General features: G+C 32.8%; 59 protein-coding genes and 1 tRNA gene (1 of these 60 running past the window's edge). 28 read left to right on the top strand and 32 right to left on the bottom strand.

All coding sequences use genetic code 11. The features are described 5' to 3' along the window. The 4 genes from C8D80_RS11635 to recF form a co-directional block, all read right to left on the bottom strand. Positions 1 to 878: the 5' portion of a glycosyltransferase gene (locus C8D80_RS11635; protein WP_133610602.1), read on the bottom strand. It extends 232 nt beyond the left edge of the window; the window shows 878 of its 1,110 coding nt (coding positions 1-878); the start codon lies at positions 876 to 878; its stop codon lies beyond the left edge, outside the window. 12 nt (positions 879 to 890) lie between these two features. Continuing rightward, the gene (locus C8D80_RS11630) at positions 891 to 1,094 is read right to left on the bottom strand and encodes a membrane or secreted protein (RefSeq protein WP_133610600.1); all 204 of its coding nucleotides are present in this window, start codon (positions 1,092 to 1,094) and stop codon (positions 891 to 893) included. A gap of 313 nt (positions 1,095 to 1,407) precedes the next feature. Beyond that, complete coding sequence (gene murB / locus C8D80_RS11625) at positions 1,408 to 2,451, bottom strand: UDP-N-acetylmuramate dehydrogenase (protein WP_262709741.1); 1,044 nt, start codon at positions 2,449 to 2,451, stop codon at positions 1,408 to 1,410. Position 2,452: 1 nt separating this feature from the next. Beyond that, the gene (gene recF / locus C8D80_RS11620; RefSeq protein WP_133610596.1) at positions 2,453 to 3,532 is read right to left on the bottom strand and encodes a DNA replication/repair protein RecF; all 1,080 of its coding nucleotides are present in this window, start codon (positions 3,530 to 3,532) and stop codon (positions 2,453 to 2,455) included. Positions 3,533 to 3,667: 135 nt separating this feature from the next. On the opposite strand from recF, the gene C8D80_RS11615 reads away from it, so the two are divergent. The 9 genes from C8D80_RS11615 (at position 3,668) to C8D80_RS11575 (ending at position 11,678) form a co-directional block, all read left to right on the top strand. Next, a complete protein-coding gene (locus C8D80_RS11615) occupies positions 3,668 to 4,453 on the top strand; it encodes a tetratricopeptide repeat protein (protein ID WP_133610594.1) in 786 nt (261 codons plus the stop codon). A gap of 2 nt (positions 4,454 to 4,455) precedes the next feature. Further along, a complete protein-coding gene (ribH, locus tag C8D80_RS11610; protein ID WP_133610592.1) occupies positions 4,456 to 4,941 on the top strand; it encodes a 6,7-dimethyl-8-ribityllumazine synthase in 486 nt (161 codons plus the stop codon). 115 nt (positions 4,942 to 5,056) lie between these two features. Further along, a complete protein-coding gene (locus C8D80_RS11605; protein ID WP_133610590.1) occupies positions 5,057 to 5,350 on the top strand; it encodes a hypothetical protein in 294 nt (97 codons plus the stop codon). Positions 5,351 to 5,352: 2 nt separating this feature from the next. After that, the gene (locus C8D80_RS11600) at positions 5,353 to 6,021 is read left to right on the top strand and encodes a Crp/Fnr family transcriptional regulator (RefSeq protein WP_133610588.1); all 669 of its coding nucleotides are present in this window, start codon (positions 5,353 to 5,355) and stop codon (positions 6,019 to 6,021) included. 116 nt (positions 6,022 to 6,137) lie between these two features. Then, complete coding sequence (locus tag C8D80_RS11595; protein ID WP_133610586.1) at positions 6,138 to 7,016, top strand: hypothetical protein; 879 nt, start codon at positions 6,138 to 6,140, stop codon at positions 7,014 to 7,016. Positions 7,017 to 7,135: 119 nt separating this feature from the next. Next, positions 7,136 to 8,992 (top strand): DNA mismatch repair endonuclease MutL, encoded by a 1,857-nt coding sequence (mutL, locus tag C8D80_RS11590; RefSeq protein WP_133610584.1) that lies wholly within the window; start codon positions 7,136 to 7,138, stop codon positions 8,990 to 8,992. After that, the gene (locus tag C8D80_RS11585) at positions 8,992 to 9,738 is read left to right on the top strand and encodes a rhomboid family intramembrane serine protease (protein ID WP_133610697.1); all 747 of its coding nucleotides are present in this window, start codon (positions 8,992 to 8,994) and stop codon (positions 9,736 to 9,738) included. The genes mutL and C8D80_RS11585 overlap by 1 nt, the downstream gene beginning before the upstream one ends. A gap of 35 nt (positions 9,739 to 9,773) precedes the next feature. After that, a complete protein-coding gene (locus tag C8D80_RS11580; RefSeq protein WP_133610582.1) occupies positions 9,774 to 10,631 on the top strand; it encodes a rhomboid family intramembrane serine protease in 858 nt (285 codons plus the stop codon). A gap of 3 nt (positions 10,632 to 10,634) precedes the next feature. Then, positions 10,635 to 11,678: an endonuclease/exonuclease/phosphatase family protein gene (locus C8D80_RS11575; protein ID WP_133610580.1), complete on the top strand. Its 1,044-nt coding sequence runs from the start codon at positions 10,635 to 10,637 to the stop codon at positions 11,676 to 11,678. Between the two features lie 2 nt (positions 11,679 to 11,680). Here the strand turns inward: C8D80_RS11575 and C8D80_RS11570 are convergent, their stop codons facing one another. The 8 genes from C8D80_RS11570 to C8D80_RS11530 form a co-directional block, all read right to left on the bottom strand. Continuing rightward, positions 11,681 to 12,292: a WbqC family protein gene (locus C8D80_RS11570; protein WP_133610578.1), complete on the bottom strand. Its 612-nt coding sequence runs from the start codon at positions 12,290 to 12,292 to the stop codon at positions 11,681 to 11,683. 33 nt (positions 12,293 to 12,325) lie between these two features. Beyond that, positions 12,326 to 12,694, bottom strand: a complete 369-nt coding sequence (locus C8D80_RS11565; RefSeq protein ID WP_133610576.1) for a four helix bundle protein — start codon at positions 12,692 to 12,694, stop codon at positions 12,326 to 12,328. A 29-nt stretch (positions 12,695 to 12,723) separates the two neighbouring features. After that, the gene (gene lepB, locus C8D80_RS11560; protein ID WP_133610575.1) at positions 12,724 to 14,445 is read right to left on the bottom strand and encodes a signal peptidase I; all 1,722 of its coding nucleotides are present in this window, start codon (positions 14,443 to 14,445) and stop codon (positions 12,724 to 12,726) included. Positions 14,446 to 14,524: 79 nt separating this feature from the next. Further along, a complete protein-coding gene (dapB, locus tag C8D80_RS11555; RefSeq protein WP_133610572.1) occupies positions 14,525 to 15,235 on the bottom strand; it encodes a 4-hydroxy-tetrahydrodipicolinate reductase in 711 nt (236 codons plus the stop codon). A gap of 44 nt (positions 15,236 to 15,279) precedes the next feature. Then, a complete protein-coding gene (locus C8D80_RS11550; protein WP_133610570.1) occupies positions 15,280 to 15,840 on the bottom strand; it encodes a DUF5683 domain-containing protein in 561 nt (186 codons plus the stop codon). Continuing rightward, entirely contained in the window at positions 15,840 to 16,739 is a 900-nt protein-coding gene (locus C8D80_RS11545) for a ParB/RepB/Spo0J family partition protein (protein WP_133610568.1), read from the bottom strand. Before C8D80_RS11545 ends, C8D80_RS11550 begins: the two co-directional genes overlap by 1 nt. A gap of 8 nt (positions 16,740 to 16,747) precedes the next feature. Beyond that, on the bottom strand, positions 16,748 to 17,512 hold the full coding sequence (locus tag C8D80_RS11540; RefSeq protein ID WP_133610566.1) for a ParA family protein: 765 nt from the start codon (positions 17,510 to 17,512) through the stop codon (positions 16,748 to 16,750). Between the two features lie 546 nt (positions 17,513 to 18,058). Beyond that, complete coding sequence (locus C8D80_RS11530) at positions 18,059 to 19,186, bottom strand: methionine aminotransferase (protein ID WP_133610561.1); 1,128 nt, start codon at positions 19,184 to 19,186, stop codon at positions 18,059 to 18,061. 74 nt (positions 19,187 to 19,260) lie between these two features. Here C8D80_RS11530 and C8D80_RS11525 point away from each other — a divergent pair, with 74 nt between their 5' ends. From C8D80_RS11525 to C8D80_RS11510, 4 genes are all read left to right on the top strand, one after another. Beyond that, positions 19,261 to 19,833 (top strand): hypothetical protein, encoded by a 573-nt coding sequence (locus tag C8D80_RS11525; protein ID WP_242004836.1) that lies wholly within the window; start codon positions 19,261 to 19,263, stop codon positions 19,831 to 19,833. A 330-nt stretch (positions 19,834 to 20,163) separates the two neighbouring features. Continuing rightward, the gene (locus tag C8D80_RS11520; protein ID WP_133610559.1) at positions 20,164 to 21,555 is read left to right on the top strand and encodes an RtcB family protein; all 1,392 of its coding nucleotides are present in this window, start codon (positions 20,164 to 20,166) and stop codon (positions 21,553 to 21,555) included. A gap of 1 nt (position 21,556) precedes the next feature. Further along, positions 21,557 to 22,249 carry a peptide chain release factor H gene (prfH, locus tag C8D80_RS11515; protein ID WP_133610557.1) on the top strand — a complete coding sequence of 231 codons (693 nt, stop codon included), beginning with the start codon at positions 21,557 to 21,559 and terminating at the stop codon, positions 22,247 to 22,249. After that, a complete protein-coding gene (locus C8D80_RS11510; RefSeq protein WP_133610555.1) occupies positions 22,233 to 22,763 on the top strand; it encodes a tetratricopeptide repeat protein in 531 nt (176 codons plus the stop codon). The genes prfH and C8D80_RS11510 overlap by 17 nt, the downstream gene beginning before the upstream one ends. A 54-nt stretch (positions 22,764 to 22,817) precedes the next feature. Here C8D80_RS11510 and scpA read toward each other — a convergent pair whose 3' ends face one another. The 5 genes from scpA to C8D80_RS11485 form a co-directional block, all read right to left on the bottom strand. Then, on the bottom strand, positions 22,818 to 24,947 hold the full coding sequence (gene scpA / locus C8D80_RS11505) for a methylmalonyl-CoA mutase (protein ID WP_162845076.1): 2,130 nt from the start codon (positions 24,945 to 24,947) through the stop codon (positions 22,818 to 22,820). Beyond that, a complete protein-coding gene (locus C8D80_RS11500) occupies positions 24,947 to 26,311 on the bottom strand; it encodes a methylmalonyl-CoA mutase subunit beta (protein WP_133610551.1) in 1,365 nt (454 codons plus the stop codon). Before C8D80_RS11500 ends, scpA begins: the two co-directional genes overlap by 1 nt. An 11-nt stretch (positions 26,312 to 26,322) precedes the next feature. Next, on the bottom strand, positions 26,323 to 26,676 hold the full coding sequence (locus C8D80_RS11495; protein ID WP_133610549.1) for an FtsB family cell division protein: 354 nt from the start codon (positions 26,674 to 26,676) through the stop codon (positions 26,323 to 26,325). Continuing rightward, positions 26,676 to 27,284 carry a uridine kinase gene (gene udk, locus C8D80_RS11490; protein ID WP_133610547.1) on the bottom strand — a complete coding sequence of 203 codons (609 nt, stop codon included), beginning with the start codon at positions 27,282 to 27,284 and terminating at the stop codon, positions 26,676 to 26,678. Before udk ends, C8D80_RS11495 begins: the two co-directional genes overlap by 1 nt. A gap of 194 nt (positions 27,285 to 27,478) precedes the next feature. Continuing rightward, positions 27,479 to 27,553, bottom strand: a tRNA-Pro gene (locus tag C8D80_RS11485). Between the two features lie 153 nt (positions 27,554 to 27,706). Here C8D80_RS11485 and trxB point away from each other — a divergent pair. Beyond that, positions 27,707 to 28,654, top strand: coding sequence for a thioredoxin-disulfide reductase (gene trxB / locus C8D80_RS11480; RefSeq protein ID WP_133610545.1), 948 nt, complete (start codon positions 27,707 to 27,709; stop codon positions 28,652 to 28,654). 81 nt (positions 28,655 to 28,735) lie between these two features. Here the strand turns inward: trxB and C8D80_RS11475 are convergent, their stop codons facing one another. The 3 genes from C8D80_RS11475 to C8D80_RS11465 form a co-directional block, all read right to left on the bottom strand. Next, positions 28,736 to 29,200 carry a hypothetical protein gene (locus tag C8D80_RS11475; protein ID WP_133610543.1) on the bottom strand — a complete coding sequence of 155 codons (465 nt, stop codon included), beginning with the start codon at positions 29,198 to 29,200 and terminating at the stop codon, positions 28,736 to 28,738. 145 nt (positions 29,201 to 29,345) lie between these two features. After that, entirely contained in the window at positions 29,346 to 30,794 is a 1,449-nt protein-coding gene (locus tag C8D80_RS11470) for a glyceraldehyde-3-phosphate dehydrogenase (protein WP_133610541.1), read from the bottom strand. 123 nt (positions 30,795 to 30,917) lie between these two features. After that, positions 30,918 to 32,300: a Do family serine endopeptidase gene (locus tag C8D80_RS11465; protein WP_133610539.1), complete on the bottom strand. Its 1,383-nt coding sequence runs from the start codon at positions 32,298 to 32,300 to the stop codon at positions 30,918 to 30,920. Positions 32,301 to 32,424: 124 nt separating this feature from the next. Between C8D80_RS11465 and dapF the strand changes: the two genes are divergently transcribed. The 5 genes from dapF to C8D80_RS11440 all read left to right on the top strand — a co-directional run bounded on the left by dapF (position 32,425) and on the right by C8D80_RS11440 (position 36,590). Next, on the top strand, positions 32,425 to 33,213 hold the full coding sequence (gene dapF, locus C8D80_RS11460; protein ID WP_133610537.1) for a diaminopimelate epimerase: 789 nt from the start codon (positions 32,425 to 32,427) through the stop codon (positions 33,211 to 33,213). 53 nt (positions 33,214 to 33,266) lie between these two features. Beyond that, positions 33,267 to 33,797, top strand: a complete 531-nt coding sequence (locus C8D80_RS11455) for a GNAT family N-acetyltransferase (RefSeq protein WP_133610535.1) — start codon at positions 33,267 to 33,269, stop codon at positions 33,795 to 33,797. 11 nt (positions 33,798 to 33,808) lie between these two features. After that, positions 33,809 to 34,849, top strand: coding sequence for an endolytic transglycosylase MltG (mltG, locus tag C8D80_RS11450; RefSeq protein ID WP_133610533.1), 1,041 nt, complete (start codon positions 33,809 to 33,811; stop codon positions 34,847 to 34,849). Positions 34,850 to 34,973: 124 nt separating this feature from the next. Next, positions 34,974 to 35,846 carry a DUF2279 domain-containing protein gene (locus tag C8D80_RS11445; RefSeq protein WP_242004837.1) on the top strand — a complete coding sequence of 291 codons (873 nt, stop codon included), beginning with the start codon at positions 34,974 to 34,976 and terminating at the stop codon, positions 35,844 to 35,846. Positions 35,847 to 35,942: 96 nt separating this feature from the next. Further along, positions 35,943 to 36,590, top strand: a complete 648-nt coding sequence (locus C8D80_RS11440; RefSeq protein WP_133610529.1) for a peptidoglycan-binding protein LysM — start codon at positions 35,943 to 35,945, stop codon at positions 36,588 to 36,590. Positions 36,591 to 36,592: 2 nt separating this feature from the next. On the opposite strand, the gene C8D80_RS11435 is transcribed toward C8D80_RS11440, so the two are convergent. The 3 genes from C8D80_RS11435 to dnaA are packed head-to-tail and all read right to left on the bottom strand — an operon-like array spanning position 36,593 to position 39,218. Then, complete coding sequence (locus C8D80_RS11435; protein WP_133610527.1) at positions 36,593 to 37,327, bottom strand: SAM-dependent methyltransferase; 735 nt, start codon at positions 37,325 to 37,327, stop codon at positions 36,593 to 36,595. Positions 37,328 to 37,334: 7 nt separating this feature from the next. Further along, on the bottom strand, positions 37,335 to 37,787 hold the full coding sequence (locus C8D80_RS11430; RefSeq protein ID WP_133610525.1) for a low molecular weight protein-tyrosine-phosphatase: 453 nt from the start codon (positions 37,785 to 37,787) through the stop codon (positions 37,335 to 37,337). Between the two features lie 3 nt (positions 37,788 to 37,790). Beyond that, the gene (dnaA, locus tag C8D80_RS11425) at positions 37,791 to 39,218 is read right to left on the bottom strand and encodes a chromosomal replication initiator protein DnaA (RefSeq protein ID WP_133610523.1); all 1,428 of its coding nucleotides are present in this window, start codon (positions 39,216 to 39,218) and stop codon (positions 37,791 to 37,793) included. Between the two features lie 203 nt (positions 39,219 to 39,421). Here dnaA and C8D80_RS11420 point away from each other — a divergent pair, with 203 nt between their 5' ends. After that, the gene (locus tag C8D80_RS11420) at positions 39,422 to 39,832 is read left to right on the top strand and encodes an acyl-CoA thioesterase (RefSeq protein WP_133610521.1); all 411 of its coding nucleotides are present in this window, start codon (positions 39,422 to 39,424) and stop codon (positions 39,830 to 39,832) included. On the opposite strand, the gene C8D80_RS11415 is transcribed toward C8D80_RS11420, so the two are convergent. Genes C8D80_RS11415 through ribD form a run of 4 tightly spaced genes read right to left on the bottom strand, consistent with a single transcriptional unit; the run spans position 39,829 to position 42,948 of the window. Beyond that, positions 39,829 to 40,443, bottom strand: coding sequence for an IMPACT family protein (locus C8D80_RS11415; protein WP_133610519.1), 615 nt, complete (start codon positions 40,441 to 40,443; stop codon positions 39,829 to 39,831). The two genes, C8D80_RS11420 and C8D80_RS11415, sit on opposite strands and share 4 nt — an antisense overlap. Position 40,444: 1 nt before the next feature. Next, positions 40,445 to 41,305, bottom strand: coding sequence for a DMT family transporter (locus C8D80_RS11410; RefSeq protein ID WP_133610517.1), 861 nt, complete (start codon positions 41,303 to 41,305; stop codon positions 40,445 to 40,447). Positions 41,306 to 41,309: 4 nt separating this feature from the next. Next, the gene (locus C8D80_RS11405; RefSeq protein WP_133610515.1) at positions 41,310 to 41,912 is read right to left on the bottom strand and encodes an HAD family hydrolase; all 603 of its coding nucleotides are present in this window, start codon (positions 41,910 to 41,912) and stop codon (positions 41,310 to 41,312) included. Further along, complete coding sequence (gene ribD, locus C8D80_RS11400; protein ID WP_133610513.1) at positions 41,905 to 42,948, bottom strand: bifunctional diaminohydroxyphosphoribosylaminopyrimidine deaminase/5-amino-6-(5-phosphoribosylamino)uracil reductase RibD; 1,044 nt, start codon at positions 42,946 to 42,948, stop codon at positions 41,905 to 41,907. The genes C8D80_RS11405 and ribD overlap by 8 nt, the downstream gene beginning before the upstream one ends. Before the next feature lie 81 nt (positions 42,949 to 43,029). Here ribD and C8D80_RS11395 point away from each other — a divergent pair, with 81 nt between their 5' ends. The 3 genes from C8D80_RS11395 to prmC are packed head-to-tail and all read left to right on the top strand — an operon-like array spanning position 43,030 to position 45,288. After that, positions 43,030 to 43,506, top strand: a complete 477-nt coding sequence (locus C8D80_RS11395) for a GNAT family N-acetyltransferase (protein ID WP_133610511.1) — start codon at positions 43,030 to 43,032, stop codon at positions 43,504 to 43,506. Between the two features lie 16 nt (positions 43,507 to 43,522). Further along, complete coding sequence (locus C8D80_RS11390; protein ID WP_133610509.1) at positions 43,523 to 44,434, top strand: hypothetical protein; 912 nt, start codon at positions 43,523 to 43,525, stop codon at positions 44,432 to 44,434. Then, a complete protein-coding gene (gene prmC, locus C8D80_RS11385) occupies positions 44,434 to 45,288 on the top strand; it encodes a peptide chain release factor N(5)-glutamine methyltransferase (protein WP_133610507.1) in 855 nt (284 codons plus the stop codon). The genes C8D80_RS11390 and prmC overlap by 1 nt, the downstream gene beginning before the upstream one ends. 11 nt (positions 45,289 to 45,299) lie before the next feature. Here the strand turns inward: prmC and C8D80_RS11380 are convergent, their stop codons facing one another. After that, positions 45,300 to 46,541, bottom strand: a complete 1,242-nt coding sequence (locus C8D80_RS11380; protein WP_133610505.1) for an ABC transporter permease — start codon at positions 46,539 to 46,541, stop codon at positions 45,300 to 45,302. A 162-nt stretch (positions 46,542 to 46,703) separates the two neighbouring features. Here C8D80_RS11380 and hisS point away from each other — a divergent pair, with 162 nt between their 5' ends. From hisS to C8D80_RS11365, 3 genes are read left to right on the top strand one after another with little or no spacing between them, the layout of a single operon-like run. Next, complete coding sequence (hisS, locus tag C8D80_RS11375; RefSeq protein ID WP_133610503.1) at positions 46,704 to 48,074, top strand: histidine--tRNA ligase; 1,371 nt, start codon at positions 46,704 to 46,706, stop codon at positions 48,072 to 48,074. 42 nt (positions 48,075 to 48,116) lie between these two features. Next, positions 48,117 to 48,464: a hypothetical protein gene (locus C8D80_RS11370; RefSeq protein WP_133610501.1), complete on the top strand. Its 348-nt coding sequence runs from the start codon at positions 48,117 to 48,119 to the stop codon at positions 48,462 to 48,464. 17 nt (positions 48,465 to 48,481) lie between these two features. Further along, a complete protein-coding gene (locus C8D80_RS11365) occupies positions 48,482 to 48,994 on the top strand; it encodes a MepB family protein (RefSeq protein ID WP_133610498.1) in 513 nt (170 codons plus the stop codon). 1 nt (position 48,995) lies between these two features. Here C8D80_RS11365 and C8D80_RS11360 read toward each other — a convergent pair whose 3' ends face one another. The 4 genes from C8D80_RS11360 to C8D80_RS11345 form a co-directional block, all read right to left on the bottom strand. Next, complete coding sequence (locus C8D80_RS11360; protein ID WP_133610496.1) at positions 48,996 to 49,940, bottom strand: tRNA dihydrouridine synthase; 945 nt, start codon at positions 49,938 to 49,940, stop codon at positions 48,996 to 48,998. A 40-nt stretch (positions 49,941 to 49,980) separates the two neighbouring features. After that, complete coding sequence (locus C8D80_RS11355; RefSeq protein WP_199757204.1) at positions 49,981 to 50,514, bottom strand: CIA30 family protein; 534 nt, start codon at positions 50,512 to 50,514, stop codon at positions 49,981 to 49,983. A 106-nt stretch (positions 50,515 to 50,620) separates the two neighbouring features. Continuing rightward, a complete protein-coding gene (locus C8D80_RS11350) occupies positions 50,621 to 51,307 on the bottom strand; it encodes a carboxylesterase family protein (protein ID WP_133610494.1) in 687 nt (228 codons plus the stop codon). 99 nt (positions 51,308 to 51,406) lie between these two features. Continuing rightward, entirely contained in the window at positions 51,407 to 52,846 is a 1,440-nt protein-coding gene (locus tag C8D80_RS11345; RefSeq protein ID WP_133610491.1) for a hypothetical protein, read from the bottom strand. 167 nt (positions 52,847 to 53,013) lie between these two features. Here C8D80_RS11345 and C8D80_RS11340 point away from each other — a divergent pair, with 167 nt between their 5' ends. Next, positions 53,014 to 56,340 carry a T9SS type A sorting domain-containing protein gene (locus tag C8D80_RS11340; RefSeq protein ID WP_133610489.1) on the top strand — a complete coding sequence of 1,109 codons (3,327 nt, stop codon included), beginning with the start codon at positions 53,014 to 53,016 and terminating at the stop codon, positions 56,338 to 56,340. Positions 56,341 to 56,343: 3 nt separating this feature from the next. Then, the coding region (locus tag C8D80_RS11335; protein ID WP_211341871.1) for a choice-of-anchor L domain-containing protein at positions 56,344 to 57,671 on the top strand (1,328 nt) is incomplete at its 3' end.

Genomic DNA, 57,671 nt, shown 5'->3' with positions numbered 1-57,671 from the left:
CAAAACTGACTAAAGAAAAATAATCCCAATTGAAATTTATCAAATCCTTTGTAGAATTTTGCAGTAGTAGCGTGTCTTCTTTTTTGGTACACCCATGACGAAAAAGTAGTTTTTGGTTCCGAAAAAGTAAAACTTTCTGGCGTGTATAAAATAGCAGTATTCTTTTTCGTAGCCGCTTGATTGATAAATAAATCATCATCGCCCGAACGAATTTTCATGTGATCCATAAAACCACGAACATTGAAAAACTCTTCTTTTTTATAAGCTAAATTTCGACCAACACCCATATAAGGTTTGCCAATTTTTGCCCAAGAAAAATATTGTGTAGCGGTTAACATCGTTTCAAAACGAATGATTTTATTAAGGAAGGAATTCTTGACTTTTTCGTAAGCGCCATAACCTAAAATAATTGTTTTTTCTTTGGTAAATTGGGTTGAAATTTGCAACAACCAATCGTTTGAAGCTGGATAACAATCTGCATCGGTGAAAACTAAATACTCGTTTTTTGCGGCTTTGATTCCTAAGGTTAACGCGAATTTTTTATTACCCCAAAATGCTTCTACATTTTCAACCTTTACCAATTTTACATTCGAATATTGTTTTTCGTAACTTTCAAATAATTCCAAAGTTTCATCGCTCGAAGCATCGTCGATTAAGACAATTTCGTAATCTGGATAGTTTTGAGTAACCAAAGTTTGAAAATACTTTTTGATGTTTTCTTCTTCGTTTTTAGCACAAACAATAATGGAAATAGGTAAACGTTTCGGAGTTCCTTCGGTTTTTTTACCAAATGAGAATTTTCCGAAAATAAAAAGGTAATAAATAAATTGAATAAACACGATAACCGCAAAAGCGATTAAGAGTATTGTTAGTATCATAAATGGGTAAAATTATGCGTGCGATTCTTCGTTGCAGTCTTTCATTTGTTCTGGAGTTTTTCCACAATAGCTGCAGTTTTCTCCATCTTTATTCAAAAACGGACTTTGGCTAGCGCAAGTTCCAGCGAATTTTCCGTCTTTTTTTGCCCAAATTTTTATCGCGATACCTGCAAACGCAAGTCCTAAAAGTCCAATGGTTACTAATACAAGTTTCATCTTTTTCTATTTTGAACTGCAAAATTAATTAAAATCCAAATAACAAATCCCAAATTCCAAACAAATCTCAAAAAACAAATTCAAAATTTTTGGAACACAGGTTAAAGAAATGTAAGAAATCGTTAAAGTTGAAAAATTTAGCACGCGGATAGGACAGATTTGCTAATGCAAAACGCAGATTTAAGCGGATTTCTTATGTTGTCTATGAAAAGTGTAATACCTAAAATCAACACAAAGCAAATCTAATGTGTCTATGTGTTTAAAAAAGAATACAAAGATTTTAAACTCCCAACTTCCTTCTCCCAACTCCCAACTAAATAATGTTAACTTCCGCTTCTATTGCAATTCCAAATTTTTCTAAAATGGTTTGTTGGATATTTCTTGAAAGGGCTACAATTTCAGCTCCAGTTGCGGTTCCATAATTCACTAAAACCAAAGCTTGATTTTTATGAACACCCGCATCACCAAAACGTTTTCCTTTAAAACCTGCTTGTTCAATTAACCATCCTGCTGGAACTTTTACTTCAGTTTCTGAAACTACATAATGCGGCATTTCGGGATGAAGTGATTTTGCTTTTTCGTAAGCTTCTTTTGCAATAATCGGGTTTTTGAAGAAACTTCCACTGTTACCTAATTCTTTTGGGTCAGGTAGTTTACTTTGACGAATGGCAATTACAGCGTTACTAACATCTTTTAGTGTTGGGTTTTGTATGTTTTGATGCTGTAATTCGGTTTCAATAGCTCCATAAGTGGTAGAAACTTTGTGATTTTTCTTAGTCAATTTAAAACAAACCGAAGTAATAATATATTGGTTTTTTAATTCGTTTTTGAAAACACTTTCACGATACTCAAACTTGCATTGTGCGTTGGTGAAAGTCTCAATTTCTAATGTTTTCAAATTCAAAGCATCGCACGAAAACATCGTATCTTTAATTTCTACTCCATAAGCTCCAATATTTTGAATAGGAGTTGTGCCTACATTTCCTGGAATCAACGATAAATTCTCAATTCCGCCGAAATTTTGATCAATACACCAAAGTACAAATTCGTGCCAGTTCTCACCAGCTTGAGCTTTTACAATGGCAAAATCATCGTTTTCTTCAACAATTTCTCTTCCTTTTAAATTAACATGAACGACTATTTTTTCGATGTCTTGTGTTAAAAGCATATTGCTCCCGCCACCCAAAATAAAAATATCGTCGTTTTCTGTCAAAACTTCTTTCAATTCTGCAATCGAACTTACAGAAACAAATTGTTTGGCTTTGGCTTCAATTCCAAAAGTATTGTAATTTTTTAGAGAGAAATTGGTTTGAATATTCATAGTAGAATAATTTTTTTCAAATGTAGTATTATGAATTTTAAATTGGAAATATTTTATACGATTGATGCGTTTCTTTGATGATCAGTTCTGTTCGTTCTGCATGAGTATCAGAAATAAAAATTTGTCCAAAAACGGCATCATTCACCATCGTTACAATTTTTTGCACACGTGTTTCGTCTAATTTATCGAAAATATCATCAAAAAGAAGGATTGGTAATTCGCCACTTTGTTTTTTCATGAACTCGAATTGCGCCAATTTCAAAGCAATCAAAAATGATTTCTGTTGGCCTTGCGAACCGAATTTCTTAATCGGAAAACCATCAATTTCAAAAATCAAATCATCTTTATGAATTCCAGCGCTAGTATATTGAATAATTCGGTCTTTTTGAAGTGATTCTTCTAAAAGAGATATTAAATCTTTTTCAAATAGTTGACTTTCGTATTTTAAAGCAACTTTTTCATTTCCGCCCGAAATATTGGTGTGATGTTGTTCGAAAATTGGAATAAAATCAGCTAGAAATTGTTTTCTTTTTTCGAAAATCAATTGTCCAGAATTACTCAATTGCTCGTTATAAATCGATAAATTATCCGCGTCAAAAGTCTGATTCAAGGCGAAATATTTTAATAAAGCATTTCTTTGTGCTAACGTTTTTTGATATTGAATTAGCAATTGCAAATATGTATTGTCTAAAGTTGCAATTACGCTATCAATGAATTTCCTGCGTGTTTCGCTTCCTTCCACAATCAAATCAGCATCAGAAGGTGAAATAATTACCAATGGAATCAAACCTAAATGTTCGGAAAGTTTATCATAGACTTTGCCGTTTCGTTTGATGGTTTTTTTTTGTCCTTTTTTTAAACTGCAAACAATTTTTTCTTCTTTGCCGTTTTTTTCAAGTAAAGCATCTATCACGAAAAACTCTTCGCCATGTCGGATGTTTTGAACTGCTAAAGGGTTGAAATAGCTTTTGCCATAAGCCAAATGATATATTGCATCTAAAATATTAGTTTTTCCAACGCCATTTTTCCCTACAAAACAATTAATCTTAGCGTCAAAATCAAATTCGATTTGGGCTAAATTTTTATAGTTAAGAAGCGATAATTGTTTTAAAAACACAATAAATATACTTTGATTTTGGACTAAAAATAGGACTTAATGCAAAAGTAAATCGAATTTGTTAAAAATATATACTAAAATGGTTTTTAATTTTAATAAAAATTATATTTTTGCACCTCATTAAATTTAATATAAATGGCAACATATAACAAGAGAGGATACAAAGCTCCAAAACCAGAAGAAGCTAAAGTTGAAAACGAGTTTGACGAAGTAGAAGCAGTTGATGTACAAGATAGTACTACGGCTGAGGTTTTTAATACTTTAGACGAGAAAGCTTCAAGAACTGAGGAGTGGGTAGCTAAAAATCAAAAAGTACTTTTAGGTATTGTAGGTGCAATTGCGATTGGAACTTTAGGATATTTATTATTCAATAGATTTGTTGTTGAGCCAAAAGAAGAAAAAGCAGCTAACGAAATTTTCCAAGCACAACAATATTTTCAACAAGCTGTTGATGCTACAGAGAAAAATGATTCTTTATACAATTTAGCACTTAAAGGTGGTGAAGGTAAATTAGGTTTCTTAGGAGTAGCTGAGCAATACGAAGGTACTGCAGCTGGAAACTTAGCTAACTACCACGCTGGTATGGCTTACTTAAACTTAGGTGATTTTAAAAATGCTATTACTTATTTAGAGAAATTTAAATCTGATGATGCTATTTTAAAACCAATCGCTTTAGGAGCTATCGGAGATGCTTTGTCGGAAACTAATAAAGTGGATGATGCAATTGCTCATTACAAAAAAGCAGCTGAAGCTTCTGAAAATGATTTCACTACGCCAAGATTTTTATTCAAAGCGGCTCAATTATCTTTAACTGCTGGTAAAAAAGCAGAAGCAAACAAATTATTTGTTGAGATTAAAGAAAAATATGAAACTTCTAAAGAAGGAATGAATATTGACGCTTTCATTGCAATGACTGAATAAGAATGGCAACAGAAAATAAAAATTTATCTAATTACGATAAAAACACAATCCCAAACGCGAAAGATTTTCGGTTTGGGATTGTTGTTTCAGAATGGAACGAAGAAGTTACCGAAGGTTTGTATAACGGAGCTTTCTCGGCTTTAACAGATTGTGGTGCTTTACCAGAAAATATCATCCGTTGGAATGTGCCAGGAAGTTTCGAATTGATTTTCGGAGCACGTCAAATGCATGAAAAATTAGAGCTAGACGCTGTAATTGTAATTGGCTGTGTAATTAAAGGTGAAACCATGCATTTCGAGTTTGTATGCGAAGGTGTTACACAAGGAATGAAAGACTTAAATCTTTTATACGATGTACCAACCATTTTTTGCGTGCTAACCGATAACAACATGCAACAATCGTTAGATAGAAGTGGAGGTAAACACGGAAATAAAGGTGTAGAAGCGGCTATTGCAGCAATTAAAATGGTAGATTTGAATAGAAAATAAAAGGATTTCCTTTAAAATCAATATACTAATCCCGATTTTCATCGGGATTTTTTGTTAACAAAAATTTGGAGGTTAAAAGCGTAAAAATCCCTAAATTTGAAAAAAATAATGCGACATGATTAAGTTTGGAAAAGGTAGAATGCCAAAAAATAAGCAATTCAATTATACACCACGTCATTATCAAGGAAAAACAGTTGATAATCCGTTTGATTTTGATTCACCTATTCGTCGTGATAGAGATGGAGTGAGTTATAACGATTTCAGAGGTCAATGGCAAGATGCACGTGATAGTAGTCGTAACAGAAAAAATAGATCTTTCAATATGAGAGTAATCATCATTGCCTTGATTTTGGTACTGCTATTTTTCTTTATAATCGATTTTGATTTTTCCATTTTTAGAAGAAAATAACTATGAATAACAGCATTTGGTTTTTTGACAATATTGATGTTTTTCAAATTCTTTGTCCGCATAAATTTACCGAATACAAGAAAGATCACTCTTTTAACTATTTTAAAAAAGGCGATTATATCTATTTTGAAGATGATATTGCTAATAAAGTTTTTTTGGTTAATTCTGGTAAAATAAAGGTGGGTTACATAACTGAAGATGGAGATGAAATAACGACTGCAATTTTATCAAAGGGTCAAATTTTTGGTGAAAAAGCAATTTTGGGCCAAGAAAAGAGAAATGAATTTGCCCAAGCACTTGATAATGAAGTTTCAACTTGTGTTGTTTCTTTAGATATAATACACGATTTATTACGTCAAAATACTGAATTTAGTATTTCTATTTATAAATTCATAGGTTATCGATTTAAAAAGCTAGAGCGAAGATTGCAAATCATGCTTTTTAAAGACGCAAAAACACGTTTGTTAGAATTCTTAAAAGAATTAGCAGACGATTATGGCTTTAAAAATGCAGTTTCTGGCGACACAGTTATTAAGCATCCATTCACTCAAAAAGATATAGCTTCATTAATTGGTTTATCGAGACCAATATTGAATATTTTAATCAATGAACTTCAAGATGAAAAAGTATTAACTTTTGAACGAAAACAAATAATTCTTTATAAAAATTAGTTGTGTTAGTTAGCTAACATTTTTTTCATTTTTATGAATATAATTTTGAACATCATTTTATAATTAAAATGAAGAATTATTAAAGGTCTTCTAGTTAACTAAATTATTTCGAAAAGATGAAAAAAGTTGTATTTGTTTTAATAGTATTTGTGTCAAATAATATATTTTCACAAGGCTGCAGTGATGCTGGATTTTGTACTTCTGAAAATATGAAATACGGAACATCGGTTGATTCTTTAAAACACACAATAAAGTTTGGAATCAATCAAGGTAGCGCAGATTTTGATGTATCTGTATTTGGTATGTACTTAGAATACAAATATCAAATAAATGAAAAAATAAATCTTGGTACAAGAATAAATTATACCAGTCAAAGCAAAGATGCTGTTTCTTCAAGCGCAATCTCCGACGGATATATCATTGCAGATTATTTGTTTACCCCAACTCTTAGCGCAAGTGTAGGACTTAAGATTCCCTTTTCAGATGGAAATGTAAAAGAAAATGGTTTTGCTTTACCAATGGACTTACAACCGAGTTTGGGAACATATGATTTAGTGTTGGGTGTGTCAAAAAAGTATAATAATTTATTTTTTGCTCTGGGATATCAACAGCCACTGAATAAGAATAAAAACACTTTTTTTAAGCCATTAAGTACAAACGAATTTTTTACAACAAATCAATTTAAAAGAGCGCCCGATTTATTATTGCGAGTAGGATATAGCTACGAAATAAATAATAAATGGAAACTAAGCCCAAGTTTGCTCCCAATCTACCATTTAGCTAATGATACTTTTGAAGATGTTACCAATCAGGAAATTGAGATTAAAGGATCTGAAGGTTTAACATTGAACGCAAGTTTGTTGGTTCAGTATTTAATCAATAATAAAAATGCATTAGAATTTAATTTGGGTTCACCATTAATTACAAGAGATGCTAGACCTGATGGATTAACTAGATCATTTGTCTTGAATTTAGAGTACAAGTTTAGTTTTTAAGTTGTAAAGTTTGTCATTAATAAACCTATATATTTTTATATAGGTTTATTTTTTTTATAAAGAAAACCCCATATAATTTCTTTATTTTTGCATTTCACCTAAATTCATTTATAAGTTTAATGGCTGCAAGTATAATTCAACTTTTACCCGATCATGTTGCCAATCAAATTGCTGCTGGAGAAGTCGTTCAACGACCTGCTTCTGTAGTAAAAGAGTTGTTGGAAAATGCCGTTGATGCTAAAGCTACCGATATCAAATTAATAGTTAAGGAAGCTGGCAAAACCTTAGTTCAAGTAATTGATAACGGTTTAGGTATGAATACAACTGATGCGCGTTTGTGTTTCGAGCGTCATGCTACTTCTAAAATTCGCCAAGCGGAAGATTTATTTGATTTGCATACCAAAGGTTTTCGTGGAGAAGCATTGGCTTCTATTGCCGCAATTGCGCATGTGGAAATGAAAACCAAACAAGACCAAGAAGAATTAGGAACGCATATCGTAATTGAAGGCAGTAAATTAGTAACACAAGAAGTGGCTGTTTTACCAAAAGGAACGTCGTTTGCGGTTAAAAACCTTTTTTTTAATATTCCAGCACGAAGAAATTTCTTGAAATCGGAAACGGTAGAATTTCGTCATGTGATGGATGAATTTCAGCGTGTAGCGATGGCACATCCGTCGATTTCATTTACGTTGATTCATAATGGAAGTGAGTTGTATAATTTGCCAAGTTCAAATTATCGCCAACGCATCGTCAATATTTTTGGTGGAAAAACCAATGAAAAATTAGTGCCTGTTTCAGAAGAGACCGAGTTAATCAATATTACAGGATTTGTTGGAAAGCCCGAATTCGCTAAGAAGAGTAGAGGCGAACAGTTTTTCTTTGTAAACGACAGATACATCAAAAGTGCGTATTTGCATCATGCGATTATGAATGCCTATGAAGGTTTGCTAAAAGAAGGCAATCAACCGAGTTATTTCTTGTATTTGCAAGTGCCTCCACATACGATTGATATCAACATACATCCAACCAAAACCGAAATTAAGTTCGACGACGAACATTCGTTATATGCTATTTTGCGTTCGGCAGTAAAACATAGTTTAGGGCAATTTAATGTAGCGCCCGTTTTAGATTTTGAACGTGATTCCAATTTAGATACACCTTATCAATACAAGGATAAAGAAGCTGATTTTCCTACAATTCAAGTGGATTCTAGTTTTAATCCATTTGCGAATGATAAACCTGCAGCTAAATCGCTTTCTTCTTTTGGAAGTTATAAAAGAGAAACCACTACTGCAAGTTGGGAAAGTTTATATGTAGGATTAAAGCAAGAAACACAAGAATTAGAACAGTTTTCATTTGAAAGCGAAGAAGTAACTGGAAAATTATTTGATGATGAGGTTGAGGAAACAATATCTTCTTCAACTTATCAAATTCATAAAAAATACATTGTAAGTGCTATAAAATCAGGCATGTTAGTTATCGATCAAGGTAGAGCGCACCAACGTGTGTTATACGAACAATTTCTAACAAGCATTACGGTTCAAAAAGCATCGAGTCAGCAATTGTTGTTTCCTTTGGAATTGTATTTTTCTTCGGAAGAAATGGTTTTATTGAATGAATTACAATCATCGTTAGAAAATACAGGATTTGTTTTTGATGCTTTCAATAGCGATTCAGTTCAGATTTCGGGATTGCCAATTGGAATGGCTGAAAGCGAAGTTTCGATTGTTCTAGAAGAATTAATTAGTAATTTACAAAACGAAATTCCGGAAAGTAGTTTTTCACAAAGCGATAGTATTGCCAAATCAATGGCAAAAAGTATGGCCGTAAAAACAGGAACGTATTTAACAGGAAAAGAACAAGAGAATTTAGTAAATTCGTTATTTGCTTGTAAAGATCCAAATGTTTCTCCTTTTCAAAAACCCACATTTATTACCTTAACGGTAGAAGATTTAGATAAAAGATTTGCTCTATGATGAATAATATGACCGATACCGTAAAACAGTTATTAATTATTAACGTTTTATTTTTTATAGGAAGTTATTTAGTGCCGCAAGCCAATGAATTATTGTCGCTTCATTATTTTGAAAGCGATGGATTTAAATTTTGGCAACCGATAACACACATGTTCATGCATGGAAGTTTGATGCATATTTTCTTTAATATGTTTGCTTTAATTTCTTTTGGAAGTGCATTGGAACATTTTTGGGGAGCAAAAAAGTTTTTGTTTTTCTATCTTTCTTGTGGATTAGGAGCAGCCATAATTCATTCAGGTGTGAATTATTATTACTTTCATGACGCTCAAAATTTCTTAATCCAAAGTGGCGTTTCTGTTCAAGATATTCAAACTTTAATAAAAGGAGATAGTGTAAATATTAATGCTTCTGATACGGCTTTGCTTCAAAATTATGTAAATCAAATGGGAGATGCCTTTAATAATCAGGCAGTAGGAGCTTCTGGAGCTATTTATGGCTTATTAGTTGCTTTTGCTTTTATGTTTCCAAATGCTGAGTTGATGATGATGTTTATTCCTGTGCCAGTTAAAGCAAAATATTTTGTTCCTGTAATCGTATTGTTAGATTTATTTTCTGGGGTGACAGGAATTAGTCTTTTTGGAGGTAATATTGCCCATTTTGCTCACGTTGGTGGTGCTTTAATTGGTTTTATCATGATGTGGTATTGGAAGAAAAATCAGTTCAATCAAAACCGTTGGGATAGATAGTTTTTAGAAAATAGAAATAAGAACAAAGAAAAAAGATGAACATTTTAGACGATTTAAAACTACAATACAAAACAGGAGGCATGGTGCAAAAGTTAATCTTTTGGAACATAGGTTTCTTCTTGTTTTCGTTGGTGTTTTTTTATAGTTTTTCTGTTGGGAAATTTCAAATTCCAACATGGATTGCTTTGTCATCTGATTTAGGTACGTTCATTAGAACACCTTGGACATTAATCACATTCAATTTCTTTCATGCGGGATTTTTACATTTGATTTTTAATCTTATGGTGCTTCATTTTTCTGGACGTTTATTCAATACCTGTTTTACAGATAAGCAATTGTTTGGTGTGTATGTTTTAGGTGGAATTTTCTCTGGAATTACATTCGTTATGTCATACATTTTTATTGGAAAAGCAGGTTTGTTAGTTGGTGCGAGTGGTGCTATTATGGCTATTTTAATTGCTACAGCTACTTATGCACCTTTTATGTTGTTGCGAATTCCGTTAATTGGAATTGTAAAATTATGGCATGTAGCTTTTGTGATTTTATTAGTAGATTTAATTCAAATGCCGTTAGATAATACAGGCGGACATCTAGCACATCTAGGCGGAGCTTTATTCGGATTTATCTACATAAAATTATTGCAATCAGGTACAGATATTACAAAGCCTTTTTCAGCTGTATTAGATGGTTTTGCGAATCTTTTCAAACCAAAAAAGAAAACCCCATTTAAAAAAGTACATCGCAATACAACAAAAAAAGGCGTAAATTCGTTTCAAGAGAATAAAGATATGACTCAAAAACAGATTGATGATATTTTAGATAAAATCAGTAAATCGGGTTATGATAGTTTAACAAAAGAAGAAAAGGAATTCCTATTTAAAGCAGGAAAGTAATCGATGCGCGAACAAACATGGTTGAGTAAAATAATGTTCTTTCTTAATATAGTTTTAACTGTATTGACTTTCCTTGCGTATTCACTCCCTTTTTTAGCACCAAATGCTTTTCCTTTTTTAAGTGTTTTGACGCTTATTTTACCTTTGTTTTTAATTTTAAACTTCTTCTTTTTTGTTTATTGGTTGTTGCAATTTAAGCGCTATATGTTGCTTTCAGGATTAGCTTTGTTGCTTGGAATTACGTTTATCAATCGTTTTTATAAGTTTTCAGAAACGAATTTACCCAAAGAAGATACTGATTTCAAAGTAATGTCATACAACGTTAGATTGTTTAATATTTATGAATGGTTGCCTAAAGACGATGTGGCTGAGCAGATTTCAAAACTAATAAACGAGAAGTCTCCTGATATTTTATGTTTGCAAGATTTTACTACAAATGATAATGTCGATTTTAGTCGATATCCTTATTCTTATGTGAAATTGAATGGTGAAAACCTAAAATATGGGCAAGCCATTTATTCTAATTACAAAATCATAAACAAAGGTGAAATTGAATTCCCGGATTCTTTTAACAATGCTATTTTTGCGGATGTATTAAAAGGAAAAGATACGGTTAGAGTATATAGTATTCACTTGCAATCGGTTAAAATTAGTGCGGATATTAATGAGAAAATTGATGAAGCTAAATCGAAGTTTATCTTAAAAAGATTGAGTTTAGCTTTTGGAAAACAACAACAACAATCAGAGATTATAAGTGAGCATTTCGAAAATTGTTCTTACCCAAAAATCATTTGTAGTGACTTGAATAACAGCGCTTTTTCCTATGTTTACAGAACCATTAAAGGCGATATGAAAGATGCTTTTGAAGAAGCGGGAACTGGTTTTGGAAAATCGTATAATTTCAAATATTATCCTGCCCGAATTGATTTTATCTTGGTAGATGATGCAATTCAGGTAAAACAATTTAAATCAATTGATACCTTTTTTCAAAGCGATCACTTCCCACAAATAACGCGCTTGAATTTGGAGAAAAAAGAAGAAAAATAAAATTAAAGTTGTTGGTTCTTCAAATAATCTACGGCATATCTGCCATCGTTAAATAACAAATCTAGAATACTTAAATTATTGATAAAGCCATGTTTTTCATTGAAAACCTGTGTGTATTCTTCTATTTGAGTAGTATCTTTTTTTCCGTTTACTAAATGTCTGAAATCTGAATAATCAGAAGCTTCATGGAAGAATTCAGTAGTTTTTTTGGGTTGGATATTAATTCCTAATGAATCGTTTACTAATTGAAAAACTTCTAAATTTAAATCCATCAAAAACTCATGTTTCTTTTCAAATAACGGACGAAAGTCATCTTCAAAGTATTCAAAGAAAGGCGAAGTTCGGTAAGCTGCTTCCAAGGATTTAAAATGGTTTTTCTGCCATCCAAAATCGTTCTCAATTCTGACGTCTTTGTATTTCTGATGTTTTTCAACAGCATGCTTTACTGGAACATTCAGTAATTGAACTCCGTTTGGACTATAAATATACATCCTATTTCTGTTGGTTTGTTTTTGGAAATTATCTTCCATTTCAAACGTAACCGAATCCGCTTGAAGCATTGCCACATAATGGCTAATTGATGGGAAATAAGTTGGATGTATTAGGATGTTCATTTGAAATGTTAAATTGTTTAATCGTTAAATTGTTTAGTTTTTATCTTTTAAGATATAATTTCTTAAGGAATTCAATTTATTAGTAATGCTATTTATTCGATTCCTACAGTTTGAATAATTGGTTTCACTAATATATTCTAATTCATAGGATAGTATTAATTGGTTTAATACTTCCATTGTTGAACTGTAAGACATAGAAATGAAATGAGCTTTGTCTTTATCTGAAATTCTTGAAGTTCCTTCTGCAATATTTGAGCAAATTGATACAGAAGCTCTTCTTAATTGAGAAACAAGTCCAAATTTTTCACTATCCGGAAAAGACAGAGTTAAATTATAGATTGATTTTGTCAATTCTTTTGACTCTATCCAAACGTCTAATTTCTCAAATGAAAATTTATGCATTCCTTTTAAACAATTAAACGATTTAACAATTAAACATTATTCTCTTCTTTCTTTTTCTTCTTTTTTCTAAAATAATCAAAAGCAAAGTAAGCTGCTAAAGCAATTAAGAAATATTGGAAATATGATTTTGGTTGACCATCACCGCTAACCGTTGTAAATAATCTATCCCAACGGATACTCCAGTTTTTAAGACCATCGTTGATACCATCAATACTCATCCAAATAAAAATTGGTTTTCCAACGATGTGATCAGCAGGAACAAATCCCCAATAACGAGAGTCTAATGAGTTATGACGATTGTCTCCCATCATCCAATAGTAATCTTGTTTGAAAGTATATGAAGTTGCAATTTGTCCGTTGATACGAATTTCATCACCGTTTACTTTTAAATCATTTCCTTCGTATTCACCAATTACTTTTTTATAAAGCGGTAAGTTTTCTTTGTTTAAGGCCACGGTTTTTCCAGCTTCTGGAATATAAATTGGGCCCATGTTATCTTTGTTCCAACTATTTTTAGAAGAAGGTTTTCCATCTAGAATATCTGTAAATATTCCATCTTCAGCTTCCTTACTAATTTGACGTTTTACAAAACTAATTCTACTATCAGATTTTAATTTTTCAAATTTTTCAAAAGTAAGATTTCCATAGAAATAATTGGGTGAAATCATTAAACCTAACTTATTGTAAATTTCTTGATCAATTTGTCCAGTTATAGCTGTAGTTAGGGTGTCTCTTGATATTTCTTCAAAAGCATATTGACTAATTAATTCATTTTTTAATTCGGGTTTGTCCCAAATTTCATTTTTAATTTCAAATAGAGGGTAACCCTCAGAAATCTGATAAAATTCTTTTAAATTATCAATAGAAGCATCTTTTGATTTTATTAGATAAAAGTATTGCGGTTTCGCTCTTTCAGGAAGTATGGACTCTTTTCCGTTAATAAAAATAATGCCATCTCTGATTTCAAAATTATCACCAGGAATAGCCGTACAACGTTTTACGTAATTGGTTTTCTTGTCGATAGGCTTATCGTATCTTTTATCAGCCGCTTTGTACATATGAAATAAAGTATCAGCTGGCCAGTTGAAAACTACAATATCATTACGTTCAATTTTTTGTAATGCAGGAAAACGGAAATAAGGCAATGAAGGCTTAGCAGTATATGATTTTACTTTTACAATAGGTAAAGTATCATGAACCATTGGTGCAGCAATTGGAGTCATAGGAGTTCTTGCTCCGTAATGAAACTTACTCACAAATAAAAAGTCACCCACCAATAACGATTTTTCTAACGATGACGTTGGAATAGTATAAGGTTGAATAAAATACGTATGAACTAAGGTCGCAACAACAATTGCAAAAGACAACGAACCTAAAGTATCCATTGTTTTGTTTGGTGCAGTTAAATCGCGATTGGCATGATAAGTAGTTTCTTGAGTGTAATTTACATAAGCGATGTAAAATCCTAATGTAACAACACCTAAAACCATATCAACGGTTGATTTTTTACCAAAAGTTCTCAGCGTTTCAATCCAAATAATTGGGAATAAAAACAAGTTAATAACTGGAATAAAAAGCAATAAAATCCACCATTTTGGTCGGTTGATGATTTGCATTAGTACAATTCCGTTATATACTGGAACAAACGCTTCCCATGCTTTTCTACCTGCTTTTACATATAATTTCCAAGTTCCAATTCCGTGAATTACTTGAACTAATAAGATAAAGATTAACCAACCTGATATTTCCATAATTTTATTTTGCTGTAAGCGTTAAGCAATATGCTTTAAGCTCTGTTTATTTATTATTATATTTCTTGTTGCCTAAAGCCTATAGCTTAGAGCCATTAAAAAGAACATCTTTCATAGTGAAAACCCCTTTTTTATTCACTAACCATTCTGCAGCAACAACAGCTCCTAATGCAAAACCTTCTCTGCTGTGAGCGGTGTGTTTGATTTCGATTTGGTCAACTTCGCTATCATAGAAAATACTATGCGTTCCAGGAACGTTTTCGATGCGTTTTGCCTCAATATGTATTTCGTTGCTAATTGGTGTTTCTAATGTCCAATTAGAATAATCAGTGTGTTTAATAACTCCTTCTGCAAGAGTAATTGCTGTTCCGCTTGGTGCATCTAATTTTTGTGTGTGATGAATTTCTTCCATTGAAACGTTGTATTGTTTCAAATTGGCCATCATTTTGGCTAAATATTCGTTTAATTCAAAAAACACATTTACGCCTAAACTAAAATTAGAAGCATAAATAAAACTTCCGTTTTTAGCTTCACATAAGCTCACCATTTTTGGATAGTCTGCAACCCAACCTGTAGTTCCTGAAATAACAGGAATTCCATTGTTTAAACATTCCGAAATATTTTCAATGGCGCTATCTGGAACACTAAAGTCGATAGCAACATCGGCATTTAATAAACCTTCAAAAGTGTTATTTTGGTCTTTTTTTAATACGATTTCATGACCTCTTTCTAAAGCTATTCTTTCAATAACTTTTCCCATTTTTCCGTATCCTAAAAGTGCAATTTTCATAGTAGTTAGTTGTTGGATTGATTGAATAGTTACCCAATTTTTTGTTAAAAACTATAGGTTAGTGTCATTCCGTAATTGAATCTGTAATCCATTTGATTTTGATTCATGTCTGGTTTAATCGATAGATTGTCATTAACATTGAATTGCATTAAATGCGCATCGATATTAGCATCTACTATATTTAAGATATAAATTCCAGCTGTGATTAATGCAGACAAATCTCTGTTTCTTTGGTGGAATTTTTGAGCACGAATTAGTCTATCGTTGTCTAAACTTCCATAAATAGGATGATTAGGGTCAGAAGTTCCATCTAATCTTCTTTTGTATTCGTCTCTGTATTCGTGATATTTATTTTGATTGAAACTGTAATAGTAAATTCCAGCACCTAAACCAGCATAAACAATCGGAATTTTCCAATATTTTTTATTATACGCTTGACCTAAACCAGGAACAAGTGCCGAATAAAAAGCGGCTCTAGCTGGGCGATTAGGATCAATAACTGCTTTCACGGTGTCTTTTGGAACCAAAGAAATCTCTTCTTGTGCTCTCCCTTCAAAACTTAGAAAAAGACAAGTTAAAATAAATATGTATTGAAGTTTTCTCACTAAGAATTAATTAGTTTCAAGATACGATTAAAGTCTTCTTCTGAATGGAAAGGAATCGTAATTTTCCCTTTTCCGTTGCCCGCAACTTTAACATCAACTTTTGTTCCGAAATAGTTAGCGAAAGCTTTTTTCTCATCTTCTTTGATGTCAAATGAGTTGCCTTTTGAAGGTTTGGCGGTTTTTGGTTTTAAACTATCTTGATAATTTTTAACCAAAGCTTCTGTTTCTCTAACCGAAAGATTTTGAGTTACTACTTTATGATAAATATCGCTTTGAACATCTTGATTGTCAATATTAATCAATGCTCTTCCGTGTCCCATCGAAATAAAGCCATCTCTCATTCCAGTTTGAATAATTGGATCTAATTTCAATAAGCGAAGATAATTGGTAATGGTTGAACGTTTTTTACCTACGCGCTCACTCAATTCTTCTTGCGTTAAATTGATTTCTTCGATTAAACGTTGGTACGAAATAGCGACCTCAATTGGATCTAAATCATGACGTTGGATGTTTTCCACCAAAGCCATAACTAATGATTCGTTGTCATTTGCTAAACGAATGTAAGCCGGAATCGTTTTCAATCCGATTAATTTAGAAGCACGCAAACGTCGCTCTCCCGAAATTAATTGGTAGTTATTGAAATCTAATTTTCTAACAGTAATGGGTTGAATTACGCCTAATTCTTTAATCGATTTGGCTAATTCTTGTAAAGTTTCTTCGTTGAAATTGGTTCTCGGTTGAAACGGATTAATTTCAATCGATTCAATATCTAATTCAATAATATTTCCTACTACTTTATCTGCGTTTTTATCCTCAACCGATTTAATATCGTTTTCAGGATCTTTCAATAAAGCCGATAATCCTCTTCCTAAGGCTTGTTTTTTTACCGCTTTTGTCATCTTCTCTATTATTGATTTTTCTTAATAATTTCTTCAGCCAAGTTCAAATAATTAGAAGCTCCTTTACTAGTAGCGTCGTAATTAATGATACTTTCTCCAAAACTTGGTGCTTCGCTCAATTTGATATTTCTTTGAATAATCGTTTCAAAAACCATATCGTTAAAGTGCTTTTGAACTTCTTCAACCACTTGGTTCGATAAACGTAAACGAGAATCGTACATGGTTAACAACAATCCTTCAATATCTAAATTAGGATTATGTATTTTTTGAACACTTTTAATGGTGTTTAATAATTTCCCTAAACCTTCTAATGCAAAATATTCGCATTGAATTGGAATAACCACACTATCGGCAGCTGTTAATGCATTCAATGTTAATAATCCTAAAGAAGGAGCACAGTCAATTAAAATATAATCGTATTTATCTTTTACGCTTTCTAATGCTTGTTTTAGCATGTACTCACGATTTTCTTTGTCTACTAATTCAATTTCGATAGCCACCAAATCAATATGAGCCGGAATCACCATAACATTTGGTGCCGAACAAGAAACAGTTGCCTCTTCAGGTGTTGCGCTATGTTCTAGAACTTGATACGAACCAATTTCCACACTTTCTACATCAATTCCTAAACCCGAACTGGCATTAGCCTGTGGATCTGCATCGATTAAAAGTACTTTCTTTTCTAAAACACCAAGAGACGCCGCTAAGTTTACAGATGTAGTTGTTTTACCAACACCGCCTTTTTGATTGGCAATTGCAATGATTTTACCCATTTGATAGTTAAAAATTTTAAGTGGTAAAAATACAATTATTTATGGTTTTTTCAAGGCAATTTTGTTAACAATGGGTTAAAGTGTAACTTAACTGATTTAGAGACAGAAAAATACCGAAATAAAAATATTTTGAAGCCACACTTTAGGCGTTTTTTAAACGTCGTTTCCCGCTTTCCGTTACAATAATTTTGCATTTTTTTTTTGACTTTTACAAAATGGATTTTCACTACAATCGGGGCTAGATGCAATCGTTTGGGAATAAAAAACAAAAAACACGAAGATCATTCGTGTTTGGAGGTGTATTAATCACGCTTTGGTGAATTTTTTTTATTTCGTTTTTCTTCTTTTTTCTCTTTTGCGGTTTTCAAAGGTTCTTTCTTTGCGGTTTTCTTCGCGTCTTGACTTTTTGCCATAATTTCTAGGTTTTTAGTAAATGTAAGCTAAAAAGTAATACCAAGAGGTTGAAAACTTTATTTTTTAGCGCAAAACAGTCAAGCTTTTCGCAATGTTCGCAAAGATTTTTACACAGACTTGTATGCTAAAATCCTAAATCTGATTCAGTTTTTCAGCCGCGGCAATTAACGTTTCATCCGTTTTAGCGAAACAAAAACGAAGCATATGTCTATCCGTAGCATCATTGTAAAAAACGGAAATCGGAATGGAAGCCACTCCATGATTTACAATCAATTCTTTAGCAAAATCCACATCGTTTTTAGATGAAATTTGATTGTAATTCACCACTTGAAAATACGTTCCATCGCAAGGCATCAACTCAAAACGGCTGTCTTTGATTAAGTTTTGAAATAAGTCGCGTTTGCGTTGGTACATTTTCGAAACTTCGCTAAAATCAACTACATCCAAATATTCTGAAATAGCATGTTGCGAAAAACTATTCACACTGAACACCAAAAATTGATGCACTTTTTTCATTTCGAACATTAAATTTTCTGTCGCAATTAAATAACCCACTTTCCAACCCGTAACATGCAACGATTTTCCAAAAGAAGAAGCAATTATCGTTCGTTCTACTAATTTTGGACGTGTATTAAATGAAATATGAGGTTGCGAAAACGTAATATATTCGTATACTTCGTCACCCAAAATAAGAATTTGAGGATGTTTTTCTAAAATGGTTTCTAAAGCTTCAAAGTCACTTTCTGTCCAAATTCTTCCCGTAGGATTGTGTGGATTATTGATGACAATCATTTTAGTTTTATTCGAAATTGCGGATTCAATTCGGTTGAAATTCGGCGTGTAATCATCATTTAATGAAACACGAACTGGTTTACCACCCGCAACCAAAACTGAAGGTTCGTAACTGTCATAACTTGGATCTAAAATCAACACTTCATCGCCGTGATTCACAAACGTGTTAATTGCTGTAAAAACGCCTTGCGTAGCGCCAGCGGTAATTAACATTTCAGTTGCGGTATTGACTTTTCTACCGTATTGTTTTAAAGTTTGATTCGCAATTTTTTCCAATAACGAAGGCAAACCCGCCATTGGTGTATATTGGTGAATGTTTTCTCGAATAATACGTTCCGAAATTTGCAACAAACGTTCGTCTTCAGGGAAATTTGGAAATCCTTGCGATAAATTAATAGCTCCGTGTTCATTCGCTAATTGCGACATTACAGAAAATATACTGGTGGTGATGTTAGGTAGTTTTGACATGGAACAAAAATATAAAAAATATACACGCTTTAATCTCTTCAAATTACTTTATTTTGTGGTTTAATTCTTAGATTTTGAAAGTAATTATCTTAACACCAATGGAAATTGAGCGAGAAAAAGTCCTAAACGCTTTAGCTCGAATTCCTAATTTGAATCATACGTACGAAGTAATTGTTTCTGGAATTGGTCGTGAAAGTACGGCTAAGGCGATGATGCAAATGCCAACACACGATATTTGTGTGTTAATGGGTTTTGCCGCTGTAGTTGGAAAAGAAGCCCATTTGCCTGATTATTTGCATTTAGGAAAACCTATCGAAATTACCAATGCTTCGTTATACGGTTACGAAGGTGGTTTGTTTGAAAACGGAAAACCCATTATCACCGAAAAGCCAAAGTTAAATTTACCTTGTTTGTCTTCCTTAACTTCCGACAAGTTTGTAAGAACAACCGATTTAGCCGAAAAAACGGTTGTAAATATGGAAGATTACACTTTTAAATTTTTAAAAAAACCACAAGATTTTATCGTGCGCATCATCTCCGATTTTTTACCTCACGAAACCGAAATCGACTTTTTTGAAGAAGTGAAAAGTATTGATTTTTTAGAGGGTGTGATGGCGGTGGATGAGCATATTTATAAGAAATTTTAAAATTTATTTGGAATATTGAAAAAATTAACCAAATCTTTGCATCAGAAAATTAATAACCTTTTAAAACGAAGAAAAATGTTTGTATTCAAATCATTACCTCAAAGCAATTCATCAGTAGGAACTGGTGTGGCTCTTCTTCGTGGCTTAACGCAATCATAGATAAAAAAACATATATGAAAAAGCCCGAAGACATTTAGTTTCGGGCTTTTTTTTGTTTATTCTAGAACCTTCAAAAAATTTCCCGAAACGTATTCAAAAATATTGCAATGTGCTAAGTATGCCTTTTTGGTTTACTGCGGTTCATTGTTATGAATCATTTTTAAAATAATCATGGGAAATAAACTATCTGGGAAAGACTTAATCAAATTAGGCTTCCCAAAAAATAATGCAATAAACATTGCCTTAGGGCAAATTAACAGATATCGAAAAAGAGAAAAAAAGGAAAGTATTTTAACCGAAGCCAAACAAGTATTGCTGCATCCAGAAAAATTCAAAGGAGATGGCACTTGGGGAAAAGTAGCGGAAGGTTTAGTAAATCCAGTTCAAGTAAAATTCAATCAATTGAAAACAACTCGAGCACCTTTTTCCATCTTTGGAGAAAACGAAATTGATGAACAAGCTAAGTTTCAATTGTACGATGCTTTAAAATTACCAATTTCAGTAAAAGGCGCTTTAATGCCTGATGCACATTCAGGTTACGGATTACCAATTGGTGGAGTTTTGGCAACTGAAAATGCAGTGATTCCTTATGGAGTGGGAGTTGATATTGGTTGTAGAATGAGCTTGTCGATTTTCGATTTGCCTGCGTCTTTTTTCAAAGGGAAAGACCATCAATTACAAGCGATTTTGAAAGACAATACCAAATTCGGAATGAGTGAAACGCACAAAATAAAAGCCGATCACGAGGTGTTTTATCGAGACGAATTCAAAACAATTCCATTGGTAAAACAGTTGTTAGACAAAGCGTACAAACAATTAGGTTCGTCAGGCGGTGGAAATCATTTTGTGGAATTCGGAATTGTGAAATTAGACCATCCGTTACCAGAATGGAAGTTAGAAGCTAAGGAATATGTAGCGGTTTTATCGCACAGTGGTTCTCGTGGATTGGGTGCAAACATTGCTAAACATTATACGTATTTGGCAAGTAAACAATGTCCGTTACCAAAAAATGTACAACATTTAGCTTGGTTGGATTTGAATACGCATGACGGTCAAGAATATTGGATGGCTATGAATTTAGCGGGAGAGTATGCCAAAGCGTGTCATGAAGATATTCACAGAAGATTGGCTAAAGCACTTGGAAAACGCATTGTGGTAACTATTGAAAATCATCACAATTTTGCTTGGAAAGAAATGGTGGATGGCAAAGAATGCATTGTGCACCGAAAAGGAGCAACACCAGCAGCTAAAGGGCAATTGGGAATTATTCCAGGTTCGATGACGGCGCCAGGATTTATTGTAATGGGAAAAGGAAACGAAGACAGTTTACAATCGGCTTCTCACGGTGCTGGGCGTTTGTTTTCGAGAGCTAAATGTAAAGCTACTTTTACCCAAAGTCAGATTAAAAAAGTCTTGGCAGATAACGATGTGACGTTGATTGGTGGAAATATTGACGAGGCACCAATGGCGTACAAGAACATTCATACTGTTATGAATTTACAAACCGAATTAGTAGATGTGTTAGGAACTTTCACACCGAAAATTGTTAGAATGGACCGATAAGATGGAAAAGATAATTCAAATTACCTCAGGAAGAGGGCCTGCAGAATGTACTTGGGTTGTAGCCCAAGTATTGAAAAAAGTGTTGCAAGAAGCAGAATCTTTACAATTAAAAGCGACTGTTTTTCAACACGAAGCAGGTCAAGAAAATGGAACGGTAGCATCGGCTATGGTTCAAATTATAGGAAATGAAGCAGATGAGTTTGTTGCTTCATGGGTGGGAACCATTCAATGGATTGGAAAAAGTACGTTTAGAAAATTTCACAAACGTAGTAACTGGTTTATTGGAATTTTTGAAGTGGATGCGATTCAATCTTTAGCATTTTCAGAAAAAGACATTCAATATCAAGCGATGCGAAGTTCTGGAGCGGGCGGACAACATGTGAATAAAGTGAGTTCTGCTATTCGAGCGACACATGTACCAACAGGAATTAGTGTGGTGAGTATGGATTCACGTTCGCAACATCAGAACAAGAAATTAGCTACTGAGCGTTTATTACTGAAACTAAATGAAGCCCAATTGAATCTTTTGAAACAACAATTTCAAAGTCAATGGACGAATCAATTAGCTGTAGAACGAGGTAATCCGATACGAACTTTTGAAGGTTCAGATTTTAAGAAACTCAAAGTAGAAAAGAAATTTAAAGCTGTGCGACAGCAATTAAAAAACGAATTAAAAAATGAAAAATATAGATAAATACTTATTTCAAGCCTTAGATAATTATCCTTATTCTTTGGAAGAAACTATTGAATCTTTAGATTATGCGATGTCCTACGATTCAAAAAATACAACCGCTTTGTGTTTGTATGGAAGAATTCAAACAGAGCAATTACAAAATTATGAAGAGGCAAAACGTTATTTTCAAGAAGCACTGGCAATTAATATTGATGCCGTAGCGGTATATCCATATTATATAGAAACCTTGCTTTTGAATGAAGATTATGAAGAAGCTTCCAAGTTAATTGACTTTGCAATGACAATAAAAGGCATTAATAAAATGGTGATTTTGTTAAAGAAAGTTCAATTGTTAGAACGTCAAGCAGCTATTAAAGAGGCTTTAAAATTAATCGATGAGGTTAAATTGAATACGTTTACCAATGACACTTACGAAACAGATGAGGTTGAAAAGCGATTAAAGGCAAAAAAAGAACTTTTAAAACCTAAGAAAAAGACCAAGTCTGAAAAATCTAAAAAGAAAAGTAAGAAATAAAAAAAACCAGCTTTTAGGCTGGTTTTTTGTTGATGTACATTGATTAGATGAGGTTTACTCCTCCAATAAAACTTCCAATATTGTAATCGCGGCATCGCTAATTTTAGTTCCAGGACCAAAAACCGCTACTGCTCCGGCGTCGAATAAGAATTGGTAGTCTTGTGCTGGGATAACTCCACCCACAATTACCATAATATCTTCTCTTCCGTATTTTTTTAGTTCTTCAATAACTTGTGGTACCAAGGTTTTGTGTCCCGCTGCTAACGAAGAAACGCCTAAAATGTGTACGTCGTTTTCAACCGCTTGTTTGGCAGCTTCTTGTGGCGTTTGGAATAACGGACCAATGTCTACGTCAAAACCTACATCGGCATAACCTGTTGCTACTACTTTCGCACCACGATCGTGACCATCTTGTCCCATTTTCGCAATCATAATACGAGGACGACGACCTTCTTTCTTCGCGAAAGCATCAGCTAATTGTTTTGCTTTTTCAAAACTTTCGTCGTTTTTAATTTCTTTACTATACACGCCGCTAAAACTTCTAATTTGTGCTTTATATCTTCCGAAAACTACTTCTAAAGCATCACTAATTTCGCCTAATGTAGCTCTGTTTCTTGCTGCTTCTACTGCTAAAGATAGTAAATTTTCACCACCATTTTTAGCGCTTTCGGTTAATTTTGCTAAACATTCGGCAACTTTAGCGTTATCGCGAGTAGCTTTAATTTGCTCTAAACGTTCAATTTGTTGTTTGCGCACCATTTGGTTATCCACATCCAAAATATGCAACGGATCTTCTTTTTCCAAACGGTATTTGTTCACCCCAACAATAATATCTTGACTGCTGTCGATACGCGCTTGTTTGCGCGCTGCAGCTTCTTCAATTCTTAGTTTAGGAATTCCAGCTTCAATGGCTTTTGTCATTCCGCCAAGTTCTTCTACTTCTTCAATTAAAGCCCAAGCTTTTTCAGCAATTTCAGCCGTTAAACTTTCTACATAATAACTTCCTGCCCAAGGATCCACCGTTTTGCAGATTTTGGTTTCTTCTTGTAAAAAGATTTGGGTATTACGAGCAATTCGAGCTGAGAAATCAGTTGGTAAAGCAATAGCTTCGTCTAAAGCATTCGTGTGTAACGATTGAGTTCCTCCAAAGGCTGCTGCGGCTGCTTCAATAGCAGTTCGAGCCACATTATTAAAAGGATCTTGCTCCGTTAAACTCCAACCCGAAGTTTGGCAATGCGTTCTTAAAGCTAATGATTTTTCGTCTTTTGGATTGAATTGTTTCAATAGTTTTGCCCAAAGCATACGACCGGCACGCATTTTTGCAATTTCCATAAAATGATTCATTCCAATCGCCCAGAAAAACGAAAGGCGAGGAGCGAACGTATCAATATCCATTCCAGCCGCTAAACCAGTGCGAATGTATTCCAAACCATCTGCTAAAGTATATGCTAATTCAATATCAGCAGTAGCTCCCGCTTCTTGCATGTGGTAACCCGAAATTGAAATCGAGTTGAATTTAGGCATGTTTTTACTCGTATATTCAAAAATATCCGCAATAATTTTCATCGAAGGTGTTGGTGGATAAATATAAGTATTTCGCACCATGAATTCCTTCAAAATATCATTCTGAATCGTTCCCGATAATAGGTTAGGAGTAACGCCTTGTTCTTCCGCTGCCACTATATAAAATGCCATGATAGGTAAAACCGCACCATTCATCGTCATCGAAACCGACATTTCACCTAACGGAATTTGATCGAAAAGCACTTTCATGTCTTCCACCGAGTCAATCGCAACACCAGCTTTTCCAACGTCGCCGACTACTCGTTCGTGGTCTGAATCGTAACCTCTGTGTGTTGCTAAATCGAAGGCAACGGATAAACCTTTTTGTCCAGCCGCTAAGTTTCTTCTGTAAAAAGCATTACTTTCTTCCGCAGTTGAAAATCCCGCATATTGACGAATCGTCCAAGGTCTGCGAACGTACATGGTTGAATAAGGTCCGCGTAAATTTGGTGCAAAACCAGCGCCAAAACCAAGGTGTTCTAAATCGGAAATATCTTCTTTAGTATAAGTTGGTTTTAATTCGATTCCTTCAGCGGTGGCAAAATTATCAGCACTTGTACTTTTTACTTTTGCCTTTTCACTTTTGCCTAATTCTAAATGTTGTATATCTTTTCTCATGATTATTGCTCTTGAGATAATCGTTCTTGTTCTAATTTTTCAGCCAAACGTTTTTCGATAATCGGTGTGATTAACGTTTTTCTGGCGTTTTGTTTTACGAAAGGATACAATTCCAAATCGTTTTTCATTTGGTCGTTTTTGTTTGGATACTTATTGGTTCCCAATAAAACTTCTTTCCCTGAATCGAAAAGTTCTTGTTCTTTTTGTGCGCTTTCGTTGATTTTTCTCTGAATTGTTCCATCGATTAATTGCGAAATCAATCCACCATTTTTCTCGATATCTTTGAATAATTCTAATGCTCTTTCTGCTAATTGTTCTGTTAATGTTTCAATGTAATAAGCACCATCAGCAGGATTATTCACTTTGTCAAAATAACTTTCGTGTTTTAAAACTAACAATTGGTTTCTTGAAATTCTATCGCCAAACTCGTTGTCTTTGTGATAAATCGCATCGTAAGCTAAATTCGCAACTGCATCGGCTCCACCTAAAATGGCCGACATACATTCAGTAGTCGTTCGCAACATGTTTACGTTGTAATCGTATAAGGTTTTGTTGCGTTTGGTTGGTGTTGCGATGATATGGCAATCAAAATTATGATTGTATTCTGATGCTAATGTATTGAATAAAAGACGTAATGCTCTTAGTTTCGCAATTTCAAAAAAGTAATTCGTTCCAACCGCAACTTCAATCGTAATCGGTTGGTTGATGTTTGGAATTCTATTGAAATATTCGTTTGCTTGCGCTAAAGTGTAAACTAATTGTTGTACTATATTCGCTCCTGCATTTTGATAAATTCCACTTGAAATAGTTAAAAATGGAACAGTTAATTTAGGAGTAATTGTATTTAGCTTTTCGAAATCTTTTTCAAGGTTTTCAAACCAATTTCCATCTTTTGCTAATTGACCGATTGGATCGTTTTGGATAAAGATGTTAGCATTGTTTTTTGCCTTGAAATCATTGATATTATTCGAAAATTCAACAGAAAGAAAAGGTAAGTTGAAATAATAATTCACATTCTCCAGCGGAAGATTTTGCATTAATTCTTCAATTGAAACCGTATCGTTTTCTAATGTAAAGCGAACACTTTCAGCTCCTCTTTGTAACGTTTCTAGCGCACGAGCGTTTGATTTTTGAACATCATGAACAAAAATATTTTGAACAATTGCAAAAGGTTTTGTTGGAACAATGGCATCAAGATTTATTGCTGTTTCATCATTGTGATAAAACGGTTTTACTTTTATTCCTTCTGGACTTTCCCAAACTAATGTTTCGTTGTAATCGGCACCTTTTAGTTCGTATTGAATTTGTTGCTTCCATTGTTTAGAAGAAACGGCTTCAAAATCGGAAAATAAATTGTTGTTAGCCACGAATTATATGTTTAATTGTTACTAGTTGTTTTTTCAGTTTCAGCTTTCTTTTCGCCTTCAAATTCGATGATGTAAATATCTTCGTTTTCGCGTTTCATGTAATATTTTTCGCGAGCGTATTTTTCAACACGATCATCATTTTTAAGGTGTTTTATATTGGCGCTGTCTTTTTTGATTTCGGTTTTGTAATATTGAATGTTATCTTCAATTTCTTCAATTTCTTTATCTAAAACGCGATGTTCTAAATAGGAATAATTGTCGAAAAATAACATCCAAACAATAAAGAAAAGTAATACCAAAATATAACGGTTCACTAAAAACCTTAGGAACGGATAATTGGCAATTAAATTCTTTATTTTTTTCATTATACTAATCTTTGATTAATTACAGCACGCACTACATCAATAGCAACTGTGTTGTATTTGTCATTTGGAATAATGATGTCAGCAAACGCTTTTGTTGGTTCGATAAACTGTTCATGCATTGGTTTTAACGTATTTTGATAACGGTTTAAAACTTCTTCCATGTCACGACCACGTTCTGCAATATCACGTTTTAAACGACGAATTAATCTTTCGTCAGAATCGGCATGAACGTATACTTTAATGTCAAACATATCTCTTAATTCTGGATTGGTTAGGATTAAGATGCCTTCTACAATCATTACTTTTCTTGGATGTGTGATGATTTTATCGTCAGTTCTATCGTGAGTAACGAAAGAATAAACTGGCTGTTCAATAGTTTTTCCAGCTTTCAAATCTTTAAGATGTGCTACTAATAATTCAAAATCAATCGCTCTTGGATGGTCGAAATTAATTTTGGTACGCTCTTCATAACTCAGATGATGCGTTTCTTTGTAGTAAGAATCTTGAGAAATAATACCTACCTCAGTAGCAGGTAACTCATTCATAATCTGATGTACAACTGTTGTTTTTCCACTTCCGGTACCGCCGGCAATTCCAATAATTAGCATAAAGATTCTTAAATTGATTGTTTTAGCAAAAATAGAAATAATATTCTATGTGTTTTTTGTTTTGATGAGAAAGTTTTGGGAATAAATGCTAAAAAAATATAGGTTTTGGAACGCGGATAAAACGGATGCTTTGCATCGCAGATAGAAAACAGATTTTTATAAATGAAAAAAGACCCTCAATTGAAGGTCTTTTGTCGGGGTGGCAGGATTCGAACCTGCGGCCTCCTGCTCCCAAAGCAGGCGCGATAACCGGGCTACGCTACACCCCGAATTTGTGAGTGCAAATATAGAACTATATTGTTATTTTCAAAACGTTTTTTAAAAATAAATTTAGTTTATTATGAAATAGTGAATTCTAATCTATTTTTAAGAAATAATTTTAATTAAAAACTTACATTTGCTACTCTTAAAAGAATAAAGTTATGTCAGATACAATCGAAAAAGTAAAATGCTTAATTATAGGTTCTGGTCCAGCGGGTTATACTGCAGCTATTTATGCGGCTAGAGCTAATATGAATCCTGTTTTATATCAAGGACAACAACCAGGTGGTCAATTAACAACAACTAATGAAGTTGAAAATTTTCCAGGATATCCTGAAGGCGTAACCGGACCTGAAATGATGGTTCAGTTGCAAGAACAAGCAAAACGTTTTGGTTCAGATATTCGTGATGGATGGGCTACAAAAGTAGATTTCTCTGGAGATATTCATAAAGTTTGGATTAACGATACCATAGAAATTCATGCAGAAACGGTAATTATTTCTACTGGAGCTTCTGCTAAATATTTAGGATTAGAATCGGAACAATACTATTTAAAATTAGGTGGTGGTGTTTCAGCTTGTGCGGTTTGTGACGGGTTTTTCTATAGAAATCAGGAAGTTGTAATCGTAGGAGCAGGAGATAGTGCGTGTGAAGAAGCACATTACTTATCTAAATTATGTAAAAAAGTAACGATGTTAGTTCGTAGTGATAAATTTAGAGCTTCTAAAATTATGGCTGAACGTGTTCAAAAAACTGAAAACATCGAAATTTTAATGAATACTGAAACAGAAGAAGTTTTAGGTGACGGACAAGTAGTTACTGGAGTTAAAGCAAAAAATAGAGCAACAGGTGAAATTACTGAAATTCCAGCAACAGGATTTTTCGTAGCCATTGGTCACAAACCAAACACAGATATTTTTGCGGACTACATTACGTTAGACGAAACAGGTTACATCGTAAATGTACCTGGAAGTTCTAAAACAAATGTAGCAGGTGTATTTGTAGCAGGTGATGCTGCTGACCATGTATATCGTCAGGCAATTACGGCTGCGGGAACAGGTTGTATGGCGGCATTAGATGCAGAACGTTATATTGCTTCGAAAGAGTAATTACAATACTATAAAAACAAAAAGCTCCTATTGAAAAATAGGAGCTTTTTGTTTTTATAGAAAATTATTTTTTTATTTTGATTACTCTCTTATTATGTTAATTTTTTCAATTCCATCGCCAAATTCTAAAGGATTGAATTGTATATATTCCAACTCTTTTATGGTTTTATCGTTATATTCTTCTGTTGATAAAATTTTATTTTCTACATTAAAAGGTTGGTTTTCAATTCCAAATTTCCACTCCATTTTTTGAGAAGGATTTAACATCTTGTTTGAAAAATTATCAAAAACAATCGATCTTTTATTATGCTTAAAAATGATTATATAATTATTAAACTCATTTAGCTTTTCGAAGTTAATTATTTGGTCTTTTGGGTAAAAAATTAAGGTGTCTTTTTCTTTTATTACTGAAATAGTGAAATTGTTTTTGATGTCAATATTAGAGTCATTTATTGAGTAACTAATTATTATAGGAAAAGTTTTAGATTTATCTTTTGAACAGTTTATAAGAAATAAACATACAATTATAATTAGAATTTTTTTCATGTTGGCAAAAGGTTGATTTTATAATTTTAAAATATAATGAAATTTAGAGAATAATAATCAATCAAATATACCAAAAATCAATCTTGATAAAAACAAAAAAAAGCTCTTAGTTTTCACCAAGAGCTTTTCAAATTTTTGCTATCTACTAATAGTAGCTATATCTTCTTACTTTAGCAATGTATTTAGCTAAACGAATTACTTGGTGACTATAACCATATTCGTTATCGTACCAAACGTACATTACAATGTTTTTTCCGTCTCCAGAAACAATAGTTGCGTTACTATCAAAAATAGCAGGAGCAGAAGTTCCTACAATATCCGAAGATACTAACTCGTTGTTTAAAGAGTATTTAATTTGCTCTACAAGATCACCTTCTAAAGCGTATTTTTTCATAATGTTGTTTACTTCTTCAATAGAAGTTTCTTTTCCAACTTCTAAATTCAATACTACCAATGAACCATTTGGAACAGGTACACGAATCGCGTTTGAAGTTAATTTTCCGGCTAATGCAGGTAAAGCTTTTGCAACAGCACTTCCAGCGCCAGTTTCGGTAATGACCATGTTTAAAGCAGCAGCACGACCTCTACGGTATTTTTTGTGCATGTTGTCTACTAAGTTTTGGTCATTCGTATAAGCGTGAATCGTTTCTAAGTGTCCTTTTACCACACCTAAAGTATCTTCAACAGCTTTTAAAACTGGAGTTATCGCATTGGTTGTACAAGAAGCTGCAGAGAAAATGCTCACTTCGTCTGGGTTGTAATCTTCATGATTTACTCCGTAAACGATATTTGGAACTCCTTTTCCTGGTGCCGTTAATAAAACTTTATCAGCTCCTTTTGAAGTTAAATGACGTTTTAATGCTTCTTCTGTAGTGAAAGCTCCGGTGTTGTCGATAACTAAAGCATCTTCAATTCCGTAAGCTGTATAATCAATTTCTTCTGGTGTGTTAGCTGTAATGATGTGAACCGTTGTTCCATTAATCAATAAAGCATTGTTTTCTGGATCTGCAATAACCGAACCATTGAAATCACCATGAACAGAATCGTAACGTAATAAAGATGCTCTTTTTTCTAATAAAACTGCATCATTTTTATCTCTAGTTACAATCGCTCTTAAACGTAATTGTTGTCCTTTTCCAATTTTCGACATTAATTCACGAGCTAATAAACGACCAATTCTACCAAATCCGTATAACACGACATCTTTTGGTTTAATTTCTTGGAAGTTTTTAGCGTTTTTTAATTTGTCGATAACGAATGCTTTTGCATCATTGTATTTGTCGTCTTCTAAATGATATTCGTAAGTTAATTTTCCAATATCAATTCTTGATGGTGGTAAATCTAAATCTACAATAGCACTTGCAATCTCAACTGAGTCAAAAACGTTGATTGGTTTTTCAACAAAAGCACCAGCGTACTCGTGTAAGTTGATGATTTCGCTTACGTTTTTATCGATCAATTGATTACGGAATAAAACCAATTCGATTGATTTATCATACCATAAATCACTGATGATTTTAATGAATTCTACACCAGCTTTTCTTCTGTCTGCCTGAAAAGCTAATTCTTTTTCGTATAAAGAGATATTGCTCATGAAATTAAATGTGTTGTTTGTAGTGCAAAAGTATAGATTTCAATCGTTTTCGTAAAATTTTTTTAATAAAAAAACCAGACATTATTTTTGTCTGGTTTTAAACATGAGTTGGGCAGCATTATTTTACATGATGATGCTATACATTTGACCGTTTTTAGAAATAATTTGATAACGCGCTTTTTGATTTTCTTTCTTAGCCAAATAGCTTGAAACGGTTTCCATATCTTTCGCTTTGATTCCGTCAATACTTAAAATTACAGCGCCGTCTAAAATGTCACTGTATTCCGCGTATTCAGGATTGTTGACTTTCTTAATTTTGATACCTTCTTTAACGTTGAATTGTTTTTTATCAGCAGCATCAAGATCTTCAAATTCAATTCCGTTGAATTCGTAATTTAAAATTTCTTTTTTAGTCAACTTAACCGGAAGTGTTTTTTGTTTTCCATCGCGTAAAACACTTACTTGAATGACATCATTAGGTCGTTTTGTATTAATGTAAGCTGATAATTCGGCAAAACCATTAATTTTTTTATCGTCTAATTGTACAATGATATCACCTTTGGTTAATCCAGCTTTTTCAGCTCCCGAATTTTTAGTCACCTTATTAATATAGAAACCTTGTGTTTCTTTGATACCTAATTCTTTTGCGTAATTCGAATTCAATTCGCCACCTTCAACACCTAAAACACCGCGTTGAACATTTCCAAACTGCATTAAATCTTCAATAATTTTTCGAGTTAAATTCGATGGAACAGCAAACGAATATCCTGCATAACTTCCTGTAGGAGAAGAAATCATCGTGTTAATTCCAATTAATTCTCCACGAGTGTTTACTAATGCACCACCACTGTTTCCGGGATTTACGGCTGCATCTGTTTGAATGAAGGATTGAATTCCATTGTTGGATAAATTTCTAGCTTTTGCCGAAACAATTCCAGCTGTAACAGTAGAATTCAAGTTATACGGATTCCCAACTGCCAAAACCCATTCTCCCACTTTAATTGAATCAGAATCACCAAAAACCGCATAAGGTAATTTTTCATCGGCTTCTACTTTTAAAAGCGCGACATCCATTTTAGAATCGGTTCCGACTAATTTTGCTTTGTAGGATTTATTATTGTTTAGCGTTACTTCTAATTCTGTAGCATCTTGAATAACGTGATTATTGGTTACAATATAACCATCTTCGGTAATGATAACACCAGAACCTGTTCCTATTTGTGTTTGTTCTCTTGGTCCTTGATAGCCATAGAAAAACTCCATTAAAGGATTGTTTGGTACTTTTGAAACACTCACGTTTTTTACGTGAACTACAGCGTGAATCGTGTTTTCGGCTGCTGCGGTAAAATCAATATTTTCGGCGCCTAAACTTACATTTTTGGCATAATTAGGTGATGCAAGTGTTAGTTTTCCTGCATTATTTGGCTCTAAAAAGAATTTGTAAGCACCTAATGTTACGGCTCCACTCAAGAGCGATACGAGAAATAAACTTCCAAATTTTTTCATATGTATTAATTTTTGTTCACTCAAAATTATAATAAAAAATATTCCAAAAAATCACTTTAACGCTCGATTAACAATGTTTAACATCTTATTAATAATTCGTACTTTTGTATAAATTAATTATACAATGCAACTTACATTTTATAAATATCAAGGAACTGGAAACGATTTTGTTATGATTGACAATCGTTCGGAGTTTTTTCCTAAAAATAATACCAAACTTGTAGCACAACTATGTGATAGAAGATTCGGTATAGGTGGTGATGGCTTGATTCTTCTTGAAAACCATCCACAATATGATTTTAAAATGGTCTATTATAATTCGGATGGAAACGAGAGTTCAATGTGTGGAAATGGAGGTAGATGTCTAGTCGCTTTTGCTAAACAAATGGGCGTTATCGAAAACAAAGCCGAGTTTGAAGCCGTGGATGGATATCATTACGCAACTATCGATGCAGAAGGAATCGTAGCGCTTCAAATGAAAGATGTTGATACAGTTAATCAATATGAAGATTATACCTTTTTAAATACAGGTTCGCCTCATCATGTGCAATTGGTAGATGATTTAGTTGAATTGGATATTAAAACAGAAGGAGCAAAAATTCGTTATTCTGATTTGTATGGAAAAGCAGGAAGTAATGTCAATTTTGTGTATCAATTAGCAAATGATATTTTTGCGGTTCGTACCTACGAGCGCGGTGTTGAAGATGAAACGTTGTCTTGTGGAACTGGCGTAACAGCAGTTGCTATCGCGATGCATCAAAGCGGAAAAACAAATAATAATATTATAGATTTGAATGTTGAAGGCGGAAAATTAAAAGTACAATTTGACGTAGATAATGGAAATTACACCAATGTTTTCTTAATCGGACCAGCAACTTTCGTTTTTGAAGGAAAAATTGATTTAGATTTTTGATTGAAGAGTAACGATTTTTGATTTTTGAACTTGTATTTGAACTTGAATTTGAAATGATAACATTAAAAGGAACCAACATATACCTACGCGCACTCGAACCTGAAGATTTAGAGTTTATCTACAAAATAGAAAACAACGAATCAGTTTGGGATGTAAGTAACACGCAAACACCTTATAGTCGATTTTTGATTCGTCAGTATTTAGAAAATGCACATCAAGATATTTATGAAGCCAAACAATTGCGCTTAGCAATTTGCTTAAATGATACTTTTGAAGCAGTAGGTTTAATCGATTTATTTGATTTTGATCCTAAAAATAATAGAGCGGGAGTTGGAATTGTCATTTCAAGCGAAAGCAATCGAAATTCAGGAATTGGTTCAGAAGCATTACAACTTGTAATCAATTATGCTTTCAATCAATTGCAATTGCATCAACTATATGCAAATATTGGTTCAAAAAATGAAATTAGTATTTCCCTTTTTACTAAATTTGGCTTTCAGAAAATCGGAGTAAAAAAAGATTGGAATAAAATCAACAATCAATACGAAGACGAAATTTTATATCAATTAATCAATCACATTTAAAAAATAATCCCTTGAACGTAAAAAAACTTATTTCAATAATCGCTGTTGCCGGAATCGTAGTTGCAACTGCAGTTGGTGTTTATGTATATTTCAAAGCTTTTACACCTAATACACAGTTTTCACAAGACGAAGTTTATGTTTACATTCCTTCAAATTCAACTTATGAACAAGTAGTAGAAATCGTTAAACCATTGGTAAAAGATTTTGAAAAATTTGATTTTGTTGCCACATCAAGAAATTATAGTACGAATGTAAAAGCTGGAAAATTTCTTTTCAAAAAAGACATGACTAGTTTTGATATGGTAAGAAGTTTACGTTTAAATGTTCCTGTAAAAGTAGCTTTTAACAATCAAGAAACGTTAGGTAAGTTAGTACAACGTTTAGCTACCCAATTAGAACCAGATAGTTTAAAATTAGATGTAGCGTTTACCAATACACCTTTTTTAGAGGAAAATGGATTAACAGAAGAAACTGTTTTGGCACTTTTTATTCCTAATACATACGAGTTCTATTGGAATACACCAGCGGACAAAATTGCTCAAAAATTAGCTAAAGAATACCGAATTTTTTGGAATAATGAGCGTAAAGAAAAAGCAAAAGCTTTAGGGTTAACACCTATTCAAGTTTATACGTTAGCGTCAATTGTACATAAAGAAACAGCAAAAGTAGATGAAAGACCAACAGTAGCTGGCGTTTATTTAAATCGTTTGAAACAAGATATGCCACTTCAGGCTGACCCAACCATTATTTACGCAATCAAAAAACGTTCGGGCGATTTTGACCAAGAAATTAAACGCGTTTTCTTTAACGATTTACGAATTAATTCTCCTTACAATACCTATGTAAATAAAGGTTTGCCTCCAGGACCAATCGCTATGCCTGATGTTTCGGCTATCGATGCAGTTTTAAATTCAGAAAAACACGATTATATTTATTTCTGTGCAAATCCAGATAAACCAGGTTATCATGCCTTTGCTTCAAGCTACGAAGCGCATCAAGTAAATGCTAAAAAATATGCTGAGTGGGTTACTAAATTAGGAATCGATCGTTAATTTTTAAGAGCGAATGGCTTGGGCTTTATCAGTAAACCATTTTCCTGCTTTCCATTTCAATCTATGCTTTCAGCATAGGATTTTTATTGCAATCAGGACTAGCTGGCTGTTCGTTTTTCTGTTTGTGTCTGTTTTTTCTCAAGCGCAATCAGATAGCAATACTTTCTTAAAACCTTCTGATACGCTCAATAAACCAAGAAGAACTGGCGTTTATGTTGGTGAATCTGTTGCTTTGGGTGCTACTTTAATTGGTTTAAACCAACTTTGGTATAAAGATTATCCAAAATCTGATTTTCATTTTATTAATGATAACAATCAGTGGTTGCAAATGGATAAATTAGGACACCTATATTCTACCTATCATTTAGGAAGGGTAGGAGCTGAAATGTTACAATGGAGTGGCGCTTCAAAAAAAGAACAACTCATTTATGGTTCCACTCTTGGATTAGGATTTTTAACTGTAGTTGAGGTTTTTGATGGTTTTTCACAAGAATGGGGAGCATCATCTGGCGATATTATTGCAAATGTTTCGGGAACGGCGCTGTATGTTTCTCAAGAATTACTTTGGAAAGAACAACGTATCACACCGAAGTTTTCATTTCATCAAACCAAATTCGCTTCACAACGTCCTGAAACTCTGGGAGCATCCTTTAACGAAGAAATTTTAAAAGATTACAACGGTCAAACATATTGGTTGTCGTTTAACGTTCATTCGTTTACAAAAGATAGCTTTATTCCCAAGTGGTTAAACCTAGCAATTGGTTATAGTGGAGAGGGAATGTTGTACGGAAATGATGCTGAAGCAATCGAAAACGGAATCATTCAAAACCCATATCGTCAATTTTACCTTAGTTTGGATGTTGACTTAACGAAAATTAGTACAAAATCTCATTTTTTAAAGACACTTTTCTCTGTTTTTAACACGATTAAAATTCCTGCACCTACTTTGCAATACGATGAGTATAACGGACTTAAAGGTCATTTCATCTACTTTTAGGAATTATTAACATGCTGTAAATCAATATTGTAATTTTTTTTGTATATTTGCATCGGTAATTTCAGATGGGTGACAGGCGCTGAGAAATAACAATTCATGATAAAAAAAAGGTCTTACTTTATAGGATTGACACTCCTAGTCTTAGTCGTTTCTTCAGGTTTTATAACCTTTAAAGAAGAAAAATTGGAAGGATTTCATTTGTCGAACTCAGAGGTAATTAAATACCACGTTCCAAATGAATACGAAAACGAAGAAGTAGTAATTCCAGTTAAAGTGCCACACGTTGGTAAATCATTTGCTGGTTTTGCTCAAAAAATGGCTTATAAAGAGTCAAGAGGTATATTACATTTAGTGAATCCTTACGGGTACATGGGTAAATATCAATTCGGAAGAAGTACACTACGCACTGTAGGTGTTTATGATTTTCAAGAATTTTTACGTAATGCTGTGTGGCAAGATAAGGCTTTTGAAGCTTTAATAGCTCGTAACAAGTGGGAATTAAGAAAAGAGATTCAAAAATACTCAGGAAGAATTATTAATGGTGTTGAAATTACAGAATCAGGCTTAGTTGCCGCTGCCCATTTAGGTGGTGCAGGTTCAGTAAAGAAATATTTAAGAAGTAATGGACGTAATGGTTTCAAAGATGGTTTTGGAACATCGTTATCAAGCTACATCAGAAAATTTTCAAATTACGATATTTCGCACATTGAAGCAGATGCAAATGCTAAAGTAAATTTAGAGTAATTTTACATTTTGTGAATAATAAAAATACAAGGTCGATTATGCAAATCGGCCTTTTCTTTTTTCCATTCGTTAACTGTTTTGGTTTTTATGTATTCTGTTGGTAAAGTAATATCACAAGCTACACATAAATAAGTGCTTGGTTGTAAAATTTGCAACAAATCCTCCATTAATTTATTGTTTCTATATGGCGTTTCAATAAACAATTGAGACTGATTTTTATCCTGAGATAAACGTTCGAAATTCTTTAAAGCCTGTTTTTTATCGTTTTTATCGATTGGCAAATAGCCATTGAAAGCGAAACTCTGTCCGTTCATTCCACTTGCCATCAATGCTAATAAAATCGAACTTGGTCCTACTAACGGCACTACTTGAATTCCTTTCTCGTGTGCTAACTTCACAATCACAGCACCAGGATCGGCAATTCCAGGGCAACCAGATTCACTCATTAATCCGATGTTTTCACCCCTTAATAAAGGTTGAATAAATTCGTTATGTTCAGCTATTTCTGTGTGTTTATTTAATACTGAAATCTTTAAATCAGGTTGTTTTTTTTCGGGATGAATACTTTTGATGAATTTACGAGCCGTTTTCTCATTTTCAACTATATAATAATCCACAAAATCAATGGTTCTCTTTATGGTTTGAGGCAAAACGTCTTCAGGAACTACCGTAGTTTCTCCAGGGTTGGATAAAGTAATGGGAATTAAGTATAGTTTACCTAAAGTGTTTGATTTCATGATATTATTACTTAAGTTTTCTTGCAATTTCTTCACAAGCTTGGTCTAACATATCAAAAACGTTTTCAAATCCGTCTTGACCTCCGTAGTAAGGGTCGGGAACGTCAACGTTTTCATTTGGAAAAATTTCGTTTAAAATGAGTTTGACTTTCGATTTCGCTTCTTCATTTGGTGCCAAAGCTAAAACATCTTTGTAATTGGAATTATCCATTACAAAAATATGATCAAAAGTATCAAAATCACTTTTTTTGAATTGTCTTGCTCTTTGATTGGTGATGTCTAAACCTCTATTTTTTGCAGTAGATATCGAACGTTTGTCGGGTAGTTCACCTGCGTGCCAACCTCCAGTTCCTGCTGAATCCACAATAAAATCTTCGGAAAGTTTAGAGCGCATAATACCTTCTGCCAAAGGAGAACGGCAAATATTTCCTAAGCAAACCATTAAGATTTTAGAAGCCATGAATTACAGCGATAATTTCTTGTTGATATCGTCAACGAATTTTCTAAATTGTTTGTCGGTAGTAACCAAATTGTCTACTGTTTTGCAAGCATGAAGTACCGTTGCGTGGTCTCTGTCTCCAATTTGCGAACCAATGTTTGCTAAAGAAGCTTTTGTAAATTTCTTAGCAAAGAACATGGCCAATTGTCTAGCTTGTACAACGTGACGTTTTCTAGTTTTTGACTGTAAGGTTTCAACATCCAATTGGAAATAATCAGAAACAATTTTCTGAATATAATCAATTGAAATTTCACGTTTTACATTTTTAACGAATTTCTCAACTACCTGTTTTGCTAATTCAATTGTAACTTCGCGTTTGTTGAAAGAAGATTGAGCAATTAAAGAAATAATAGCACCTTCTAATTCACGAACGTTTGATTTAATGTTTTTAGCAACATATTCAATAATGTCATTAGGCATTTCAACTCCATCTCTATATAAAATATTTTTTAGGATAGAAATACGAGTTTCGTAGTCGGGTTGGTGTAATTCAGCCGATAATCCCCATTTGAAACGAGATAGTAAGCGTTGCTCAATATCTTGCATGTCAACTGGTGCTTTATCAGAAGTAAGAATTACTTGTTTTCCGTTTTGGTGTAAATGGTTGAAGATGTGGAAAAATACATCTTGTGTTCCCGATTTACCCGATAAGAATTGTACGTCGTCAATAATCAAAACATCAATTAATTGATAGAAGTGAATAAAGTCGTTACGTGTATTTTTCTTAACGGAATCAATATATTGTTGTGTGAATATTTCAGCTGAAATATACAATACTGTTTTTTCTGGATATTTATCTTTGATTTCAACCCCAATAGCGTGAGCTAAGTGCGTTTTTCCTAAACCAACACCACCAAAAATTAATAATGGGTTGAAAGAAGTTCCACCTGGTTTATTAGCTACCGCCATACCTGCACTTCTTGCTAAACGGTTTGAATCTCCTTCAAGGAAATTATCAAAACTGTAATTAGCATTAAGTTGCGATTCGATTTTTAAATTACGAATACCAGGAATAACAAATGGGTTTTTTAATTCTGGATTTTTATTCACAATTGGCACATCTACTTCCTGAGGTTTTACCGCTGTTCTGTTATAACTCGGAATTTGCTCTGTAAATGGAAGTTTATTACCGTAAGTGTTTTCCATCTTAATTTTATACAATAACTTTGCGCCCGGTCCTAATTCTTTAGTTAGGGCTACTTTTAATAATTTTACATAGTGTTCTTCTAACCATTCGTAGAAGAATTTACTAGGTACTTGAATAGACAACGCGTTATCGTTTAGCTCAACTGACTGTATAGGTTCAAACCAAGTCTTGTAAGCTTGATCTTGAATATTGTCTTTTATGAAAGACAGACAGTTATTCCATACCGATTGCGCAGTTTTCGTCATAAATTCATTTAATTATTACTTGTTTATTTTAGTTTTGTATAGGTTACAAAAGTGAACAGAACGGATATTCTGTTCGGATAATTTGGGATAGCAAATATGTGAACAAAATTCTGTAAAAAAAATTTTTTTAACCTTGATTTTTAAAAAAAAATATTGTAAGCCTTGTGAATAATTTTTTAAGATTAATTTAATAGTAGTTTAATATGAGAGAATATCAATTTCAAGTTCGTGTGCGTTACGCGGAAACAGATCAAATGGGAGTCGTTTATCACGGAAATTACGCACAATATTTTGAAATGGGACGCGTAGAATGGCTAAGAAACATGGGGATTTCTTACAAATGGATGGAGGAAAACGGAGTAATGTTACCTGTAGTTACTTTAACCATGAATTATAAAAAGCCTGCACGCTATGACGACCTACTAACCGTTAAAACAATTTTTAAAAGTCAGACTTCTGTGAAGATAGAATTTGACTATGAAATCTATAATGAAGCGAATGAGTTATTAACAACAGGTTACTCAATGTTGGTGTTTGTAGACATGAAAACTGGACGTCCAATGACACCTCCAAATTATGTTTCTGAAAAGATATATTCTTTTCTAGAAGTTTAAATTTCCGTTAATTTAATTTCATACAAGCTTTCAAAAGTGTCCAATAAATTTTGGACATTTTTTTTACGGATTGAAATTTCAATTTCGCAATCCATTTCCATTTTTTGAGAAACGATTTGAAGATTTTTCTCTTTGATAATTCGCATTACTTTATTCATGTGTGCATAACCAAAAGAAATGATAAAATGCTTGTCAATTGTTTTTTCAATAATAGTTGCATTTTCTAAAGCCATTTGAGCTGCTGTTTTGTATGCCGAAATCAAGCCGCCAACGCCGAGTTTTACGCCGCCAAAATAACGAACCACTACAACTAATACGTTTGTAACTTCAAATGACTGAATTTGTCCGTAAATGGGCATGCCGGCACTATTATTAGGTTCGCCGTCATCATTAGCGCGGTATTGGATTTTCTCTGTGCCAATTTGATACGCATAACACCAATGACGCGCCGAAAAATGTTCTTTTCGCAAACGTTCTAAATTTTCTTTTACATCTTCTTCAGAAGTTACAGGAATAGCGTAGCCAAAGAATTTACTGTTTTTTTCTTTGAGTAAAACTTCTTCCGACGGAAAATCTATGGTTTTGTATAAATCGTTTTCTGAAAAATCCATTTTAATAGGTAACTAAATAAAGGGCAAATAAGGCTAATCCAATTCCGAATGCATTGCGAAGCGAAATTTTTTCTTTAAAAAAAAGAATGCCTACAAAAGTAGAAACTAAAACGATAGAAATATTATGAATAGTAAATAAAGTAGCGCTTTGAAAAGCTTTTGCTTCTAACATTTTCACTAAATAATACAAAGAAAAGTAATTAGGTAAGCCCAAAGCTATTCCCCCTAAAATATTTCTTCCTGAAAATTTAATTTTTCCTCGAATGGTTAGGAAAAGTATCGTTAGTATTCCAACACTAAAAGCACAGAAGAAGGTGACAGATGAAAATAAACCAATTTGATTTGCAGGGACATGATAGGTTTGCAAATATTTTAAACTAGCATCAATAGTTCCAGCGCCAAGAAATACTAAAACGGGAAAAAGTAAATTGTTGGCATTTTGTACTTCGCCAGTTTCTTTTTTGGAAGTGAAATAAACGGCAATTAACGCCAAAAGTATTCCTATAATCTTGATAAATCCAAGACTTTCATTATATAAAATAACTCCCAATGTAATTGGAATAATTACCGACATCTTAGAAGCAACGGAAGCAACCGAAAGTCCGTTTCTTTGAGATGTTAATGTTGTGGCATAAAAAGTAGATATAAAAACAAATCCCAAAAGAATACTTCCTTTAAACCAATCATGACTGATAATTTCTTTTGGAGCAAGACTATTATCTAAAAAGAACAATCCCACTAAAAAAGCAACAAAGTAATTTACGACTAAAGCCTGTAATGCATCAATATTAAATCGGGCAAAGAGTTTAATAATAACAAAAAGAACAGCATTAAATACAATGCTCAGTAATAAATAAATCACGGTGTTAAATTAATTTTTTATCAAAAAGTTCCACAACATCATCAATGCCTGGTTGTAAATTCCAAACTTGAAAACCTAACTTTTCAGCCATATCAGTGTTTTCTTTTTTGTCGTCTACAAATAATGTTTTTTTAGGATTCAAATTATGATTGTTAATCACGTATTTAAACGCATTTTCATCGGGTTTACGAATTCCGATTTCGTATGAAAAGTATACTTTTTCAAAACAACTATAAAAATCGCGAGCAAAAGTTTGGCCTTCTTTATGTTCAAATTTTTCAATGTGAGTATTGTCGGTATTGCTCAATAGAAATAATCGGTATTTTGATGCAATCATTTGTAAAAATTCCAATCGATATAAAGGGAAGTCACCTAAAATGGAATTCCAAGCAGCTCTAATTTCGGCTAAATCAGCATTTGGTAAATGTTTTTGAAAACCTTGTATGAATTCGAGTTCGTCAATTTTTCCAATTTCGTACTTTTTATTTAAAGCATCCAAATCGTCATGCCAAGCGGTTAAACCTAATTTTCTAAACTCAGTGTCAATAGCTTGTTTGTTCAAATCAATAAAAACATCGCCAAAATCAAAAATAATTGCTTCAATCATAATTCTTGAAAATTTTAAGTTCATCATTCATTATGTCAAAACTAGCAACCGGATTTCCGGAAATGTTTGGGGCTGTTGTGCCGTTTTGAAATGTTGTTTGTCCAATAAAAACTCTTGCTTCATCCCATAAATTCGCATCTATGAATGATTGGAGAGTCTTGCTTCCTCCTTCAATAATAACCGATTGTATATTGTTTTTATACAAAATGTCACAAATTGAAGAAATTAGGTGAATATCAAAGATAGCATTTTCATAGATACAATTTTCAGTTGAAATGAATTTTTCGCTTTCAGTGATGAAAATTGTTTTTTGAAAATTGTCTTTTACCTGATAGTTTTCAGAAATCTTGCCTGATTTATCCAATACAATTCGAATTGGATTATTTCCTGAAAAATCACGTGCATCTAATTTTGGATTATCGTCTAAAACGGTATTGGTTCCAACTAAAATGGCTTGCTCTTCTGTTCGCCATTTGTGAACCAATTGTCTGGAATATGGATTTGTAATCCAAACGGGAGCTTTTTCTTCTTTCGAAAGTGGAGCAATAAATCCATCAGCAGTTTCTGCCCATTTCAAAATAATACAAGGTCTTTTCTTTTGATGAAAGGTGAAAAAGCGTTTGTTGAGTTCGTTGCATTCGTCTTCTAGAATACCAATCGTTACATTTTTGCCACTTTCAACTAGTTTTTTGATGCCATTTCCAGCTACTTTTGCAAATGGGTCAACGGTACCAATTACAACATTTGGAATTTCATTTGCAATAATTAAATCACAACATGGAGGTGTTTTTCCAAAATGACTACACGGTTCTAAACTCACGTAAATCGTAGCGTCTTTTAACAAAGATTTGTCCTTTACCGAATTCACTGCATTTACTTCCGCATGTGGTTCTCCTGCTTTTTTGTGCCAACCTTCGCCTATGATTTTACCTTCGTGAACAATCACACTTCCTACTAACGGATTTGGATACGTAGTTCCCAAACCATTTTTGGCGAGTTCAATACAGCGTTTCATGTAAAATTCGTGCGTCGTCATAATACAAAAGTAGTATTTTTAAGATAGATTTAATAATCGATTCTACCAATTTACGTACTTTTACCCAACAATAAAAATGCTATGCTAATTAGAGAAATCCAACAAAAAGATAATGAGTCGATTGCCAAGGTAATTCGTGATATTTTTCATGAATTAGATGCTCCAAAAGTAGGAACGGCTTATGCTGACCCTATTTTAGATACTTTATACGAAGTCTATCAAGCCTCTCGTTCTGTTTATTATGTAGTGGAACATGATGGAAATGTAGTTGGTGGTTGTGGTGTTGCTCCTTTAGAGAATGCAGATGCTTCAGTTTGTGAATTGCAAAAAATGTATTTTGCTCCCGAAATTAGAGGAACAGGTTATGCGGAGAAAATTATTGAAAAGTGTTTGGAATTCGCCAAAACTCAAGAATTTGAAATCTGTTATTTAGAAACCTTATCTTTTATGACAACAGCTCAAAAACTATACAAACGAATAGGTTTTGAAAATATCTGCGGTCCAATGGGAAATACTGGTCATAATAGTTGTGAAGTTTGGATGACGAAGAAATTATAGTATAAAGATTAAGTTTATGAAGATTAAAATTTTAGTTTTTTTATTGATATCAGTAGTTGGTTTTTCTCAGAAGAAGAAAATCAATGAAGAATATGATTATATCAATAATTATTATCAGTTTGTTTATCAGGCGCATTATGAATATTTGAAAGAAGATTATCAAAAAGCCTATGATTTATTAAAAACAGCAGAAAAGAATTGTCCGTTATTGAATCAAATGGGGATTTATGAGCCAAAAATTTTAGCAGAATGTGCAGTTAGATTAGGGAAAAATAACGAAGCGTTAGATTATATTGAATTTACCTTAAAAGAATATGGAACAAAGTTTAGTTATATTGAAAATGACTCTGTTTTTAATGAATTAAAATCTTCTAAAAGATGGAAAAAAATTAAGATTAATGCTGAAAAATATTTTAATGACTATTCCAAAAGAGTTGATTTCAATTTACGAAAAGAATTAAATTTCATGAAGAAAGAAGATCAAAGGGTAAGAACTAATGGCTTTGATGCTGAAGGAGCTAAAATTGTAGATAGTGTCAATATTGATAAGTTGAAAAAAATTGTAACCGATTGTGATTGTTACCCGAATTATTCTGTGAATCTAGTTGGTAGTTATGATACAGATGAATTTGATCCAGAAATATCAGTTTTGGTTTTTCATATCAACAAAAAAAGAGCAGAATATTGGAAACCTATTTTTCTTGACTTAATAAGAAGAGGAAGAGCACCAGCTGATATTTATGGAAAATTGATAGATAGCAATTTGAGAAGTAATGGTGTTTTTCAATACGGAATTTATAATAATGTAAAAAAAGATAGAATTGAAGATTTTGAAAATTTAGATAACCGAAGAATTGCTGTTGGTTTACCGCCTTGGCAATTAGAAAAAGATATTTACGAACTTATTAGAAAAAAATACGGATTCTAATGCTACTAAAACAATACAAAACCCACTTTTTTGATTCGTTAAAAAACATTCAAGACGAACAAGAAATCGAAAGTTTCTTTTTTATCCTAACCGAATATTTGCATAATTTAAAGCGAGTAGATGTGGCTTTGAATCCAAATTTTGAACTTTCAGAGGCAGCAATTGAAAAATGGAATGCTATTTTAGCTCAATTACAGCAAGAAAAACCCATTCAATATATCACAGGAGAAGCTTGGTTTTACGGCTTAAAATTTGAAGTTAATGAAAATACTTTAATTCCAAGACCAGAAACAGAAGAATTGGTTGAATGGGTTATTGAAAGTCAAAAGTCAAAAGTTCAAAGTCAAAAGTTAGAGATTTTGGATATTGGAACTGGTACAGGTTGCATCCCTATTTCAGTAAAAACAAATTTGCCTCATGCTAATGTTTCCGCAATTGATGTTTCCGAAAAAGCTTTAGCGGTGGCTAAAAGAAATGCAGCGTCTAACAAAGTTGAAATTCATTTTATTCAAACCAATATTTTAGAAACTGAAGATTTGAATAAAAGCTTTGATATCATTGTTTCAAATCCGCCGTACGTTCGCAATTTAGAAAAGCAAGAAATCAAGAAAAATGTCTTGGACTACGAACCGCATTTGGCTTTGTTTGTTGAAGATACTGATGCTTTACTTTTTTATAGAAAAATTGCGCAATTGGCTTTGGAAAATTTGTCGCCAAACGGATTGTTATTCTTCGAGATCAATCAATATTTAGGAAAAGAAACCGTTGAATTACTAGAAAATCTAGGTTTCAAAAATATCGAATTGAAAAAAGATATTTATGGGAATGATCGAATGATTAAGTGTAAAAAGTAAATTTGTACTAACTACTCATATCTTAACGCTTCCACAGGATCTAATTTTGATGCTTTTATCGCAGGATATAATCCAGAAACAATCGTTACAATAAAGGTTGTAATAAATGCTGCAATAATCGCCATCCATGGAATTACAAAAGCAAATCCAATTGCTGACGCAATGGCAAACCCAATCAAAATTCCAAATAAGATTCCAACAATTCCACCTAATTGGCCAATTACTAATGTTTCTGTAAAAAACTGCCATGCAATTGTACTTCGTTTCGCACCAAGTGATTTTCTTACTCCAATTTCACGTGTTCTTTCAGTAACCGAAACTAACATGATATTCATTAATGCAATTGAAGAACCAAAAACGGTAATAATTCCAATTACCCAAGCCGAAATTCCTAAAACTGCGGTATTAGAAAGTAAGGTTTGAATCAAATCATCACTACGCTCAATTCCGAAATTTTCTTTTTCTACGGGACTTAATTTACGAACTCTTCTCATGGTGATAATGGCGTCATCAACCGCTTCATCTAACAAGCCTTCGTTGGTAACCATTACATCTAAATCGTAGTTGATATTAGGAGCAGAGAATAAAGAACGCGCTACTTGTGTTGGAATCAAAACACGTAAATCTTGACTATTTCCAAATGTTGAACCTTTCTCTTTTAAAACTCCAATTACTTTGAATTTAGCACCACGGATCGAAATGGTTTTATCAATCGGATTGATATTTTCAAACAAACCTTTTTCAAAATCCGAACCTAAAACACAAACATAATTGTTATTTGAAATATCAAATGAATTGAAATTTCTACCTTTTACAACTTCTAAACCTTTATTCGGACAAAAATTTTCATCCACACCCACAACCGAAATTTCGGGATCAGTTTTCTTTTCACCATATTTTACTTCAATAGCTGAACCAGCCGTAAACGATAGGGAAGTAGTAGTAAATGGAAAACTAAATTTATCTTGAAATGATTTGGCTTCCGGATAGCTGATGATAGGATTGACACGTTGTTCGGTGTCGTTTTGATTAATTTCAGAAGAAAAATCGTATTGACTTATCGAAAAAGTATTGGCTCCCATAGAAGCAAAATCTTTCAAAATAGTATTCTCTAATGCTGAAACCACTGTTAGAATTCCAACCAAAGCCGTAATTCCAATAGCAATAATCATAACCGTTAACGAAGTACGCAAAGCCTGACTTCTAATGGAATCAAGCGCAATTTTTGTATTTTCTTTAAATAATCCTACCATGACTATAAGACTACAAATTATTTATTTTGTTACATTAAAAAAGTAATTAGTAAAAAGTAATTAGTCTTATAATTTTTTGAAGTCAGTAATATATCCGATATTTGCATTGCAAAAAATCAGAATTGTCTTATTGACACATTTTCAAATTGACACATTACAAAAATGGCACAAAAACCAAGCATACCAAAAGGAACCCGAGATTTTTCACCAGCAGAAGTGGCGAAACGCAATTATATTTTCAGTACAATTAAAACCAATTTTGAAAAATTTGGCTTTCAACCTATTGAAACACCTTCGTTTGAAAACTCAGAAACTTTAATGGGAAAATATGGTGAAGAAGGCGATCGATTGATTTTTAAAATTTTGAATTCGGGAGATTATTTGGCTAAAGCGGATGCTACTTTATTGGAAAATAGAGATAGTTTGAAATTAACAAGTCATATCTCCGAAAAAGCTTTACGTTACGATTTAACGGTTCCATTTGCACGTTACGTAGTGCAACACCAAAACGAAATCGAGTTTCCGTTCAAGCGCTACCAAATTCAACCCGTTTGGCGTGCTGATAGACCTCAAAAAGGACGTTTTAGAGAGTTTTATCAATGTGATGCTGATGTAGTAGGTTCGAATTCGCTTTGGCAAGAAGTGGAGTTGGTGCAATTGTATGACTCGGTTTTTAGTCAGTTAGGTTTAGGTGGCGTTACGATTAAAATTAACAATCGTAAAATATTATCTGGAATTGCTGAGGTGATTGGTGCTTCGGATAAATTGATTGATTTTACAGTAGCGTTAGATAAATTAGACAAAATAGGTGAGGATGGCGTGAAAAAAGAAATGTTAGAAAAAGGCATTTCGGAAACGGCGATAGAAATAGTACAACCATTGTTTAATTTCACTGGAACCATCAATGAAAAAATAGAAAAATTAGCACAATTATTAGCGAATTCAGAAGAAGGAATGAAAGGTGTAAACGAGTTGCAATTCATTTGTGATAACGTTACGACTTTAGGTTTACAAACTGCTTTCTTAGATTTAGATGTAACGTTAGCACGTGGTTTAAATTATTACACTGGCGCCATTTTTGAAGTCGCTGCGCCAAAAGGTGTGGCTATGGGTTCGATTGGTGGCGGTGGTCGTTATGATGACTTAACAGGTATTTTCGGATTGAAAAATATGTCGGGTGTTGGGATTTCGTTTGGTTTAGATCGAATTGCTTTGGTAATGGAAGAAGTTGGTTTATTTCCAGAAGCTGTTTTAGCGACTTCAAAAGCCTTGTTCTTAAATTTTGGTGACAAAGAAGCTTTGTATTCGATGAAAGCCATCGGTAAATTGCGTCAAAAAGGAATCAAAGTTGAGTTATATCCTGATAAATCAAAAATTGATAAACAATTCAAACACGCCGATAGAAGAGGAATTCCTTTTGCCGTAATTGTAGGAGAATCGGAAATAGAGCGAGAAGAATTTGGCTTGAAAAACTTAGCGACTGGCGAACAACAAAAAGTAGACTTTGCAACTTTAGTTACGTTATTACAATAATTAAAATCAGAACTTTGTTGTTGAAATTTAATAGAATTTGATATGAATGTAGACGACGAAGCTAAAAAAGTAATTTGGTCACTTCAGAACAATAAACGTACTGAAGTTGAACGAAATGTGTTTCAACCCACAGGTAAAAAACCGATGAATAAAAACTTGGTTTATATTTTGTCGGCTATCGGAATTACTTTTTTGATGAGTTTTGCGTTGTCGTTATTTTCTAAAGAAACTACCCAATTTTGTTTTTTGATTGAAAGTTATTGCTTCAATTCAACTGAAAATCCATTAGCGTACACGTTTTATATTTTCATGAATCTTTGGATTTTAATTTTAGGAATTGGAATTGCTTATTTGATTGGTAAAAAATTAGGTAATCGATTCAAAATTTAGAAAAAATTATTCCATTAATGGCGACAGAAAGTTTTCAAACCGATTTGCAACTTGCTGAAAAATTACTTTATAACGAATGTGGTTTTCAACTTCAAAATCTTATTTGGAATTCAGAAAGCACTAATTATGGAGCTTGTTCTTTTGAATTGAACAACTATAAAATTCAATATCGAGTTGCGAATATCACACCTACAAAAATTGGACAATTTGTTGCTATTTGGAAACGAAATAAGGAAGGAATAACAGCTCCTTTTGACGTTGGTGATTCGTTAGATTTTATGATTATTTCGGTACGAGATTCAGAAAATTTCGGTCAATTTATCTTTCCGAAATCGGTTTTAATTGCTAAAGGAATTGTTTCTCAAAATGATAATGGAGGAAAGCGTGGCATTAGAGTTTATGCACCTTGGGATAAACCCGAAAATAAACAAGCCATAAAAACTCAGGATTGGCAAGCTAATTACTTTATTGAAATCAAAGAGAATTTACTAGTTGATGTTGAATTGGTAAAACGGATATTTTCAATTTAAATTACCCGTTTTTAAAAATCTCTTTCACAGCAGCTTCGTAATTCTTACTATTTCCTGCTTTTTTAATCTTTTTAAAAGTCTTTTGCGGATTAGAAAATGATTCTGAAAAGTATTCCCAAAACCCTAACATTTTCATGCGAATAGGAGTTGGACCTTGTAAATACGCATCATATTCTCTGTAGATTTCATCGTGAAAAGCTTCAAAAATTTCCAATCTATTTTTCGGATATTCTGTAGTGTCGTTTTTAATCATCGAAGGTAAAAATGGATCGGCAATTAAGCCTCTTCCTATCATCCAATGATCAATAGAAGGAAAACGTTCTTGTAGTTCTTTAAATTTCGCTACCGAAGTAATATCACCATTATAATAAATCTTCTGTTTTGAAGTATCTAAACATTTTTGAAACGAATCTAAATCGACACCGCCTTTGTATAATTGTTTGCCAATTCGAGCATGAATCGCGATATTTTTAATCGGATATTGTTCTAAAATAGGGAAAACATCTAAAATTTCGGTTGGATTTTCATAACCCATTCGCATTTTCATCGAAACGATAATGTCAGTTTCATTGTGAACACGTTTTAAGATGTGTTCAATTTGGTCGGTATTTTTTATCAATCCTGAACCCATACCGCATTTTGCCACCATTGGATATGGACAACCTAAGTTCCAATTCAATTCTTTGTAACCGAATTGTTGCACATATTTCGCTACAAATAAAAATTCTTCAGCATCATTCGTTATAATTTGTGGAATAACTTCTAAAGTAGAGTTGTTTTCAGGAAGAATATCACGTTCGTACGAACCTTTTACCGCCAATTTTCCATTCAGTTTGATGTAAGGCGAATAGAAAGTGTCGATGCCACCAAAGTGTTTGTGAAAAGCGTTTCTAAATCTAAAATCGGTAAATCCTTGTAAAGGGGAAGATAATAATGTAATACTCATGCAGCAAAGATAATACAATTTTTAAGCTGCGTATTTTCTTTTATTTTACTAATTCGATTTTATCTAATTTCAGTTCAAAAGATTCATCTTTTTTATTGCCAATCAAGAAAACAATTTCTTCTAAAAATTTACCATCAAAATTTGGTAAGTTAAGTGTTTGACCTCTGAATGAAGGATATAAATCTTTTAAATTAAGTGTGATTGTTTCCCATTCTCCAGAAGTTTCAAAGGTTGTGATATAAGAATAGTAAGAATTGATATCATCTTTTATTCTGAATTGATAATTTTTACCATCGCCTTTTAATCGAATGCTAACTTTCGAGAAACCGTTGATATCTTTGGTTTTCATTTGATAACGAACCGATGAAAAACCGCCATTATTTTCGGTTGAAACTCTTCCGAAAAACATACCATTTCCATTTTCATCAATTTTAAACTTTCCGTCTGAAATTCCACCCATCACAACATCATCAATGATTCTCCATTCACGTGGATTGGTTTTTTCATTGAAGTCAAAAAGTAGAAAATCATTCATAATAAAAGGGGTTAAAACTAAAATAATTAGAAATTTCATATCGTAATTTTTAATAAAAGTACAGAAATGAATTGATCTGCTAAGAAATTTAACCTTAGGTTTAGAAGTGTTTAAGTGTGAAATCTGATTTTAAAAAAGGAAGATATTATTCTCTTTTTTGTTTGAATAACCAATCGTACATAGCATCTTCATGAAAAAGGCGTTCTACGTTTCCGTGATTCCCACCTTTGATAATCGAAAAGATTAGATTGGCTTTTTCATTACATTTTCTAATCGCATTTGCCACTTTTTGAGATTCCGAAAGCGGCACAATATAATCTATATCTCCATGCTGAATCCAAAGTGGAATGGTAGCTAATTTACAGCCATCACTAACATTTCCACCGCCGCAAATAGCAACTGCTGCTGTAATTTTATCAGCGTGTTTACCTGCAAAATGTAGAGTTCCATAACCGCCTAAACTCATACCACAAACATAAATTCGGGATTCGTCTACGTTGTAGTTTTTCTTTACATATTCTATAACTTCTAAAACTTTATCAGGATTCCAACTTCCTTTAGCTAATTGAGGAGCGACAACAATGGCTGGAATTTTTCTTCCTTTATCCATTGCGCGAAGTACACCATATCTTCTCACACGATTCAAATCGGTTCCAGAAAGACTTTTTCCGTGTAGAAAAATTAGAATCGGTTGTTTTTCTGTACTTTCTTTTTCGGGAACATTAATCCAAAACGGGTAAGTGGTTTTATCAGTTATGGTTTTTAATTGGGCATAACTTATAGAAACGTTTAGAAAGGAAAAAAAAACTATTAAAAACTTAATGACTTTCATTTTAATTGATTCAAATTTTAGAAACGAAGTTAATAGAGTTTTAAGCTAGACTTCTTTCTTGTAAAAAGGGTTTAATTTGCAAAAGTAAGTATTTGTAAATTAATTATGTTTCAATTTTGATTCTATATATTTTGTATATATTTTATTTGAAATACTATCCTCTAAATCATTTTTTTTCTGAATTTTAACGTGCAATTTCTTAAATTCAATGTTTTCGTTAGTTCCAAATGGATTTTCCGAAATTTGAACCATTAATTGAATGATGTTTTTTTCTATAAAGTTAAGTTTAAAAACACGTTTGTATTTTTTATTAAAAGTGGCATAATTATGCAACACTAATTTATAGTTTTTTAATTCGTAATGAATAATAAGATTTAAAATCTCGGTTTTGATGAACGATTTAGGGCGATCTTCTAATTTAAATTCGTTCAGAATTAGATTAACATATTTTAAGCTTTGAGATAAGTTTTTATTGATTAATAAGATACATGCAAATTGATAATACATGCCAATAAAATAATAAGGCTCAATATTAAATTTATTTTCTTTTAACGATTTAAGAACTAATTGCATCATTTTTAATCCTTCTTCAAAATTGTTATTGAAAATTAAAAATTCTAATTCTGCTTGGTTGGTATGAAAGAAAATACGCTCTTGCGCTACACTTTTTTGAAAGTCTAAGATGTTTTCAAATCCACGTAATGCTTCAATTTTGTTATGAAAAGAGGCATCGTCACTTTTTTTGTAGATATCAATTACACGGGTATAAACAGAAATATAATCCAAAGGATTTTCTTCTTTATAAAACGGATTATTGTCAAAAACTTCAATTGTTTTTTCTAAGTTGAGTAATTCCCTATCTTTTTGATTGATAACATGAAAATAGTTAGCAATTGTTAAAAAATAAAATATTTTTGATTGAACAGAATGTAGGCTTAAACCATCTTTTTTAAAAATTGCATTTCCAATAATTTTATTGAATTCTTCGACAATTCCTTCATAGGGCATTTTACCTACATTGTTTTTTAAAAAGTAACTATGATAATATAAATCGGTAATTTCTCTATTCTCTTTTATGTAATTAAAGTAATTATCAATTTTTTCATTAACCGACATGGCGCCGTAGAACCCTTTTGAATATCCCATGCATTTTTTTTCCCAATTCAGTAATTCAAGAATTAAGATTTCATTTTCGTTTTTGAGACTTAACTTTTTTGCTTTTCTAATAATTTTTAAGCATTCGTCATATAAACCTTTATAAAATAAAATTTCAACCGACTTAATATGATTTTGAAGTTTTAGACTGATGGTTTTCTCGTGGTGGAATTCGTTTAAAGATCGAAGTATAATTTTGTTTAGATAATTAATATCGTACGAAATGTTTTTATCCGAATAATCTTGTTCTTTTACATGTTTCTTTAAAGTATCTTCAGAGATTGTTTCGTTACTGTTGATAATATCAAAAAGTAATAGGTATTTATTCTGACTTCCAAAAATATTTTTATTGATAAAGATCTTAAAGTATCTTTTTTCGTTCATAGACATTGATTCTATGAGTTTTTTGCTTTCGTTTATAATCATGGTATGTTATTCTAAAACCCAAAAATAGGTAATTTTTGTATAATTATGTGATTCTTCTTTATTTACTTTTGAACAAATGATTAACAGCATGTTAAATAATTGCTAATAATTAAATCAACACGATTATGAATAATACTTTACTCTCTATTAGATTCAAATTATTGTTGTTCGGAACACTTTTTTTCTTTACGAATGTGTTTTCAGCCAATATATATGTAAATGATGGTTCAGCTATCAATGATGTATACTGTTCGGCTTTTGGAAATGATACAAATTCGGGTTTAACAGCTGCATCTCCAAAGTTGACACTTGCTGCTGCTTATGCAATTGCAACTAGTGGAGATATAATTTATGTTGATTCAGGAACATATATTAGTACAGGAACAATTGCATTTAATAAAAATAATATTCAAATTATTGGTGCAGGAGCTGCAAATACAATTTTTGAATCTGGTTCTGTATCTGGTACTGTTAGATGGGGAAATCTTACTGCAAATGATGCAATTTTCAAAGGAATTCAAATAACAAAATATGATTGTGCATCTGATGGAATAGCTATGACAATTTCTTCTGGAACAGGAATAATTTTTGATCAAGTCATTATTTACGCTAACGTTGGATCTGGAGGACAAGGGTCGTTATATATTTCAGGTTCAACTACAAGTGTTACAATTAAGAATTCTTCTTTACCATGTAATAGAGTAGCTTCAGCGAATTATGGAGGCGCTCTAAAAATAAATAATGCTACTGTTAATATTGAAAATTGTAGCATGAATAATAATGTGATAAGTGCTTTAGATGGGGGGGCAATTTTAATTCAAGGAGCCTCTGCAAATGTAACCATCACAAATTCTACTTTTGATGCAAATGGTGCTACAACTGGAGGTGCAATTGCTCATAAAGGAGGAACATTGACAATATTGAATTCTTGTTTTGATAGTAATATTACTGCTGGTTTGGGTAGTACATTTGGAGGAGGAGCTATAATAATTAGTCCTTCAGTGGACTCGAATGTAACTATTTCTAATTGTAGTTTTTCAAATAATTCAACAACTGAAACCTCTTCTGATGGTGGTGCAATTACTATAACTAATACAAGTAGTCCAATATGTAATATTAATATAAAATCTTGTTCGTTTACTAATAATAACGCAGCTGATAAAGGTGAAGATATTAACTTTGATAGGTCTAATACTCCTCCTTTCGATATAATTTTAGAAAATAATACTTTTAACTCAGTTTATTCAAGTACCCAAGTAAATTTGCATAATCAAGATCTTCCAACGGCACAAATTAAATTCCAACAATTAATAGGTTTTGGTGCTAATGGTGATATTGTAGCTGACGGAAGTGGAGTTGCTATTTCAAGGCCAGAAATGTCTGGTAATTATACGGAACTTTCAACAATGCTTCCAGTAGGTTTGCCGCAAACAATTTGTAACGATCGTTTCACTGGTACTTGTGGCGCTGCTTCAGCAACATTTATTTGTTCAACATTGAATACTTGGGGAGATGTAACTACAACTGCCTCAAATACAGATGTAGTAACTTTTGATAAGGGAGCAAATCTACCAAATACTATTACAGCAGCAACATGGGCTACTTCCGTAATCACTTTTACAAAAGCTACTCATGGTTTAGTTGTCGGCAATTGGGTTGTAATTGAAGGATTTACACCTGCTGGATATAATGGATATTATAAAGTTACAGCTGTTCCTACAACTGGGACTTTTAGAGTTGCTAAAACTACTAACCCAGGAACTAGTACTGTTTTAGGTACATTTACAAAAGGCACACCTATTGGATGGTCAAGAAAAACTATTCCAACAATTGATGAACATGTAATTATTGATTACGACTATAATACATCAACTTATGGTAATATTGACGCTTGTGTAATGACTGTAAAAACAGGAAAAACACTTGTAATAGATATCGACAGTAAATTAAATGCTGGTGTAGATGAGTTGGGAACCTATGTTTACGTCATAAATTCTATTTTCAATAATGGCACAATAAACGTAAAAAGCAAAGGTAACTTGGTTCAAGTAAATCATCCAAACGATTTAAATAATGAGCCTATTGTAACTCCAAATATTAATTTTACTAAAAGTACAGGAAATAAAATACGTTGGGATTATGTTTATTGGAGTAAGCCTGTCAGCAATGCAATTCTTCCAACATTTAATACCAATTTTGATATTAAATATTATTGGGATCCTGATTTTTGTGTTAATGGTGTGAATTTTAGTTATCAAGGTTGGAGATCATTAGTAAGTGAGCCAACGGTGGGTACGGGTTTTATTACAAGAGTAAAAACAAGTGCAGGAACCACTCCAACAAATATTACTTTAAATTATTCAGGAACATCAAATAATGGGAATTATAATGCAACTGTTAAATATTATGATACAGAGCATAATGCATTTAGAAATTTCACATTGTTAGGTAATCCTTATCCAGGTGCCATTAAGTTTGAAGATTTTTATAATGAAAACGCAGACAAAATTTATGGAACCGTTTATTTATGGTCTGCCAATACACCTTATCCTGGTAGTGGACTTTATCAACAAGCAGATTACGCTTCATTTAATTTAACAGGAGGTGTTGGAGTTCCAAGTGCTACAACGCAAACTCCAAATGGAATTTTGCCAAATGGTTATATTGCTTCTGCTCAAGGTTTTATGGTGCGTCCTAAAGTGAACGGAACAGTATTGTTTACCAATAAACAAAGAACAAAAGATATACCAAGTAACAATCAATTTTATCGTGGAGCAAATGAAGAAAAAGATAGATATTGGTTGCGTTTAGCTGATGCTAATGGTCGATATAATGAATTATTAGTGGGTTATCTTCCTGGAGCAACTAACGATTTTGATGAAGCCTATGATGGTCCGATAAATTCATTATCTCCAGTTAAATTTTATTCTATTTTAGGAAATGAAAAATTAGTTATTCAAGGAAAACCTGAATTTGAAGTTACAGACATAATTCAATTGGATTATTCGTTAGCAAATCCAACTACTATGTTAACGATTAGTTTAAGTAAAAAAGAAGGCGTTTTCAATACACAAAGTATTTATTTACATGATAAAAAATTAAATTTTTACCATGATTTAACACAAGCAGCTTATTTCTTTTATCCAGATAATACCTTAAATAGATTTGAAGTAGTATATAAATTAAATGGATCCGATGAGGATGTAATTGAAGATGAAGAAATAAATATTCAAGCAGCTATTTTAAATTCGGAATTTACAGTTACAAGTAATATTCCACTTTCAAAGATTGAATTATTTGATATTAATGGGAAGCTTATATCATTTGACGAATTAGAGCAAAATAATCTTGTTTTTAATAAAAATGTTTACTTGTCTACAGGGGTTTATCTTGTAAATATAACTTGTATTAACGGTATAAAAAAAGTAGTTAAAATTTTAAATCAAAACTAAAAAATGAAGAAGTTTTATAAAATAATAGTAGTATCAATAATTTTGTTCTTTACATATTTAACTACCTATTCCCAAATTACAATTAACAATACATTGTATACTCCAACTCAGTTAGTGGATGGAGTATTGGTTCCGTCAACAAGCGGGACAACAATATCAAATGTTGTATTTAGAGGTGTTTATAATGATGTAAGTGGAGGTATTGCGAGATATCAAGTAGGTTATTTTTCAACAGCAACTACAACTTTAGCGCAATTAGGCTTTACAAATGGAGTTGTTTTAACTACAGGTCACACATCAACTATTCCATTGACATTAGGAGTTCATCCGGGTTCTGTAGGACAGATGGCAACAAGTTATACATCGTGTACAGCAGGTGAAATTAGACAAGGTGGAGGCTGCCCTGCAGGAATTAATGATTTAGATGTCTTGGCTGGTGCACAAAATTATTTTAATGCTGCAGTATTAGAGTTTGATTTTGTTCCAGTAGAGAATTCTGTAACATTTCGTTATATTTTTGGTTCAGAGGAATACACAGATAATAGTGGTTTTATTAATTATCAGTGTTCTTCTTACAATGATAAATTCGGTTTTTTAATAAGTGGTCCTGGAATTGCTGGTGGCCAAGGTTTTACTAATAATGCAAGAAATATTGCTCGTTTATCTAATGGTTCAGAAGTATCTATAAATTCTGTAAATAATGGAGTTGTTGGATCAAGTGGTGGTGCTCCAAGTTCTGCCAATTGTATTGCCGCTAATGGGAGTTGGGTACAAAATACCCCAACACCTGAATACTTAGGAACTATTGATGGAACACAACTTAATGGTAACACAAGAATTTTGACAGCAACACAGACAGGTTTAACCCCAGGTCAAACGTATCATATAAAATTAATTGTTACAGATGTAAATGATGGAACTTATGATAGTGTTGTTTATTTAGAAGCAGGAAGTTTTACTACTGAGTTTTCTTGTAATGCTGGTCCTGATCAAGCTTTATGTGCAGTAACTTCAACAACTCTTGCGGCTACTTCTCCTGCAACGGGTACTTGGAGTGTTGTTTCCGGTACTGGTACATTTGTTTCAAATACAAATCCTAATACAGTTGTTAATGGCCTTTCTTTAGGTGCTAATGTATTCAGATGGACTGCTTCAGATTTATCTTGTACTTCAGATGTTACAGTTACAGTAGGTAGTGCACCAAATGCAGGAAGTAATGGAACTTTAACTGTATGCCAAGGAACCACACCAACAAATGCACAGTTATTTGCAGCCTTAGGCGGAACACCAACTTCAGGTGGAACATGGACAAACGTAGGATTAGTTTATAC

Origin of the sequence: Flavobacterium cheniae, from assembly GCF_004363695.1 — a bacterium.
Classification (GTDB): domain Bacteria; phylum Bacteroidota; class Bacteroidia; order Flavobacteriales; family Flavobacteriaceae; genus Flavobacterium; species Flavobacterium cheniae.
This window is presented reverse-complemented; position numbering and strand designations above follow the sequence as displayed.

Excerpts from the sequence above, each read along its gene's own strand:
- mutL (WP_133610584.1), top strand. The coding sequence starts at position 7,136 with ATGGCTGCAAGTATAATTCAACTTTTACCCGATCATGTTGCCAATCAA.
- ribH (WP_133610592.1), top strand. The coding sequence starts at position 4,456 with ATGGCAACAGAAAATAAAAATTTATCTAATTACGATAAAAACACAATC.
- udk (WP_133610547.1), bottom strand. The coding sequence starts at position 27,284 with ATGCTAATTATTGGAATTGCCGGCGGTACCGGAAGTGGAAAAACAACA.
- prmC (WP_133610507.1), top strand. The coding sequence starts at position 44,434 with ATGCTACTAAAACAATACAAAACCCACTTTTTTGATTCGTTAAAAAAC.
- dapF (WP_133610537.1), top strand. The coding sequence starts at position 32,425 with ATGCAACTTACATTTTATAAATATCAAGGAACTGGAAACGATTTTGTT.
- C8D80_RS11615 (WP_133610594.1), top strand. The coding sequence starts at position 3,668 with ATGGCAACATATAACAAGAGAGGATACAAAGCTCCAAAACCAGAAGAA.
- C8D80_RS11380 (WP_133610505.1), bottom strand. The coding sequence starts at position 46,541 with ATGGTAGGATTATTTAAAGAAAATACAAAAATTGCGCTTGATTCCATT.
- C8D80_RS11390 (WP_133610509.1), top strand. The coding sequence starts at position 43,523 with ATGAAGATTAAAATTTTAGTTTTTTTATTGATATCAGTAGTTGGTTTT.
- lepB (WP_133610575.1), bottom strand. The coding sequence starts at position 14,445 with ATGGAAATATCAGGTTGGTTAATCTTTATCTTATTAGTTCAAGTAATT.
- trxB (WP_133610545.1), top strand. The coding sequence starts at position 27,707 with ATGTCAGATACAATCGAAAAAGTAAAATGCTTAATTATAGGTTCTGGT.
- C8D80_RS11435 (WP_133610527.1), bottom strand. The coding sequence starts at position 37,327 with ATGAAATCAAACACTTTAGGTAAACTATACTTAATTCCCATTACTTTA.
- C8D80_RS11495 (WP_133610549.1), bottom strand. The coding sequence starts at position 26,676 with ATGAAAAAAATAAAGAATTTAATTGCCAATTATCCGTTCCTAAGGTTT.
- C8D80_RS11465 (WP_133610539.1), bottom strand. The coding sequence starts at position 32,300 with ATGAAAAAATTTGGAAGTTTATTTCTCGTATCGCTCTTGAGTGGAGCC.
- C8D80_RS11530 (WP_133610561.1), bottom strand. The coding sequence starts at position 19,186 with ATGTCAAAACTACCTAACATCACCACCAGTATATTTTCTGTAATGTCG.
- C8D80_RS11540 (WP_133610566.1), bottom strand. The coding sequence starts at position 17,512 with ATGGGTAAAATCATTGCAATTGCCAATCAAAAAGGCGGTGTTGGTAAA.
- C8D80_RS11430 (WP_133610525.1), bottom strand. The coding sequence starts at position 37,787 with ATGGCTTCTAAAATCTTAATGGTTTGCTTAGGAAATATTTGCCGTTCT.
- dapB (WP_133610572.1), bottom strand. The coding sequence starts at position 15,235 with ATGAAAATTGCACTTTTAGGATACGGAAAAATGGGAAAAGTTATTGAA.
- C8D80_RS11365 (WP_133610498.1), top strand. The coding sequence starts at position 48,482 with ATGGCGACAGAAAGTTTTCAAACCGATTTGCAACTTGCTGAAAAATTA.
- C8D80_RS11415 (WP_133610519.1), bottom strand. The coding sequence starts at position 40,443 with ATGGATTTTTCAGAAAACGATTTATACAAAACCATAGATTTTCCGTCG.
- C8D80_RS11545 (WP_133610568.1), bottom strand. The coding sequence starts at position 16,739 with ATGACAAAAGCGGTAAAAAAACAAGCCTTAGGAAGAGGATTATCGGCT.
- C8D80_RS11630 (WP_133610600.1), bottom strand. The coding sequence starts at position 1,094 with ATGAAACTTGTATTAGTAACCATTGGACTTTTAGGACTTGCGTTTGCA.
- C8D80_RS11580 (WP_133610582.1), top strand. The coding sequence starts at position 9,774 with ATGAACATTTTAGACGATTTAAAACTACAATACAAAACAGGAGGCATG.
- C8D80_RS11520 (WP_133610559.1), top strand. The coding sequence starts at position 20,164 with ATGGGAAATAAACTATCTGGGAAAGACTTAATCAAATTAGGCTTCCCA.
- C8D80_RS11565 (WP_133610576.1), bottom strand. The coding sequence starts at position 12,694 with ATGCATAAATTTTCATTTGAGAAATTAGACGTTTGGATAGAGTCAAAA.
- C8D80_RS11585 (WP_133610697.1), top strand. The coding sequence starts at position 8,992 with ATGAATAATATGACCGATACCGTAAAACAGTTATTAATTATTAACGTT.
- C8D80_RS11405 (WP_133610515.1), bottom strand. The coding sequence starts at position 41,912 with ATGATTGAAGCAATTATTTTTGATTTTGGCGATGTTTTTATTGATTTG.
- C8D80_RS11595 (WP_133610586.1), top strand. The coding sequence starts at position 6,138 with ATGAAAAAAGTTGTATTTGTTTTAATAGTATTTGTGTCAAATAATATA.
- C8D80_RS11350 (WP_133610494.1), bottom strand. The coding sequence starts at position 51,307 with ATGAAAGTCATTAAGTTTTTAATAGTTTTTTTTTCCTTTCTAAACGTT.
- prfH (WP_133610557.1), top strand. The coding sequence starts at position 21,557 with ATGGAAAAGATAATTCAAATTACCTCAGGAAGAGGGCCTGCAGAATGT.
- ribD (WP_133610513.1), bottom strand. The coding sequence starts at position 42,948 with ATGACGACGCACGAATTTTACATGAAACGCTGTATTGAACTCGCCAAA.
- C8D80_RS11440 (WP_133610529.1), top strand. The coding sequence starts at position 35,943 with ATGATAAAAAAAAGGTCTTACTTTATAGGATTGACACTCCTAGTCTTA.
- C8D80_RS11510 (WP_133610555.1), top strand. The coding sequence starts at position 22,233 with ATGAAAAATATAGATAAATACTTATTTCAAGCCTTAGATAATTATCCT.
- C8D80_RS11420 (WP_133610521.1), top strand. The coding sequence starts at position 39,422 with ATGAGAGAATATCAATTTCAAGTTCGTGTGCGTTACGCGGAAACAGAT.
- C8D80_RS11345 (WP_133610491.1), bottom strand. The coding sequence starts at position 52,846 with ATGAACGAAAAAAGATACTTTAAGATCTTTATCAATAAAAATATTTTT.
- C8D80_RS11570 (WP_133610578.1), bottom strand. The coding sequence starts at position 12,292 with ATGAACATCCTAATACATCCAACTTATTTCCCATCAATTAGCCATTAT.
- C8D80_RS11605 (WP_133610590.1), top strand. The coding sequence starts at position 5,057 with ATGATTAAGTTTGGAAAAGGTAGAATGCCAAAAAATAAGCAATTCAAT.
- C8D80_RS11470 (WP_133610541.1), bottom strand. The coding sequence starts at position 30,794 with ATGAGCAATATCTCTTTATACGAAAAAGAATTAGCTTTTCAGGCAGAC.
- dnaA (WP_133610523.1), bottom strand. The coding sequence starts at position 39,218 with ATGACGAAAACTGCGCAATCGGTATGGAATAACTGTCTGTCTTTCATA.
- C8D80_RS11575 (WP_133610580.1), top strand. The coding sequence starts at position 10,635 with ATGCGCGAACAAACATGGTTGAGTAAAATAATGTTCTTTCTTAATATA.
- C8D80_RS11455 (WP_133610535.1), top strand. The coding sequence starts at position 33,267 with ATGATAACATTAAAAGGAACCAACATATACCTACGCGCACTCGAACCT.
- C8D80_RS11475 (WP_133610543.1), bottom strand. The coding sequence starts at position 29,200 with ATGAAAAAAATTCTAATTATAATTGTATGTTTATTTCTTATAAACTGT.
- C8D80_RS11340 (WP_133610489.1), top strand. The coding sequence starts at position 53,014 with ATGAATAATACTTTACTCTCTATTAGATTCAAATTATTGTTGTTCGGA.
- C8D80_RS11360 (WP_133610496.1), bottom strand. The coding sequence starts at position 49,940 with ATGAGTATTACATTATTATCTTCCCCTTTACAAGGATTTACCGATTTT.
- C8D80_RS11370 (WP_133610501.1), top strand. The coding sequence starts at position 48,117 with ATGAATGTAGACGACGAAGCTAAAAAAGTAATTTGGTCACTTCAGAAC.
- C8D80_RS11395 (WP_133610511.1), top strand. The coding sequence starts at position 43,030 with ATGCTAATTAGAGAAATCCAACAAAAAGATAATGAGTCGATTGCCAAG.
- C8D80_RS11600 (WP_133610588.1), top strand. The coding sequence starts at position 5,353 with ATGAATAACAGCATTTGGTTTTTTGACAATATTGATGTTTTTCAAATT.
- hisS (WP_133610503.1), top strand. The coding sequence starts at position 46,704 with ATGGCACAAAAACCAAGCATACCAAAAGGAACCCGAGATTTTTCACCA.
- C8D80_RS11355 (WP_199757204.1), bottom strand. The coding sequence starts at position 50,514 with ATGAAATTTCTAATTATTTTAGTTTTAACCCCTTTTATTATGAATGAT.